General features: G+C 66.9%; 57 protein-coding genes (1 of these 57 running past the window's edge). 20 read left to right on the top strand and 37 right to left on the bottom strand.

All coding sequences use genetic code 11. The features are described 5' to 3' along the window. Positions 1-385, top strand: partial view of a DUF6624 domain-containing protein gene (locus BW38_RS02535; protein ID WP_051585134.1) — the 3' portion only. 545 nt of this gene lie to the left of the window's left edge; only the last 385 of its 930 coding nucleotides appear in the window; the start codon falls outside the window, past its left edge; the stop codon is at positions 383-385. Positions 386-403: 18 nt separating this feature from the next. Here the strand turns inward: BW38_RS02535 and BW38_RS02540 are convergent, their stop codons facing one another. From BW38_RS02540 to BW38_RS02550, 3 genes are all read right to left on the bottom strand, one after another. Beyond that, positions 404-772, bottom strand: a complete 369-nt coding sequence (locus BW38_RS02540) for a VOC family protein (RefSeq protein ID WP_032978068.1) — start codon at positions 770-772, stop codon at positions 404-406. A 69-nt stretch (positions 773-841) separates the two neighbouring features. Beyond that, positions 842-1,609: a helix-turn-helix domain-containing protein gene (locus BW38_RS02545; RefSeq protein ID WP_032978065.1), complete on the bottom strand. Its 768-nt coding sequence runs from the start codon at positions 1,607-1,609 to the stop codon at positions 842-844. A 115-nt stretch (positions 1,610-1,724) separates the two neighbouring features. Continuing rightward, on the bottom strand, positions 1,725-2,297 hold the full coding sequence (locus BW38_RS02550; RefSeq protein WP_025875896.1) for an Ax21 family protein: 573 nt from the start codon (positions 2,295-2,297) through the stop codon (positions 1,725-1,727). A 525-nt stretch (positions 2,298-2,822) separates the two neighbouring features. Here BW38_RS02550 and BW38_RS02555 point away from each other — a divergent pair. Next, complete coding sequence (locus BW38_RS02555) at positions 2,823-3,092, top strand: hypothetical protein (RefSeq protein WP_025875897.1); 270 nt, start codon at positions 2,823-2,825, stop codon at positions 3,090-3,092. A 156-nt stretch (positions 3,093-3,248) separates the two neighbouring features. Further along, entirely contained in the window at positions 3,249-3,947 is a 699-nt protein-coding gene (locus BW38_RS02560) for a hypothetical protein (RefSeq protein WP_032978312.1), read from the top strand. 39 nt (positions 3,948-3,986) lie between these two features. On the opposite strand, the gene BW38_RS02565 is transcribed toward BW38_RS02560, so the two are convergent. Further along, entirely contained in the window at positions 3,987-5,183 is a 1,197-nt protein-coding gene (locus tag BW38_RS02565) for an ATP-binding protein (RefSeq protein WP_032978062.1), read from the bottom strand. 204 nt (positions 5,184-5,387) lie between these two features. Further along, complete coding sequence (locus tag BW38_RS21960) at positions 5,388-5,552, bottom strand: hypothetical protein (protein ID WP_161763272.1); 165 nt, start codon at positions 5,550-5,552, stop codon at positions 5,388-5,390. Positions 5,553-5,853: 301 nt separating this feature from the next. On the opposite strand from BW38_RS21960, the gene BW38_RS02570 reads away from it, so the two are divergent. Both BW38_RS02570 and BW38_RS02575 read left to right on the top strand, forming a co-directional pair. After that, positions 5,854-6,402, top strand: a complete 549-nt coding sequence (locus tag BW38_RS02570; protein ID WP_032978059.1) for a TetR/AcrR family transcriptional regulator — start codon at positions 5,854-5,856, stop codon at positions 6,400-6,402. A gap of 28 nt (positions 6,403-6,430) precedes the next feature. Then, positions 6,431-7,417, top strand: a complete 987-nt coding sequence (locus tag BW38_RS02575; RefSeq protein WP_032978056.1) for an NAD-dependent epimerase/dehydratase family protein — start codon at positions 6,431-6,433, stop codon at positions 7,415-7,417. Between the two features lie 3 nt (positions 7,418-7,420). Here the strand turns inward: BW38_RS02575 and BW38_RS02580 are convergent, their stop codons facing one another. After that, complete coding sequence (locus BW38_RS02580; protein WP_161763267.1) at positions 7,421-8,440, bottom strand: AraC family transcriptional regulator; 1,020 nt, start codon at positions 8,438-8,440, stop codon at positions 7,421-7,423. Here BW38_RS02580 and BW38_RS02585 point away from each other — a divergent pair. The 3 genes from BW38_RS02585 (at position 8,424) to BW38_RS02595 (ending at position 10,515) form a co-directional block, all read left to right on the top strand. Further along, entirely contained in the window at positions 8,424-9,194 is a 771-nt protein-coding gene (locus tag BW38_RS02585) for an SDR family oxidoreductase (protein WP_032978053.1), read from the top strand. The genes BW38_RS02580 and BW38_RS02585 overlap by 17 nt on opposite strands. A gap of 211 nt (positions 9,195-9,405) precedes the next feature. Then, positions 9,406-9,975 carry a TetR/AcrR family transcriptional regulator gene (locus BW38_RS02590; protein WP_032978050.1) on the top strand — a complete coding sequence of 190 codons (570 nt, stop codon included), beginning with the start codon at positions 9,406-9,408 and terminating at the stop codon, positions 9,973-9,975. Between the two features lie 63 nt (positions 9,976-10,038). Continuing rightward, positions 10,039-10,515: a nuclear transport factor 2 family protein gene (locus tag BW38_RS02595; RefSeq protein ID WP_032978047.1), complete on the top strand. Its 477-nt coding sequence runs from the start codon at positions 10,039-10,041 to the stop codon at positions 10,513-10,515. 94 nt (positions 10,516-10,609) lie between these two features. Here the strand turns inward: BW38_RS02595 and BW38_RS02600 are convergent, their stop codons facing one another. Next, positions 10,610-11,053, bottom strand: a complete 444-nt coding sequence (locus tag BW38_RS02600) for a Rid family hydrolase (protein WP_025875920.1) — start codon at positions 11,051-11,053, stop codon at positions 10,610-10,612. A gap of 364 nt (positions 11,054-11,417) precedes the next feature. Between BW38_RS02600 and BW38_RS22035 the strand changes: the two genes are divergently transcribed. Together BW38_RS22035 and BW38_RS02605 are read left to right on the top strand one after the other, a co-directional pair. Beyond that, entirely contained in the window at positions 11,418-11,630 is a 213-nt protein-coding gene (locus BW38_RS22035; RefSeq protein ID WP_199776064.1) for a helix-turn-helix domain-containing protein, read from the top strand. A gap of 475 nt (positions 11,631-12,105) precedes the next feature. Further along, positions 12,106-12,474 (top strand): hypothetical protein, encoded by a 369-nt coding sequence (locus BW38_RS02605; RefSeq protein ID WP_025875922.1) that lies wholly within the window; start codon positions 12,106-12,108, stop codon positions 12,472-12,474. A 30-nt stretch (positions 12,475-12,504) separates the two neighbouring features. On the opposite strand, the gene BW38_RS02610 is transcribed toward BW38_RS02605, so the two are convergent. After that, positions 12,505-13,182, bottom strand: coding sequence for a hypothetical protein (locus tag BW38_RS02610; RefSeq protein WP_032978044.1), 678 nt, complete (start codon positions 13,180-13,182; stop codon positions 12,505-12,507). Between the two features lie 108 nt (positions 13,183-13,290). On the opposite strand from BW38_RS02610, the gene BW38_RS02615 reads away from it, so the two are divergent. Further along, positions 13,291-13,764, top strand: a complete 474-nt coding sequence (locus tag BW38_RS02615) for a nuclear transport factor 2 family protein (RefSeq protein WP_032978042.1) — start codon at positions 13,291-13,293, stop codon at positions 13,762-13,764. Positions 13,765-13,860: 96 nt separating this feature from the next. On the opposite strand, the gene BW38_RS02620 is transcribed toward BW38_RS02615, so the two are convergent. The 5 genes from BW38_RS02620 to BW38_RS02640 form a co-directional block, all read right to left on the bottom strand. Then, positions 13,861-14,886, bottom strand: coding sequence for an NAD(P)H-dependent glycerol-3-phosphate dehydrogenase (locus BW38_RS02620; RefSeq protein WP_032978039.1), 1,026 nt, complete (start codon positions 14,884-14,886; stop codon positions 13,861-13,863). A gap of 20 nt (positions 14,887-14,906) precedes the next feature. After that, positions 14,907-15,425 carry a protein-export chaperone SecB gene (secB, locus tag BW38_RS02625; RefSeq protein WP_025875931.1) on the bottom strand — a complete coding sequence of 173 codons (519 nt, stop codon included), beginning with the start codon at positions 15,423-15,425 and terminating at the stop codon, positions 14,907-14,909. A gap of 99 nt (positions 15,426-15,524) precedes the next feature. Beyond that, positions 15,525-15,962: a rhodanese-like domain-containing protein gene (locus tag BW38_RS02630; RefSeq protein WP_025875933.1), complete on the bottom strand. Its 438-nt coding sequence runs from the start codon at positions 15,960-15,962 to the stop codon at positions 15,525-15,527. 57 nt (positions 15,963-16,019) lie between these two features. Continuing rightward, on the bottom strand, positions 16,020-16,451 hold the full coding sequence (locus tag BW38_RS02635; protein WP_032978037.1) for a hypothetical protein: 432 nt from the start codon (positions 16,449-16,451) through the stop codon (positions 16,020-16,022). A 32-nt stretch (positions 16,452-16,483) separates the two neighbouring features. Next, positions 16,484-16,951, bottom strand: coding sequence for a YiiD C-terminal domain-containing protein (locus BW38_RS02640; RefSeq protein ID WP_032951885.1), 468 nt, complete (start codon positions 16,949-16,951; stop codon positions 16,484-16,486). A 33-nt stretch (positions 16,952-16,984) separates the two neighbouring features. Between BW38_RS02640 and BW38_RS02645 the strand changes: the two genes are divergently transcribed. From BW38_RS02645 to BW38_RS02655, 3 genes are all read left to right on the top strand, one after another. Further along, on the top strand, positions 16,985-17,773 hold the full coding sequence (locus BW38_RS02645) for a uroporphyrinogen-III synthase (protein ID WP_032978034.1): 789 nt from the start codon (positions 16,985-16,987) through the stop codon (positions 17,771-17,773). A gap of 104 nt (positions 17,774-17,877) precedes the next feature. Then, positions 17,878-18,858, top strand: a complete 981-nt coding sequence (locus tag BW38_RS02650; protein ID WP_032978031.1) for a uroporphyrinogen-III C-methyltransferase — start codon at positions 17,878-17,880, stop codon at positions 18,856-18,858. 6 nt (positions 18,859-18,864) lie between these two features. Continuing rightward, positions 18,865-20,172: a heme biosynthesis HemY N-terminal domain-containing protein gene (locus BW38_RS02655; protein WP_032978029.1), complete on the top strand. Its 1,308-nt coding sequence runs from the start codon at positions 18,865-18,867 to the stop codon at positions 20,170-20,172. A 123-nt stretch (positions 20,173-20,295) separates the two neighbouring features. On the opposite strand, the gene BW38_RS02660 is transcribed toward BW38_RS02655, so the two are convergent. Beyond that, positions 20,296-21,591 (bottom strand): acetyl-CoA C-acetyltransferase, encoded by a 1,296-nt coding sequence (locus BW38_RS02660; protein WP_088100805.1) that lies wholly within the window; start codon positions 21,589-21,591, stop codon positions 20,296-20,298. A 93-nt stretch (positions 21,592-21,684) separates the two neighbouring features. Between BW38_RS02660 and BW38_RS02665 the strand changes: the two genes are divergently transcribed. Continuing rightward, positions 21,685-22,572 (top strand): hypothetical protein, encoded by an 888-nt coding sequence (locus tag BW38_RS02665; RefSeq protein ID WP_025875947.1) that lies wholly within the window; start codon positions 21,685-21,687, stop codon positions 22,570-22,572. Between the two features lie 115 nt (positions 22,573-22,687). Here BW38_RS02665 and BW38_RS02670 read toward each other — a convergent pair whose 3' ends face one another. The 11 genes from BW38_RS02670 to glnA form a co-directional block, all read right to left on the bottom strand. Next, positions 22,688-23,320 (bottom strand): superoxide dismutase family protein, encoded by a 633-nt coding sequence (locus BW38_RS02670; RefSeq protein ID WP_025875949.1) that lies wholly within the window; start codon positions 23,318-23,320, stop codon positions 22,688-22,690. Positions 23,321-23,353: 33 nt separating this feature from the next. Next, positions 23,354-23,923 carry a superoxide dismutase family protein gene (locus BW38_RS02675; RefSeq protein ID WP_025875951.1) on the bottom strand — a complete coding sequence of 190 codons (570 nt, stop codon included), beginning with the start codon at positions 23,921-23,923 and terminating at the stop codon, positions 23,354-23,356. Between the two features lie 93 nt (positions 23,924-24,016). Continuing rightward, entirely contained in the window at positions 24,017-25,465 is a 1,449-nt protein-coding gene (gene ntrC, locus BW38_RS02680) for a nitrogen regulation protein NR(I) (protein ID WP_032978024.1), read from the bottom strand. Further along, complete coding sequence (locus BW38_RS02685) at positions 25,458-26,519, bottom strand: ATP-binding protein (RefSeq protein WP_032978300.1); 1,062 nt, start codon at positions 26,517-26,519, stop codon at positions 25,458-25,460. The genes ntrC and BW38_RS02685 overlap by 8 nt, the downstream gene beginning before the upstream one ends. A 163-nt stretch (positions 26,520-26,682) precedes the next feature. After that, entirely contained in the window at positions 26,683-28,728 is a 2,046-nt protein-coding gene (locus tag BW38_RS02690; RefSeq protein WP_032978022.1) for a TonB-dependent receptor, read from the bottom strand. An 82-nt stretch (positions 28,729-28,810) separates the two neighbouring features. Continuing rightward, positions 28,811-29,113 (bottom strand): hypothetical protein, encoded by a 303-nt coding sequence (locus BW38_RS02695; protein ID WP_032978020.1) that lies wholly within the window; start codon positions 29,111-29,113, stop codon positions 28,811-28,813. Between the two features lie 109 nt (positions 29,114-29,222). Continuing rightward, on the bottom strand, positions 29,223-30,377 hold the full coding sequence (locus BW38_RS02700; RefSeq protein WP_032978019.1) for an MltA domain-containing protein: 1,155 nt from the start codon (positions 30,375-30,377) through the stop codon (positions 29,223-29,225). 116 nt (positions 30,378-30,493) lie between these two features. Next, on the bottom strand, positions 30,494-31,240 hold the full coding sequence (locus BW38_RS02705; RefSeq protein ID WP_032978016.1) for an N-acetylmuramoyl-L-alanine amidase: 747 nt from the start codon (positions 31,238-31,240) through the stop codon (positions 30,494-30,496). 288 nt (positions 31,241-31,528) lie between these two features. Further along, positions 31,529-32,959, bottom strand: coding sequence for an ammonium transporter (gene amt / locus BW38_RS02710; RefSeq protein ID WP_032978013.1), 1,431 nt, complete (start codon positions 32,957-32,959; stop codon positions 31,529-31,531). Positions 32,960-32,981: 22 nt separating this feature from the next. Beyond that, complete coding sequence (locus BW38_RS02715; protein WP_004134334.1) at positions 32,982-33,320, bottom strand: P-II family nitrogen regulator; 339 nt, start codon at positions 33,318-33,320, stop codon at positions 32,982-32,984. 347 nt (positions 33,321-33,667) lie between these two features. Then, positions 33,668-35,077: a type I glutamate--ammonia ligase gene (glnA, locus tag BW38_RS02720; protein ID WP_010487206.1), complete on the bottom strand. Its 1,410-nt coding sequence runs from the start codon at positions 35,075-35,077 to the stop codon at positions 33,668-33,670. Positions 35,078-35,296: 219 nt separating this feature from the next. On the opposite strand from glnA, the gene BW38_RS02725 reads away from it, so the two are divergent. From BW38_RS02725 to BW38_RS02735, 3 genes are all read left to right on the top strand, one after another. Further along, positions 35,297-36,091, top strand: a complete 795-nt coding sequence (locus tag BW38_RS02725) for an undecaprenyl-diphosphate phosphatase (RefSeq protein ID WP_032978010.1) — start codon at positions 35,297-35,299, stop codon at positions 36,089-36,091. Positions 36,092-36,164: 73 nt separating this feature from the next. Then, a complete protein-coding gene (locus BW38_RS02730) occupies positions 36,165-36,992 on the top strand; it encodes an META and DUF4377 domain-containing protein (RefSeq protein WP_025875974.1) in 828 nt (275 codons plus the stop codon). A 140-nt stretch (positions 36,993-37,132) separates the two neighbouring features. Continuing rightward, positions 37,133-37,603: an META domain-containing protein gene (locus BW38_RS02735; protein WP_032978007.1), complete on the top strand. Its 471-nt coding sequence runs from the start codon at positions 37,133-37,135 to the stop codon at positions 37,601-37,603. Positions 37,604-37,713: 110 nt separating this feature from the next. On the opposite strand, the gene BW38_RS02740 is transcribed toward BW38_RS02735, so the two are convergent. The 9 genes from BW38_RS02740 to BW38_RS02780 form a co-directional block, all read right to left on the bottom strand. Beyond that, the gene (locus BW38_RS02740) at positions 37,714-38,325 is read right to left on the bottom strand and encodes a YbhB/YbcL family Raf kinase inhibitor-like protein (RefSeq protein ID WP_032978006.1); all 612 of its coding nucleotides are present in this window, start codon (positions 38,323-38,325) and stop codon (positions 37,714-37,716) included. Between the two features lie 10 nt (positions 38,326-38,335). Continuing rightward, positions 38,336-40,414: a tetratricopeptide repeat protein gene (locus BW38_RS02745; RefSeq protein ID WP_032978002.1), complete on the bottom strand. Its 2,079-nt coding sequence runs from the start codon at positions 40,412-40,414 to the stop codon at positions 38,336-38,338. Positions 40,415-40,470: 56 nt separating this feature from the next. Next, on the bottom strand, positions 40,471-41,505 hold the full coding sequence (locus BW38_RS02750; RefSeq protein WP_025875982.1) for an alpha/beta fold hydrolase: 1,035 nt from the start codon (positions 41,503-41,505) through the stop codon (positions 40,471-40,473). A gap of 7 nt (positions 41,506-41,512) precedes the next feature. Continuing rightward, positions 41,513-42,304: a lysophospholipid acyltransferase family protein gene (locus BW38_RS02755; RefSeq protein WP_025875984.1), complete on the bottom strand. Its 792-nt coding sequence runs from the start codon at positions 42,302-42,304 to the stop codon at positions 41,513-41,515. Between the two features lie 119 nt (positions 42,305-42,423). Further along, a complete protein-coding gene (locus BW38_RS02760; protein ID WP_025875986.1) occupies positions 42,424-42,858 on the bottom strand; it encodes a hotdog fold thioesterase in 435 nt (144 codons plus the stop codon). A 10-nt stretch (positions 42,859-42,868) separates the two neighbouring features. Then, positions 42,869-44,926 carry a phospholipase D family protein gene (locus BW38_RS02765; protein WP_032977998.1) on the bottom strand — a complete coding sequence of 686 codons (2,058 nt, stop codon included), beginning with the start codon at positions 44,924-44,926 and terminating at the stop codon, positions 42,869-42,871. Then, positions 44,923-45,540, bottom strand: coding sequence for a YceI family protein (locus BW38_RS02770; protein WP_025875990.1), 618 nt, complete (start codon positions 45,538-45,540; stop codon positions 44,923-44,925). Before BW38_RS02770 ends, BW38_RS02765 begins: the two co-directional genes overlap by 4 nt. A 4-nt stretch (positions 45,541-45,544) precedes the next feature. Further along, complete coding sequence (locus tag BW38_RS02775; RefSeq protein WP_032977995.1) at positions 45,545-46,021, bottom strand: histidine phosphatase family protein; 477 nt, start codon at positions 46,019-46,021, stop codon at positions 45,545-45,547. 37 nt (positions 46,022-46,058) lie between these two features. After that, entirely contained in the window at positions 46,059-46,688 is a 630-nt protein-coding gene (locus BW38_RS02780) for a ParA family protein (RefSeq protein WP_025875994.1), read from the bottom strand. Between the two features lie 123 nt (positions 46,689-46,811). Between BW38_RS02780 and BW38_RS02785 the strand changes: the two genes are divergently transcribed. Continuing rightward, positions 46,812-48,296 (top strand): AAA family ATPase, encoded by a 1,485-nt coding sequence (locus tag BW38_RS02785; RefSeq protein ID WP_025875996.1) that lies wholly within the window; start codon positions 46,812-46,814, stop codon positions 48,294-48,296. A gap of 49 nt (positions 48,297-48,345) precedes the next feature. Here the strand turns inward: BW38_RS02785 and BW38_RS02790 are convergent, their stop codons facing one another. Beyond that, on the bottom strand, positions 48,346-49,332 hold the full coding sequence (locus tag BW38_RS02790; protein ID WP_032977992.1) for a hypothetical protein: 987 nt from the start codon (positions 49,330-49,332) through the stop codon (positions 48,346-48,348). A gap of 69 nt (positions 49,333-49,401) precedes the next feature. Next, the gene (locus BW38_RS02795) at positions 49,402-50,037 is read right to left on the bottom strand and encodes a tetratricopeptide repeat protein (RefSeq protein ID WP_032977989.1); all 636 of its coding nucleotides are present in this window, start codon (positions 50,035-50,037) and stop codon (positions 49,402-49,404) included. A 171-nt stretch (positions 50,038-50,208) separates the two neighbouring features. Between BW38_RS02795 and BW38_RS02800 the strand changes: the two genes are divergently transcribed. Continuing rightward, positions 50,209-53,895 (top strand): indolepyruvate ferredoxin oxidoreductase family protein, encoded by a 3,687-nt coding sequence (locus BW38_RS02800; RefSeq protein ID WP_032977986.1) that lies wholly within the window; start codon positions 50,209-50,211, stop codon positions 53,893-53,895. An 88-nt stretch (positions 53,896-53,983) separates the two neighbouring features. Here the strand turns inward: BW38_RS02800 and BW38_RS02805 are convergent, their stop codons facing one another. After that, positions 53,984-54,598 carry a DUF938 domain-containing protein gene (locus BW38_RS02805; RefSeq protein WP_032977984.1) on the bottom strand — a complete coding sequence of 205 codons (615 nt, stop codon included), beginning with the start codon at positions 54,596-54,598 and terminating at the stop codon, positions 53,984-53,986. Positions 54,599-55,169 lie beyond the last annotated feature (571 nt).

Here is a 55,169-nt window from a genome sequence, read left to right as displayed (position 1 = left end):
GCTGAGATCGGTGGTCGACGACAAAGGTTGGCCGACCTACGCCCTTGCAGGCCGTGATGGTGCCAAGGCCGCATGGCTGCTGGTCCAGCACGCCGATCACGATCCCGTGTTCCAAGCCGAGATGTTGCCGCTGATCGAGAGCGCTGCCAAAGCCGGTCAGGCTGATCCTGCCGATCTGGCGCTGCTGACGGATCGCGTGCTGTTGGCGCAGGGTAAACCGCAGCGCTATGGCAGCCAGTTCACACAGGCCGGTGATGGCGCGATGGAACTGCGCCCCACCGAGGACATGGAAGGCCTGGACGCGCGCCGCGAGGCGATGGGGCTGCAGCCGCTGGCGCAGTACAAGGCCACGCTCGCAGAGATGTACGGCAGGCCGGTTCGCTAGCACTTGCGCAACCAAGGCTCAGCCTTGGTTGCTCCACACCGCCAGCACGTACCCGTCCAGATCGCGGAAATGGAAGCGACGGCCGCCGGGAAAGGCAAACACGGCCTGCACGATCTCGCCGCCCGCTGCGAGGATGCGCTGCTGCGCGTCGGCAAGGTCCACGCAGTACACGATGACCAGCGCGCCTCCTGAGGGCGTCACTGCCTCGTCGGCGACAAATCCACCTTTGAGGCGGCCGTCATCGAACTCGGTATAGGCCGGGCCGTAGTCGGTGAAGGACCAGCCGAAGACCTGCCCATAGAACTGCTTGCTGCGGGCGATGTCGGCGACGTTGAATTCGATGTTGTCGATGCGGCGTTCGGCAGCGGTGGTGTCTGCGTGGCTCATGGTGCGGCTCCGTGGTTGGAGCGCCCAGCATCGGTCAGGGTCGGGCCCGGGTCTTGAACGAAACGGCCATCAACGTCCCCACTGCTGGCGCAGCGCGCTTGCCGTCAGGCCGGCAAGCTCGCGGGCGTCGCGGCTGAGGTGGGCCTGGTCGGCATAGCCAGCCTCCACGGCCAGCATCGCCAGACTGTGCGCGGGTTGGGTCTGGCTGCAGCGCAGGAACCGCTGCAGACGCAGGATCCGCTCCAGCGACTTTGCTCCGTAACCGAACTGCGTCTGGCTGAAGCGACGCAGGGTGCGCGGGCTCATGGCCAGTTGTGCGGCGAGTGCGTCGATGCTGGCATCGCCTCTGGCAGCGTGCGCGAACAGCGCATGCGCGCGGCGTGTGTGTTCGTCCAGCACGGCCGCCGGCATGTTCCGCTGCAGGCTGTCAGCCAGGCGCTGCAGGCGCTGGTCGGGCGCGGCGTCACCGATCCAGGCCGCAGCCTGCGTCGCCCAGCGGGCATTGAATTCGATCAGGGGCACGGCTTGGCCGACGATGCCGGACAAGTCGATGCCGAGCGCAGACGATGCCTGCCCAGGCCGGAACCGCGCGCCCAGCACCTGTGCACCGGGGGCCAGTTGCGGGTGTGCGGCGGTACGGTCCGGTCCCACCACGAACAGCGCACCATCACGCCAGAGAATGTCCACGCAGCCATCGGGCAGCACGGTGATGTTGCCACTGGCGTCAGCAGGCAACTGGCTCTGCCAGAGCTGGCCGAACTGGCCACGCAGCGGCGCAGGCGCCAGGTGTTCCTGGTAGGCCGAGCCGGTGCCAGCGGGAGTGGAGGGATCGCCCATGCCCCATTGTGGCAAAGCAATGCCGGAAAAAGAGAAGCCCGGCACGAGGCCGGGCTTCGCTGGCGTGTGGGAGAGAGATCACACGCCAGTTACACGCACTAACGACAGGCGTTTGTTACCAGCTGAAGCGCGGGCCCACGAACCACTCGCGGTCGCCGGCCTTGGCCAGCTTCACTTCGCCACTCAGGCCCCAGTTCTGGTTGAACTTGGCGGTGGCGCCGACACGGCCGTAGAACTCGCCGTCCGGGTTGATGCCGTGCTTCTTGCTGTAATCCTCGTAACCGGCCAGTGCATAGCCTTCCAGGTACGGGTTGAACGCGGTGCGCACGCCCACTTCAGTGGAGTAGCCGTTGAAGTCCAGGCCGTGCTTCATGTCGAACTTCTGGTATGCAACACGAGCCACCAGGTCGGTGTTCGGTGCGATGCCGTAGTTGTAGCCGGCACCGATGCGCCACTGGTCGACATCGTTCTTGAAGGTGTCGGTTTCCTGCTTGCTGTAATCACCGAAGATGTGGAAGTTCGGATGCACGGCAACCGAGCCCTTCACGCCCCAGCCATCAGCGTCGCCGCCCTTGGCATCGGTGTTCACGTAGCCGCCTTCAACGTAGTTGTACGACAGGCCATCGGCAGCCGATGCGGCGAACGGCAGCGCGGCCAACAGACCCAGGGCAAGCAGCGAATTCTTGATCATCGGGATACACCTTTCATTATTTTGGTTTCGTCGAACGCCCCTCGGGAGGGGAGGGAGGAGAGGCGTTCGACAGGTGTGAATTATCCGTTTGGTGATGAAATCGGCCCTGAATATTGAACTGACCAGTACATGAATGAGGTTCCTGTTCAGGGAACTCTCGATGCGCCGTGTAGTAGCTCGCTGGATGCACGCCGACCTGCCAAGCCGCTTCGGTCATGGATCGCACGAGAGGACTGCACTCACGGAAGCGCGGTGCGCGCGTCGATGTTGTGCGCCACGCTCATCTGCGCCCATTGAGAGGAACGACATGAGTCGGCTTCAGGCTGATGAATTGGAGAGATCGAAGTGGCACAAGGACATCAACCGATGCAGCAGAGCTCGCTTGTTCCCGCTTGTTAAGGATTGCTGATTGCGCGACCTTCACAGGCCATCCACGTCTTCCAACTGCAGCTGAAAGCACTTCGCAGCGGCGGGAACAAACGCCGCTATATTCCAGACTCCCCAGACGAAGGAGGGAGTGGAATGTTCCTGACCAAGCAGCAAATCAACGCGGCACGTGCCGTCACCGTAGCCATCGTTGCTACCGTAAGCCTCGGTGCTTGCGCCACCTACAAAGACGAATTTGCAACGATCAACTCGCGTCTCGACCAGCTCGACGTGAAGGTGCAGGGCGCGGCACAGAGCGCCGAATCGGCCAACCAGTCTGCACAGCAGGCCAACCAGCGTCTGGATCAGATCGAAGGCCGCGTGCAGCAGCTCGAAAGGGTCCCCGGCCGCAAGCCGCGCGGGTAACCGCTCTCCCACCCACTTTGATGAACGCTTGAACCAGACACCAGTGGCCTTCACCGGCCACTGGTGTCTTTCAGCCTCTCGGTCGTCATCCGAAGGAGCCGTCCCATTCGTACGTACTCACTCCCTGCACGCCGGGCCGTATCGGCCACGCTGGCCATCGCGCTGGCACTGGCAGGAACCGGCGCAGCCAGCGCCAGGAACGCCAAGGAAGCCAAGGACGCACCCACGGAAACGGCGACCGCCGCCGATGAACTTCCGCAGGGCCAGGAAGTGTCCGATACGGTGATTGAACTGGCCGGCTGGGTCGTGGCCAGCAAGGACAACCAGGGCTATCCGTTCGCGATCATGGACAAGGCGGCTGCGCAGGTCCTGGTCTTCGGCGGTGACGGCAAGCTGCGCGGCGCAGCGCCAGCGCTGTTTGGTTCGGCCATCGGCGATCACTCGGCACCCGGCGTCGCCAAGCTCGCACTGAGCGCGATTCCCGGCCACGACCGCACCACCCCGGCGGGTCGCTTCATTGGCGCCTATGGCCCGTCCGAGGACGCCGGACGCGTGCTGTGGGTGGACTACGATTCCGCCGTTTCAATGCACCCGCTTCCCCCGGGCACCCCGAAAGAGAAGCGCAGCGAACGACTGGCATCGGCCACGCCGGACGACAACCGTGTCACCCACGGCTGCATCAATGTCTCGCCCGGGTTCTACGAGCAGATCGTGCATCCCACGTTCGAGAAGGGCGGCGTGTTCTACGTGCTGCCGGACAAGGACTCGATCGAAGAAACGTTCCCGGAGTTCGCGCAGAGTCGCGCGGCTGCGAAGGACGTGGATGAAAAAGACGCGCGACACGCCCGCAAATGAAACCCGGTTGAAGGCTGCGGACGTGGTCGCGGCAGACCGCTACGGAAGCTCCAGCCTGCGCATCTTGAACGTGAACAAGGTGCCGGCGTCCGCACTGGACTCCACCTCCAACGTGCCGCCATGGGACCGCGCGATCTCCGACGCAATGTAGATGCCGAGGCCGAGACCCGGCCGCGGACGCTCACTCTTTTCACGTGAGAATGGGCTGAAAATCGCGTCCAACCTCGCTGATGGAATGTGTCCCTCGTTGTGTACGTCGAGCGTGAGCATTTCCGGCTCGGAGTGGACGGTCAGCGTAATCGGGGACGAGCGCTCTCCGTGTACCGCTGCATTGGTGAGCAGGTTGGCCAGGAGCTGTGCCAATCTGCTCGGGTCGCAGACCACGTCGTCGTCTATCTTTATGTGGACCTTGATGTCCTGGCGGCCAGTGGCGATTGCCACCTCTTCCACAACCCGCTTCAGGTCTTCTTCCAGCGTGCTTGTCAGCTGCAGCGCGATGGGAATGCCGCCGCCCAGACGTCCCCTGGCGAAATCAAGCACGTCGTTGATCAGTCCGTCCATTCTGGCAACGCCGGAGGTGATGTGCGCGAGCATCCGTTGCTGGCGCTCAGTGCCCGCCTCACATGCCAGCGCATCTGCGGCGATGCTGATGGCCTGCAGCGGACTGCGCAGGTCATGACCCAGCACGGCAATGAACTGGTCGCGCAGGTCGGCGACACGATGCGCGTCGGAGAGCGCAGATTCCGCTCGCACAAGGCGATCTTCCTTGTCGAGGTAACTTCCTACCAGGTCGGCCAGCAGTTCCATGGAGCGTTGGACGTGGGCTATGTCGAAGTTGGCCGGTGCCGAATCAATCGCGCAGAGCGTGCCGAAGAAGCTCCCGTCTGGCCGATGGATGGGAACGGACGCATAGCTCTCAAGCCCGTAGATCCGTGGCGTGTGATGCTGGGAGTAAATCGGGTGCTCGCTTGCATGCGCAAATACAACTGACGTCGCCGACTGCCTGATCTCGTCACAGATGGTGGTCTCAAGCACCAGTTGGCCACCGGGAACCAGCCCGAACCCCAGGGTGTCGAAGGTGGCGCACGCGGTCCAGGTTGTCTGGGTCACGCGGGCAATGGCCGTGAATCGTGAGCCCGTGATGTGGGCGACGGTCTCCAGGATTCGCGGCACGGCCTGGATTCGACCAATCTCGGCGATGTCGTCCAGCAGATTGGGGTCCGTCAGCTTCTGCATGGTCGCTCGTCCGGTGGGCACCGCATCATCCCATGGAACCGTTGTGTAGGTTGATGCGAGGGTGATTGCGGCCTTTTCAGGCTTGGTCGTGGCGGACACCCGGGCCCCCTGCGGGAGGTGAACGACCGATCTGTCCGAATGCAGACATTGCGCAGGTCAGGCCATCTCCTTGGTCTCGTGGTCGCGCCGATCGTCGATGACCGTTCAGAGCTTGATTTCCAGCGTTGCCCGATACAACAGCGCCGTCTTGCGGCGCCGCTCGATATCCGTCGAGCCGTTCTCGTCGAAGTAGGCGTTCCCCGAAATGATCGCCTGCTGCAGCAGTTGCGCACGCTCACGCGGAGCTTGCTCTTCCTGCTGATGCTCCATCGCACGTCAGGTTGAAGACAGAGGGCACCGAAACCTCCACTGCGGCCGTGACCCAGCTGCTGAAAGGTCCTGTAGGTGCTGGCTACGTGGACAAGCAGGAGGCAGCCGACGACCGGCGCAAGGTGCGGGTGAAGCTGACGGCTGCCGGTCGAGCGCGCCACCGGCAGCGCGAAGCGAACATCCAGCAGTGGATGCAGCAGGCGCTGGCGCACTCTACGACGCGCTGTAGGCCACCCAGAGGGCTTTACACCAGCGCATCCACATTTATAATCGACCGGATGGTTAAATATGGGACCCGGAGATGGGCCGTCGCAAAAGTATTGATCCGCAGCAGCTCCTTGATGCTGCCGAGCGCGTGGTCGCCCAGATGGGCGCGGCGCGCCTGACGTTGGATGCGGTGGCCGCCGAAGCCGGGGTCAGCAAGGCCTCGGTGGTCTACGACTTCCAGTCCAAGGCCGGTCTCATCCAGGCCGTGGTCGAACGTGCGGTGGCCCGCGACAACGCCTTCAACCGCGAGGCGGCCAAGGGGTTCAACCAGGATGCGCTGCTGCGCGGTCGTATTGCCGCAGCGGCCCAGCCCTTTCCCGAGGCATTCCAGCCGGTGGCCTTGGCGCTGTGCGCGGCCATGGCCCAGGATCCACAGCTGCGCGCGCCCATCCAGCACAACCAGGCGCAGATCCTGGCCGAGATCCAGCGGCAGGCCACGCACCCACGCAGCGCGTTGCTGGCATACCTCGCGCTGGAGGGTATGAAGCTGCTGGAGTCGCTGGACTACGTGCAATGGCCGGCCGCGCAGCGGCAGCAGCTGCTGCAGGACATTGGCGCGTTGATCGACACGCCGCCGCGCTGAACCCGTTCTCTCCCCCGAGGTAACCCTGATGAGTTCTTCCACCCTCTTCCTGACCGGAGGAAGCGGCTACGTGGGCCGCAATCTGATTCGCCGCCTGTGTGCAGACGGTCACCACGTGCGTGCGCTGGTTCGCAGCCCCCAGGCGGCGGCGGTGGTACAGGCGCTGGGCGCCCAGCCGGTACACGGCGATCTGCTGGACCCCGGCATCGCTGCGGCGATGGAGGGCTGCGCCGCGCTGATCCACGCGGCCGCCGACACCGACCACCGAAATGCTTCACCCAGCCAGTGGCAGACCAACGTGGAAGGCACCCGCAACGTGCTGACGGCCGCCCGCACTGCGGGTGTGTCGGTGGCGATCATGCTGAGCAGCGAATCGGCACTGACCACCGGTGCGCCTTTGCATCAGGCGCGCGAGGACCATCAGTATCCGGCGCGCGCAGCAGGCATCTACGGCGCGAGCAAGGCTGAAGCAGAAAGGGTGGCGATCGCGCTGTCCACACCGCATTTCGCAGTGAAGGTGCTGCGACCAAGATTTGTCTGGGGCCGCGACAACACGACCGCTATGCCCTACTTGCTGCAGGCCGTACGCAGCGGCCGCTTCGCCTGGATCGACGGCGGGCACTACCTCACCTCGTCCACCCACGTGGACAACCTGGCTGAAGCGGTCTGCTGCGCCTTGACGCGCGGTGCGGGCGGCCGTGTCTACCACATCTGCGATGGTGCGCCCGTGCCGTTCCGCCGTCTGATTGGCGCTCAGTTGCTGGCTTATGGCGTACAACCGCCTGAAAAACAGGTGCCGCGTGCGCTGCTGCGTGTTTTCATCGGACTGGATGACCTGTTCCGCAGACTGCGGCTGCCTCTGCGTGCGCCAATGACCCGCCAGGAGTTCGCATCTTCAGCGGTGGAGGTCACGCTGGATGACAGCCGTGCACGCAGCGAGCTTCGCTATCGTCCGGCGGTTACGCTGGAAGCCGGAATCGCGATGCTGCAGCGCCAAGTAGCCGAGCAAGGCTGATACTCATCGAGCGATCGGCGGGAGAGCCTCGCGCGGTGCGTGGCCGAACAGCCGACTGAACTCGCGGCTGAACTGAGAAGGGCTCTCGTAGCCCACGGCGAACGCGGTGGCGGAGATGCTGGTGCCGCCCCGCTGCAGCAGGCGACGTGCCTCGATCAGGCGCAGCTGCTTCTGGTACTGCAGCGGTGACAGGCCCGTTGCCGCACGGAAATGCCGATAGAACAGCGCGCTGCCCATGCCTGCACGGCTGGCCAGCGCGGCCGCATCAAGCGGTTGCCGGAAGCTGCGTTGCAGGGTGCGAATCGCGCCCGCCATCCGCCGTGCCAAGGGAGATGGCTGGGCCATCGCCAGCAGTGCTGGCCCTGCTTCACCCTGCAACAGACGAAACAGCAGCTCACGCTGCAGGGCAGGCCACAGCAGCCGCTGGGCGTCGGGCGTGTCGAGGGCCAGCTCCAGCAGACGCAGCAGACAGCTCAGTACGGGTGAATCCAGCGCTACCACACTGAATGGCGCAGGATGAGGCGCTTGGCCTGTAGGTGGGTTGCCCAACTGGCTCAGCAACTGTCGCAACAAGACGGTGTCCAACTCCACCACCAGCCCCAGAAAATGCGTCTGGTGGTTGCCCCGGGCGGCCATCCCGCGAGCGGGAACGGGCTGACGGGTGAGTAGTGCATCGCCGGCGCGATATTCCAGCACCGCATCGCCCACCCATACCTGTTTGGCCCCCTGTAGCACCGCCGCCACCGCGGGACGGTACAGAGCCGGGGCCGGAGCGCGCGTTGATCCTGTACGCGCCAGCCAAGCGCCGGGCAGAAGTTCCAGCAGCGGCTCCGCGTCCAGGCTGCGTGCGCGCAGCACCGCCTGCGCCTGCAGCGCTAATGCACGCAGCGGGGCTTGGCGATCACAGGTAGCAGGGAAATCGGGCAAGGATCGTGTGCAATTGGGCAAGTGCGGACGGCACCGTGGGCGCAGCATGTCACGCTCCGTTTCACGAGACAAAGCCACCATGAACAGCGTACACACTCCGCGCACCATCGCCCTGGTTACCGGCGGCAGCCGCGGCATTGGCCGCAGCATTGCCCTCCACTTGGCCAGGCAGGGTAGCGACGTGATGATTACCTACCAGCATCAGCAGGTTCAGGCCGCCGAAACCCTGCGCCAGATCGAAGCCTATGGCGTACGCGCCGCGATGCTGCCGCTGGATCTGGATGCGGTTGGATCACTGGAGACCTTCGCATCGGCTGTGCGGGCACAATTGCAGCGCTGGGGTGCATCGCACTTCCAACAGCTGGTGAACAATGCAGGGCTGCACGCACCATCGGCGTTCGGTGAGATCCGCGGCGATGACATCGACCTGCTGTACCGCGTGCATTTCAAAGCGCCACTGCTGCTGACCCAGTTGCTGGCGCCGCAGCTGGCCGATGGCGGCGCCATCATCAACATCTCCACCAGCCTGACCCGCCACGTGGCTGCGGGCAGCTTGGTGTACGCAGCAATGAAGAGCGCACTGGAAACCGCCACCCACTATCTCGCGCTCGAGCTGGGACCGAGGGGCATCGCGGTCAACGCCGTAGCCCCTGGCGCCACCGAGACCGACTTCTTCGGCGGTGCAGTGCGCGACGATGCCGCCGTGAACCACTACGTGGCACAGCACACGGCGATGGGACGTACGGGTCGCCCCGACGACATCGGCATGGCCGTGGCAAACCTGCTGGCGGGAGGCAGTCATTGGATTACCGGTCAGCGCATTGAGGCCTCAGGAGGAATGCTCCTGTAAGCGACTAGAGGGCCTCGCGATGTCAGCTTCTGGCCGAAAGCGGAAGCTGGCGTGTGCATGCCATCCGAGTCAGATATTGGTCAGCCCGGCCGGGCGCTACAGGTTGTGGAAATGTCCGGATTACCTGGCAGGTCGCCTTCGGCAACTGTGCCGCAGAGCTGATGTGTAATCGCTGGTTGACAAGGTAGAACGATCGTTCTACCTTGTCGCCATGGATAAGACAACGACCGACACCCGACTGAAGATCCTGGACACGGCGGAGGCGCTGATTTACCAGAACGGGATACATGCGACCGGCATGGATCTTCTGGTGAAGACCTCTGGCGTTGCGCGCAAGAGCATTTACCGACACTTTGAAAACAAGGACCAGGTTGCCGCAGCCGCATTGAACGCGCGGGACGTGCGCTGGCTCAACTGGTTCAGGCAGGAATGCGACAAGGCCGGCAGCCCGGAAGCGCGCATCCTGGGCATGTTCACGGTGCTCAAAGGTTGGTTCAAGTCCGAGGGCTATCGCGGCTGTGCCTTCATCAACACGGCAGGCGAGGTCGGCGATTCGCACGACCCGATCCGCAGGATCGCCAAGCACCACAAGCAGAAACTGCTCGATTACACGCTGGAGCTCACCGGGCAACTGAACATCGCGCAGCCGGCCGTTCTGGCGCAGCAGCTGCTGCTTCTGATGGAAGGCGCCATCACCGTATCGCGCGTGATGGGTGACTACGACGCCGCAGACACCGCAAGGGATGTTGCGCAGTTGTTGTTGAAGCAAGCCACGCGCTAACGCCGCAGTAACCGAAATCCCGCCGCAGTACCCCGTTCATCCATTTCCACTGGAGGCCCCACCGTGTCCGCAGAAGCACCCCGTCCCCCCCTTCCCCCGTTCACTCACGAATCGGCGATCCAGAAGGTTCGATTGGCAGAAGATGGCTGGAATTCCCGCGATGCCGACAAAGTGGCGCTTGCCTATTCGCTCGACACCCAGTGGCGAAACCGCGCCGAGTTCACCAACGGCCGCGAGGAAGCCCGGCAGTTCCTTGCCCGAAAGTGGAAGAAAGAGCTTGAGTACCGCCTGATCAAGGAATTGTGGGCATTCACCGGCAACCGAATCGCCGTGCGCTACGCCTATGAATGGCGCGACGACTCTGGAAACTGGTTCCGCTCCTATGGAAACGAGAACTGGGAATTCGGCGCGGATGGTCTGATGGAGCGCCGCTTCTCGTGCATCAACGATATGCCCATCAAGGACAGCGAACGCAAGTTCCACTGGCCACTGGGGCGCCGCCCGGATGATCACCCGGGGCTGTCCGACCTGGGCATGTAAGTTGCGGAGCCAACGTGAGGAAGGCCTGCGGGCGTGAATGCGCCCGCGGGCTTTCCATGTCAGCGCGGGGTGCTCCTTCGCTTCAGGGGGCCGGCTACGGCTGCACTTCAGCGCGGAACGCGATCTCGATCAACTGTTCGGGGAAGGCGAGCGCGGAAACCCCGATGAGGTTGCTGGCCACCTGGGGAACAGGCTGGCCATAGACGGCAGGCCTGACCTTGCTGCTGGCGGCGAACGCCGCAGGCACATCAATGACAAACAGGGTTTCCTCAACCACATCCGCCAACGATCCACCCAGCTCGGCCAACAACACCTGCGCGTTCTCGTAGGTGCGCTTCATCTGCGCTTCCATGGTGTCGAAGTTGGCAGGCTTTCCATCAGCGCCCAGAGCGGCCGGCGCCACCAGCTGTCCCTCCGGCGTGTGCGAGAGCTGGCCCGACACGAAGATCGAATTGTTCACGCGCACGGCCTGTACATACCCATAGGCCGATTCCCACGGCACGCCGAAGCTGGCCGTCTTGCGGTTGGAGGTACTCATTGCGTTGTCCTTCCAAGGATAAGGTCGCCAGTCTGCCGGCAGGCTCGGGTCCCCGCCTGCCCCGAACGGGTGAGGCAAGCGTGATCGTGAGCCTCGTGCTTCTGCGGCTGGCCGGAAGCTGACACAGCCTTCGGTTGCGCCATCCATGCGCCGTTTGTTCAATCCAACGCGTGCTCGGCCAGACATGATCTATCGGTCCCAATGCAATCCCGCACCGATGACAGATTCCGATACGTGCCGTTCGCCAGTCCAAAGTACCTTCCGACGTTGTGTCATCGGTGGAGAACGAAAGGACAGATCGGCACCACCGCAGGTTACGGAGGGGGCGATAGCCTTCTCCACCCTGTCTTCCCTGGCCGCAGTATTGAGCGATGAGAACCGCCGGCTGTTGCGGCTGCTGCGCGAACTTCAACCCAGGTCGCTCACCGAACTGTCCGAGCACTGCGGGCGCAAGGTTCCAAGCCTTTCTCGTACCCTTCGGATGATGGAAGGCTATGGGCTGGTTGAACTGAAGCGGGTCGGGGCGTCTGTGGTGCCATCTGCCATGGCCACGCGCTTTCTCATAGAGCTCGACTAGCACCACGCTGTATCGCCCAATCGCAGCGTTCTGTCGTTATTGCCTCGCTGACGTCTCAGCCAACTACGCCGGCAATCACGACCCATGTCGCATATTCCTCTATCGCTGAGGGCCCTTGCGCCATCGGCGTCTGGGGCGGCTTAACAGCATGCAAGAATGCCGAACGCGTCTTGCATCAAGCGTTGAATGCAATTTGTCTGATTGGCGTTGCGCAGCCACAGAGGTACAGATGACGGGCCATCGAAAAAGGATGGCCGGGCATCGAAAACCCGTGAGATCACACACGTTGTTTACGCTTGCCGGCCGGCGTCACCCCGCGTGGCGCCGGCTGGCAATCCGTCTGCCGGCTATGGCGGGCGGAGCGTGGAGGCCTTGCGCCTGCCGGACTTATGCGTGATCTCCCGGTTTTCGAGCCACGTCTCCGCCCGCCACCTTTGTGTGGCGGTTACCGTCTGTCCTGCACGGAGCCTCAGCCATGACCACACCGGAATTCCCCCGTCCCCACCCCTATCGCGCAGCTGGCGATGCGTCATCAGAACAAGCATCTGCGATCGATCCCAGAGCTTTCATCGCCACGCTGACGCGGATTGGAAAAGGCGCAGCCGCCGACGGCCAGCCGTGGCCGGAGCGTCATCAGATGCCCGGCCGCCGCATGGCCCTGGCCGATGCGGACTGCGCACTGGCTGGCCTGCGCATCGCGCTGGAAATGCTGCTGGCGGCCGAGCGCGTCCGCCAGAACGGACCGGACGACGAATACGTGGGCGATCGGGTGATGGAGGGTTTGATGATGGCGTGCCTGGCGCTGACCGCACAGGTCAGCGCGCGGATGCGGCCAGAGGCGTAACGCCGGAGAATCTTCCGGCGTTACCGCCGGTCATTCGCAGGAATCGCCTTCTTCCTTCAGCATCGCTTCGTCCACCGGACGCTCGCGCTCGATCAGCGCGCGCTGCTCTGCGTTCGGCTCACCCAGCCACCACACGTTGCAGCGGGCGGTAAGGCGGCCGACCATCTTCGAGTGCGTCGGCGAATACAGCATCGCCAGCGCGGTGGTCGAGCACTGGTGCGCCTGGCAGGCGGTGTAGAGCCACCACGGCTCGCCCTGCAGCACCATCAGTTCGCCAGGCCCGCTGGGACCGCTCAGCAGGCGTTCGCGCAGCGAAGGGACGTTCTTGTCGGGCGATTCGGCCGCCACAGTGTTCTTCATCAGGGCGTCGAACGCGGCCAGCACCTTCGTGTCCTTGCGGCCGCAGTCGTCCACGGTGTTGCCGCCGACCAGGGTGAAGAAATAAGTCGCCAGCGGATTGTCCGCGCAGGTGAGTTCGGCGCCGGGGGTCTCACCTTCCGGCTCGCCTTCGTTGTCCCACACCGACGGGTCCACGCCGTCTTCGACGGAAGGTGCGTGCTCGACCACCGTGGTCGTGGCGGCTGGGGCTTCCGTCGGCGCAGCAGTAGCGGCGGGTGCAGCTGCGGTGCCTGCTTCCGGTGCCGGTGCCTGCGTGCACGCGGCCAGCAACGCGACCAGCCCTGCCATTCCCATCATTCGAGACGTCATTCCCTGTCCTGTGTCCATTCGCCCAGCCGGCGACCGCGTGATTCTACCCGCCAGCCAAGGTGGATACTCTGGCAATCACGCCTTCCATCACTGCCAGGATGCAGACGCATGCGCCGTTCACTACTTGCCTCGATGCTTCTCAGTGGCCTGTTGCTGGCCGTGCCTGTGATTGCGCAACAGCCCGCTGCGCCCTTATCCATCTCGCTACCCGATGTCCCCCTGCCCGCCGCGCTGGATCGCGTGCTGCGCGATTACGAACAGGCGTGGCGCACCGGTGATGCGAAGGCGTTGGCGGGATTGTTCGCCGAGGACGGTTTCATCCTGCAGAGCAACCAGCCGCCCGTGCGCGGGCGCGCGGCGATCGAGGCGGCGTATGCCGGCCAGGGAAGCAGCCCGTTGCGGCTGCGTGCGCTGGCCTATGCCGCAGAGGAATCCACCGGTTACATCATTGGTGCCTACACCTACGGCAGCAACGTGGGTGATACCGGGAAGTTCACGCTGACGTTGAAGCGGGTGGCGGGTGGGCCATGGATGATTTTTTCGGACATGGACAACACCAACACGCCGCCGCAGTCGCGGTGATGGGCGGTACGGGTTCCACAGTAGATCCACGCCATGCGTGGATGGGTTTCGCGCATGCACAAAAAAAACCCCGGCGCTGGGCCGGGGTTTTTCGATTCACTTGAACAGCGTATCCGGATACTCCGGTTTCTGTTCGCGTGCCAACAGCGCACGCAATCCTTCTTCCGGGGTCTGCTCGCCATGCAGCACGGCGCGCACGCGGTCAGAGATGGGCAGGTCGATGCCATGACGGCGCGCCTGTCGCATCACTTCGTCGGCGGTCTGCACCGACTCGACCACCTGACCAATTTCGCGGATGGCGTCCTGCAGCGTCTGCCCGCGGCCCAGGGCCAAGCCCAGGCGGCGGTTGCGCGACAGGTCACCGGTGCAGGTCAGCACCAGGTCGCCCAGCCCCGCCAGGCCCATCAGCGTTTCCGGCTTGGCGCCGATCGCTGCCGCCAGGCGCAGCATCTCGTTGAGGCCACGGGTGATCAGGCCGGCACGGGCGTTCAGGCCCAGCTGCATGCCGTCGGCGACGCCGGTGGCCACGGCCAGCACGTTCTTCATCGCACCGCCCAGCTCGGCACCGACCATGTCGTCGCCGGTGTAGGCGCGGAACGCCGGACCGTGCATCGCCTCGGCCACCGTCTGCGCGAACTCCGGCACGTCGCCGTGCACGGTGATCGCGGTCGGCAGGCCCAGGGTGACTTCCTTGGCGAACGACGGCCCGGTGACAACGGCCAGCGGCACGTCCTCGCCCAGCACTTCGCGCGCTACTTCATGCAGGAAGCGGCCAGAGCCGGGCTCGAAGCCCTTGGTGGCCCAGGCCACACCGGCACCGGCCGGACGCAGCGGTGCCAGCGCGCGCACGGTTTCACCGAATGCATGCGACGGGGTCACCACCAGGATCCAGGCGGCACCTTCCACCGCCGACGCGAGGTCGGTGGTGGCGCGCAGCGATTCCGGCAACGGAATACCCGGCAGGTAACGCGGATTCTCGTGGCGCTGGTCGATGGCCTCAACCACGGCGGCATCGCGCCCCCACAGCACGGTCTGGCGACCGTGGCGGGCGAGCAGCGTCGCCAGCGCGGTTCCCCAGGAACCGGCACCGAGTACGGCAACCTTGTCAGCGGTAGTGCTCATCCGTGACGTCGCGGCCGGGATCAGGCGTTGCCGGCCGGCTCGGAGTCAGCCAGCGACGGTGCGTCGCCCTGCTCCTGGCGCTGGCGCAGGGTTTCTGCGTACAGGCCTTCGAAGTTGATCGGCTGCAGGAAGAACGGCGGGAAGCCGCCGGCCTGGATCAGGTCGCTGACCAGCTGGCGCACGTACGGGAACAGGATGTTCGGGCACTGGGTGCCGAGGAGCACGTCGATCGACTGCGGGTCCAGGCCGACCAGGCCGAACACGCCAGCCTGCTTCACTTCGGCCACGTACGCGGTGCGCTCGCCGGCCTGGCAGGTCAGGGTCACGGCCAGCACGACTTCAAAGGCATTCTCGCCCAGACGCTGGACCTGCTGGTTCAGGTTGAGCTGCAGTTCCGGCTGCACCTGGTCGTTGAAGATCGACGGGGCATTCGGCGACTCGAAAGAAACGTCCTTGACGTAGATCTTCTCGACGGTGAACGCGGGGCCGGTGGCGGCATCGACCGGCGCGACAGCGCCGTTGGTGGTCTCTTCGGACATTTCCAGTAACTCCAGTGAATGCAATGAAAACGATGGTCGAATTACTGCGATGGGGGCGGCGGAGGGCGCAAACAAGGCCACATCCGCCACCGCCTGCTATCAGTTGCGGCCCTTGACCAGCGGCAGTTCTGCCTGCTGCCACGCGGGGATGCCGCCGTCGAGCACGAAGACCTTCTCGAAGCCGGCCTTCTTCAGCGCCTTGGCGGCGGTCTCGGACGCGTTGCCGCTGCGGCACACCAGTACCACCGGGGCCTGCTTGGCGTTGGCCACCAGCTTGTGCTCGGGGCCGAACGCGCTGGCCTGGGCACTGCGGCTGCCGGCGATGTGGCCCTTTTCGAAATCAGCGCTGGGCGACAGATCAACCACCACCGTGCCGCCCGCGTTGATCAGCTGGGTCAGTTCGGCGGGCTTGATGCCCTTGAAGCCCCGGAACAGGCGGCGGATTTCGGTGACGATGAGGGCCACGGTCAGGCCGACCAGGGCCGCGGACAGCATCGGGTTTCGGCCTGCGAAGGCCAGCAACTCTTCGTAATTCACTCAGGTCACGGGTCGATTAAGCGGGCGCCGATTGTCGCACAAGCCGGACGCGCCCCGTCACTGCCCCTGCCAGAGGTCCGGCAGGCCCGCACTCTGCCACCAGCGCTTGGCTTCCGGATCCCAGCGCCAGCGCTCGGTCACCACCACGGTGCGCTCGGCCTGGGTGTTCTGGTTGATCACCCCGATTTCGACCCGGCGCTCGACCTGGCCGCCGTCCAGCGATGCGCTGCTGCGCTCGCGGTAGGACGACACGCGCAGCTGCGCATAGCGGTTGAGCTCGAATTCGGTCGGCGGCTTGGACTTGCGCAGCTGCGGGTCCAGATAGGCGATGGCGTCGTCCATGCTGCCCCAGCGGATGGTGGCACCGTAGGCGATCTGGGTCTCTTCCAGCAGCTTGCGCTGCTTGCGGCTGAGGTCGTCGGCGGCAGCGCCGGCGGCGGCGCTGAGCAGCAGCAGGGAACACAGGAGGATCTGGATGAGGCGGCGCATCGGTGGGTTCCGCAGGGCGTCAGCCTGCCATCCTACCCTTTGGCGAAGGCAACGAAGCGACCGCTGAATTCGGCCGCGGCCTTGCCGTCGGCACCGGGCTGGGTGGCGACAATGCTGATGCGGGCCTTGCCGCGCTGGCGGAAGGTGGCCAGGAAGGTCTCCCAGGCGCCGCTTCCGGCCGCTTCGGCATGGGCATGCAGGTCTTCATAGACCGGTGCCAGGTAGCGCAGGTTGCTGTCGGCCACGTAGACCTCGGCGTCGTGGCCAGCCAGGCGCAGGCGCAGGCTGACCAGCGCCCAGCCGGACAGGGTCAGCACCGAGGCCAGGCTGCCGCCGAACGCATTGCCCTTGTCATTGACGTTGGCCACCAGCGGCGCGGTGATGCGCAGCACGCCGTCGGCATAGCCATCCAGGCGGATCTGCATCGCGCGGACCGCCGGCATGCAGTCCAGCACGTCCTGCAGGGCAGCCAGCGAAGAGGTCAGGGCATCAACAGCCATCAGCAGCAACCACGACAACGAAGGGCCCGCATAATGACGGTAATGGCCAACCATACGATACCCACTGGCTGGACCCTGATCTCGCTGCGCCCGCAGGGCCAGCAGGCGGCGCTGCGCCATGCCGCAGCAGGGCTGGGAGGCCGTACCGTCGCGCTTTCGCCCTGGCGGCTGCAGCGTCTGCAGGGCAGCGCCGCGCGCCAGCAACTACAACGGGCGCTGACCAGCGATCGGGTGGTGTTCACCAGCCCGGCAGCCGTGGCCGCAGCGGCCAGCCTGCTACCGCTGGCGACGGCGCAGCGCAGCCCGTGGCTGACGGTGGGCGAAGGCACCGCGCGTGCCCTGCTGGCCCATGGCGTCGCTGACGTCCATGCGCCCCAGCGGATGGACAGCGAGGGCCTGCTGGCGATGCCGGTGCTGGGCGATGTGCGGGGCATGCAGATCGGGCTGGTGACCGCACCGGGAGGCCGGGGCCTGATTGCCGCTGAGTTGCAGGCCGCGGGCGCGCAGATCACCCGCGCTGATGTCTACCGACGGCTGCCACTGCGCTTGTCACGGCGCATGCTGGCGCGTTTGGCCCGTTCTCCGATGCCTTGGCTGCTGGCCATCAGCAGTGGCGAGGCATTGCAGCGTTTCTGGCAGCAGCTGCCTGGGCACTGGCAGCAGCGGCTGCGGGCGAACGCGATCGCGCTGGTCGCCAGCGACCGGCTGGGCGCGCAGGCGCAGGCCCTGGGGCTCACCCGGGTGGTGCGCAGCGAGGGCCCTACCAGCGTTCAGTTGATGGCCGCTGCACACACTGCGCTCACCGGCCCGGCAGCGACCTGAACAGGCACCCGGCAGCGGCTTGCCGGTGTCGTCGGCAACAGTGATGCTGTGCACAACGCTGCCTGCCGGATCTGTTCCGGCATTGCCGCCGACAAGGAAGCCCGATGAACGACACTCTGCCGCCCGCTCCATCGCCCCATCGCCCCATGCGCTGGCTGCTGCCGCTTGCCGTGCTGGCGGTGCTGGGCGCGGGCGGCTATGCCGGCTACCACTATTGGCAGAAGCAGCAGAGCGACCAGCTGGCGCAGGCGCAGACCACCGCCGTGCAGCTGAAGGGGCTGGAGGCTACGGTCGAGGCCCTGCGCCGCGACCAGCGCGCTGCCAGCCAGCGCTTGCAGGATGCGGCCACCACCAACCGGGTGCTGCGCGACGAAGTGCTGGGCCTGTCGCAACGCAGTGCCCTGCTGGAAGAAAACCTGGCCAAGCTGGCCGACAGCGCCAACCAGGGCCGCCAGGCCGTGCAGCGCGATGAGGCCGAACTGCTGCTGACCCAGGCCGCACAGCGGCTGGCCTTTGCCGATGACGTGGAAGGCTCACGCCGGCTGTATGCGCTGGCCGCCACTGCCTTGGCCGATCTGCCCGACAGCGACGGCCTGAACCTGCGCCAGGCACTGGTGCAGGAACGCAACGCGCTGGATGCGTTGGGCGCTGGCCCGCGCGTGCTGTCACTGCAACGCCTGGACGCGCTGGGCAAGGCCCTGCAGGGCCTGCCTTCGCAGATCGCGCAGACGCCGGCCAACAACACCGCAAAACCATGGTGGCAGGCCGCGCTGGCGCCCTTCGTGGATATCACCCCGAGCCGCCTGAACGGCCCGCTGACGTCGGCCGAGCGCGCCACCATCGATACGGCGCTGCAGCTGGAACTGACCCTGGCCCGCGCAGCGATCGAGCGCGGCGACGGCAAAGGCCGCGATGCCGCGCTGAACAGAATCGATCACTGGGCGCAGCGGCGCTGGCCGGATTCACCGGACCTGCGCGCGCAACGTGCTGAACTCCATGCCCTGCGCTCGCTGCCATTGCAGGCCGATGACACCGTGCTTGGCAGCACCCTGCAACAACTGCGTACCCAGACCGACCGGAGGTAAGCCCGTATGAAACCCCTGCAATCACTGGTCGTGCTGTTGCTGGCAGTGGCCATTGGCGTAGTTGCCGCGCAATGGCTCGGCACCGATGACCTGAACCGCTACGGCGAAGTGACCCTGCGCTATGGCGGCTACGACTACCACAGCAACCTGCCGAAGGTAGCGCTGCTGTCGGTGATCGGCGTGCTGGTGCTGTGGCTGCTGTGGAGCCTGATCGCCGCGCCGTTCCGTGCCTGGGGCCGCTACCGCCGCAAGCAGGGACGGGTGCGCCTGATCGATGGTCTGCTGGCCTATGAGCATGGCCAGTGGCAGCGCGCCGAGAAGCTGCTGGATGGCGCCGCCAAGGATCCGGAAGTGAGCGGGGTTGCCCTGGCCAATGCCGTGCGCAGCGCGCAGGTGCGGGCCGATGCCCCCGCTGCCGAGGCGCTGCTGCAGCGCCTGGGCGAAAGCGATGCGACCTTGCAGGCACTGCTGCGTGCCGAGCAGCTGTTGGCCAACGATCTGCCGGTGGATGCGATCAATGCATTGGATGTGGCAGCGATCCAGCCGCTGCCGCCGCGTGGTCTGTGGCTGCGTACCGAAGCGCTGGCACGTGCTGGCCGCGCGCACGAGGCTTACGGCCAGCTGGGCGCGCTGCGCCAGACCAAGGTGCTTCCGGCCGAGGCCAGCAGCGAGCTGGAAGCACGCCTGGCCGCGCAGGCACTGCTGGAAGCGGGCGACGTCAACGCCCTGGCTGCGCAGTGGGAAGCCACGCCGAAGGCGCTGCGACCGACCCCGGACGTGGTTGCCGCCTATGCCACCCGTGCAGTTGCACTGGACTGGGACGAACCGGCACTGCTGGCGCTTGAGCAGGCGCTGGACCACCGCTGGGATGACGAACTGGTGGCCGTGTATGGCCGTCTGCCGGCCGAACGTCTGGCCACGCGCCAGGCCAACCTGCAGCGCTGGCGCAACGTGCACGACGACTCGGCGGCCCTGCGCCTGGCCCAGGGCCGCATCGCGCTGGCGCAGCAACAGTGGGACGCGGCCGATGCGTTCCTGCATGAAGCCATCGCCGCGGGTGCCGGCGCCCCTGCGTGGGAAGCGCTGGGCGAAGCCTTCGCGCAACGTGGCGAACACGTGCTGGCCGCGCAGTGCCTGGCCAACGCGCTGCGCCTGCAGCGTGGCGAAGACAGCGTGGCGCTGGTGCGTGCACCGGCAGCGGTAGTTGACCCGCCGCTGCATGCGACCGTCGAGGAGCAGTCGATTGCACCGCTGCCGCCGGTGTACGACGCCAATGAAGAGCGCGACGCGTTTGGCAACCCGCGGATGCCGTGACCCGCTTCGGTAGTCGCCAACCTTGGTTGGCGTGTGAGCCCGCCGGGATAACAAAAACGCCGCCCATCGGGCGGCGTTTTCAATTCCAACGTTGCCGGCCAGCGGCCGGCACTACCGTGGCGTTCAACGTTCGACGATCGCCACCACGCCCATGCCGCCGGCGGTGCAGATCGACACCAGCGCACGGCCACCGCCGCGCTCGGCCAGCTGCTTGGCCGCCGTGGCGATCACGCGTGCACCAGTGGCGGCGAACGGGTGACCGGTGGCCAGCGACGAACCCAGCAGGTTGATCTTGTCCGGGTCGATGCGGCCCATCGGCGCATCCAGGCCGAGGCGGTTGCGGCAGTAATCCTCGCTCTCCCACGCACGCAGGGTGCACAGCACCTGTGCGGCGAAGGCTTCGTGGATCTCGTAGATGTCGAAGTCCTGCAGGGTCAGGCCGTTGCGCTTGAGCATCTCCGGCACGGCCACGGTCGGCGCCATCAACAGGCCTTCGCCGTGCACGAAATCGACGGCCGACACGTGTGCGTCGCGCAGGTAGGCCTGCGGCTCGTGGCCATGTGCGCGTGCCCACTCTTCGCTGGCCAGCAGCACGGCAGCGGCGCCATCGGTCAGCGGGGTGGAATTGGCTGCGGTCAGGGTGCCACGGCCGGATACCTTGTCGAAGGCCGGCTTCAGCGTGGCCAGCTTCTCCAGCGAGGTGTCGGCACGCAGGATGTTGTCGCGCTCGACGCCGCGGAACGGTGCGATCAGGTCATTGAAGAAGCCGCGCTCATAGGCTGCGGCCAGCTTCTTGTGCGAAGACACCGCCCACTCGTCCTGCGAGTCGCGCGAGATGTTCCACTCCTTGGCCATGTCCTCGCAGTGGTCGCCCATGCTCTTGCCGGTACGCGGCTCGGCCACGCCCGGAAACTCCGGCTTGAGCTCGGCGAACTTGAAGCCGGAGGTCAGTGCGCGGATCTTGTCGCCGGTGCTCTTGGCACGGTTGGCCGCCAACAGGCGCGCACGCAGCTTCTTGCCGTACACGATCGGCACGTCGGAGGTGGTGTCCGAACCACCGCCGATGCCGGACTCGATCTGCCCCAAGGCGATCTTGTTGGCAACGGTGATGATGCTGTCCAGCGAGGTGCCGCAAGCGCGCTGCAGGGTGATGCCGGGGGTCAACGGCGACAGGCCCGAGGACAGCGTGGCTTCGCGACCCAGGTTCCAGTCGCTGGAGTGCTTGATGACCGCACCCATCGCCACTTCGCCCAGCTGCTGGCCGTGCAGGCCGAAGCGCTCGACCAGCGCTCCCAGCGTACGCACCGACATGCCGAGGTTGCCGACATCCGAATACGCGGTGTTCTGCCGGCAGAACGGAATGCGGACGCCACCGAGGATGGCGACGGGACGAGCGTTGGGCATGGAGATACCTGGCATGGATGAGGGTGTCTGCAACATGGCCTGCACGACAGAGCAGGCATAATGGGGCCAAGTGTAGCTGCCGCCCTGTGATGGGCCAACCGTGGAACCATGAGCAAACCCGACCCTGCGATGAATGCCCTTGGCGTGCTGGCCCTGGAACTGGCCGGCGGCGAAATCCCCCGCCAGGCGGTGCTCAGCGCTGAACAGGCCGGTGAACTGGCCGAACGCGTCGGCCGCGACCTGTCCAAGCTGGTGCCACAGGTGGCCGAGCTGGACCTGGTGTTCGCCGCCGCCCATTTCGATCCGGCCGAAGTGCTTCGCCCCGGCTGGCCGATCCATCGCCGCCTGGAAGAACTGCAGATGCGCGCGCCCGGTAGCAACCAGGGCCCGCGCGTGCTGGCCTTTGGCGCCGACGCCAGCGGTGATGTGCCGCTGCCGTTCCAGGCCGACGCTACCCTGGTAGGCGGTGGCCTGCGGGTGGTGCCGTTCCTGCTGACCGGTACCGACGTGGCCACCACGACAGCCGTGGCCGATGCCCTGGAAGAGGTGCTGCTGGCCAATGGCATGGCCCATGCCGATACCGCGCTGATGGCACAGAACACGTTCGGTGCGCGCGTCGAGCACGCGCGCTATTTCACCGTGAACGACCTGGCCGCGATGATGTCGATGCAGTACGACAACCAGGGACTGGCCGCGCTGTGGCCGCTGATTGAAACCGCGATCATGGCCCCGGGCCAGGACGAGTGGCTGAGTGACGCACCCGAGCCGTTGCTGCGCTATACGCAGGGCGAAGCGCGCATGGCGCTGTTCGACCCGGCCGGCTGGTGCGCGCATTACAACCACGGCAAGGGCGACTGCGAGCGCCTGCAGGGCATCTACGAGCAGTTCCTGATGCGCCAGCGGCAGATGGCCGCGGTGCTGGAAGCGCACGGTGTGCCGGTGCTGTTCGTGCATTGCGAAGCCGGCCAGGACGCGCGCGAACTGCTGGCGCGCTGACGTCCAGGTAATGCCGCCGGGCATGGCCCGGCGCTACCCACGGAATACGGTAGCGCCGGGCCATGCTCGGCGGATCAACTGAAAAACGCCGGCTTGCGCCGGCGTTTTGGTTTTCTTACGGTGCCTTGTTGATTACCGCGCACGCCAGTCGCGCACCGGCGTTGCCGGTCGGCTGGGTCTTGTAGTCGTCCGCGTCGGCGTGGACGATCAGGCCGCGGCCGATGATGTCGAAATCATCACCCTTGCCGATGTTGACGTTGCTCGACACCGGACCATCAATGGTGGCTACGCCCTTGTCGTCGGCCTTGATGTTGGGCATGTCGCCACCGTGGTGCGGATCAGTGGCCACGTTGCCGTGGTCCTGCTTGCCCGGATTGAAGTGGCCACCGGCGCTCATGCCGTCCGGCGCGCTGCAGTCACCCTTCTCGTGGATGTGGAAGCCGTGCTCGCTGCCCGGCTTCAGGCCACTGATCTGGCCGGATGCGTGCACCTTGCCGTCGACCAGCTTGAAGGTGATCGAGCCCTTGGTTTCATTGCCCTGGGTCGGTGCCAGTTCGGCAGTGGCCGAGGCATCGGCTGCCGGGGCCGCTGCGGTAGCCGGTGCAGTGGCCGGGTCGGCCGGCGCTGCCGAACCTTCGGCCGGGGTGGTGGCCGGGGCTTCGGCTGCCGGTGCTGCCGGCTGCTGGTTGCAGGCGGCAAGGCCCAGTGCAGCGATGGCCGCGAACAGCGAAGTGTGGATCAGACGCATGGAAACTCTCCTTGGGAAATGCCGGTGGTGTGATCAGCGGGTTACCCGGATCACGCCGCAGGCGATGCGGACGCCGGCATTGCCGGCGGGCTGGCTGCGATAGTCGTCGGCCCTGGCATGCACGACCAGTGCACGCCCGGCGATATCCGTGGCGGCGCCTCCGCCCAGGGTAACGCCCTTCAGATGCACATCGATGTTGGCGCGGCCCTGCGCGTCGGCCTGCAGGTTGTCGATGTCACCGAGGTGGTGCTTGCCGCTGCCTGCACGACCGTGCGCGACACCGGCGGGATTGAAGTGGTTGCCGGCGCTGCTGGCGTCCACCGCGCTGCAGTCACCGCGCTCGTGGATGTGGAAGCCGGCCTGCTGCATCGGCTGCAGGCCGCCAACCAGGCCGGTCAAGTGCACGCCACCGCTTTCGGTCTTCAACACCAGACGGCCGCTGACGATGCTGGCCGAGGCTGGCGCCAGGTTGGCTTCGGCCAGCTGGGCCACGGGCGTGGTGACCACCGGCGGCGGTGTGGGCTGCGGCTTCTTCGGTGCGCTGCCACAGGCAGACAGGAGCACGGCAGCGGACAGCGGCAGAAGGGCGAAGGACAAACGCATCGAGGACTCCTTGCAGGTAACACTACGGACGGCATCGTCCATGGAGGATCAACAGTTCAGCAAGCGGGTGCGAGGATCGCGTGCAGGCACCGTTCAATGGCCGCCGCGGCGGCGACCGGCGCCCAGCTTGCGGGTAAGCGTATTGCGGCCGAGGCCCAGGCGCGCGGCGGCTTCGGCGCGACGACCGTGGGTGATCTGCAGGGCGGCCTCCAACAGGGCGTGGTCGACCCGTTCGCGCACCTGCGCGTGCAGGCCTTCAGTGCCCTCGGCCAGCTGCCGGCGTGCCCATTCGGACAGCAGCGCTTCCCATTGGCCCGGGTCACCGGCGGCCGTGCTGCTGCGCCGGCTGCGGGCACGGTTGAGCGCGGTATCAACATCAGCCACACCGATGGTATCGGCGGCGGCCAGTGCGGCCATGCGCCAGCACACGTTTTCCAGTTCGCGGACGTTGCCCGGCCAGTCGTGCTCGCGCAGCGCCTGCAGGGCGGCGGCGGTCAGCCGCTTGGGCGGCGTATCGAGCCTGCGCGCGGCAGCCGCCAGGAACGTGGTGGCCAGTTGCGCGATGTCCTCGCGGCGCTCGCGCAGCGGCGGCAGCTGCAGGCGCACCACGTCCAGGCGGTGCAGCAGATCGGCTCGGAATTTTCCCTGCGCGACCAGCCCTTCCAGATCCTGGTGGGTGGCGGCGACCACGCGCACGTCGACGCGGATCAGTTCGCGTCCGCCCACGCGGAAGAATTCGCCCTGGGCGAGCACGCGCAGCAGGCGCGTCTGCAACGGCAACGGCATGTCACCGATTTCATCGAGGAACAGGGTGCCGCCGTTGGCCTGCTCGAAGCGGCCGATGTGGCGCCGCTGCGCGCCGGTGAACGCACCCGCTTCATGACCAAACAGCTCGCTTTCCAGCAGCTCGGCGGGAATGGCGGCGGTGTTCAGCGCGACGAACGGATGCTGCGCACGCGGTGATTCGCGGTGCAGCGCGTTGGCCACCAGCTCCTTGCCGGTACCGGTTTCGCCGATGATCAGCACCGCCAATGGCGCCTGCGCGAGGCGGCCGATGGCGCGGAACAGCGCGCGCATCGGTGGCGTATCGCCCACCAGTTGCGGCGGCTGGTCGCTGGCGGCTTCTGCGGCGGGCGTCGGCGCGGCCATGGCCGGCGCCACCGCAGGCAGCACGCGCTGGGCCAGTGCCACCGCGTCGTCCAGATCGAACGGCTTGGACAGGAACTCGTGCGCACCGCCGCGGAACGCTCCGGCGGTACTGGCGACGTCGGTGTAGGCCGACATCACCACCACCGGCAGCTGCGGCAGCGCGGCCTTCAGCTTGTCCAGCAGCACCAGGCCATCGTCGCCGGGCATGCGCACGTCGGTGAACAGCAGCGCAGGCGGCGGGCCATCAGCCAGCGCCTGCAGTGCGGGGGCGGCGCTGTCGAAGTCGACCACCTGGTAGCCGGCCTCGCGCAGCGCGGTGCACAGCACGAAGCGCACGGCGCGGTCATCGTCGACCACCCAGATGCACGGCGGGGACGCGGAAGACTCAGACATCGCGCGGGGCCTCCTCGGCGGCGGCGGTGCCGTTGCCGATCGGCAGCAGCAGGGTGAATACGGTATGGCCCGGGCGCGACCGGTAGGTCAGCGTGCCGCGATGCTCGCGCGCGACCTGCTGGGCCAGCGCCAGGCCCAGGCCGGTGCCTTCGGCGCGACCGCTGACCAGGGGCAGGAACAGATGTTCGGCCAGTTCTTCGGGCACGCCACGGCCGTCGTCGGCGATTTCCAGCCGCAACGCCAGGGTGTGCAGCTGCTCGGCGATGCGCACACCGTGTTCAACGCGGGTGCGCAGGGTGATGTTGCCGGCACCGGCCTGGATGGCATTGCGCACCAGGTTCCATACCGCCTGGGTGAGGCGATCGGCGTCGCCATCGAATTCGGGGATGCTGGGGTCATAGTCGCGCTGCAGGCGCACGGCCCAGCCGGCCTCGTTCTCGGCCAGGCGCAGCACCCGCTCCAACGCGGCGTGGATGTTCAGCGCCGCATGTGGCGCGGCGGGTGCTGGTGACAGCAGCTGCTCGAGCAGGCCATTGAGCCGCTCGATCTCCGAGCCGATCAGGTCGATCAGTTCGCGTTCGCTGGCATCGCGCTGCGCCGCGCGGCGGGCCAGCAGCTGTGCGGCGCCCTTCAACCCGGCCAGCGGATTGCGCAGTTCGTGCGCCAGGCCCTTCAGCGCTGCGCTGAGCGCGCTGGGCAGGGCCTGGGTCGGGTCGAGCCCGGGGAACTCATCGACCGGATGCGCCTCCAGCAGCCAGCCGCCATCGTCGCGGCGGCTCATCCAGCCTTCGGCAAAACGCGCGGCTTCGCCCGGCAACGCCAGCGCCAGCCGGTTCAGGCGCAGGCTGTCGCGCTCGTCGCGGGCCAGGAAATGGGCCAGCGCCTCACCCTGCACTTCCAGCGCGGCCAACGGCTGGCCGAGCAGGCGCCGGCCGCTGACGCCCAGCCAGCGCGCGAAGGCCGGGTTGCAGCCGGCGATGCGGCCATCGGGCCCGGCCCAGGCCAGCGGCGTGCCGAGGGCATCGAGGGACGGCGGGGGCGTGGGGTCGGACATTGCACCAATGTAGTGCAAAACGTGGGTTTGGGGTCAGAGCCCTTTCCTCGCGGAAAGGGATCTGACCCCTTGCGCTGCGGGGTCCGGGGTCGGATCCCTTTCCGTCAGGAAAGGGCTCTGCCCCCTGCAGGTCGAGCAAGCTCGACCACTACCGGCTTTGCGGTTACAGCTTCATGTTGAGGCCGACGAAGACCGCGCGGCCCGGGGCGGGCGAGAACATCGGGCGGGCGCTGTCCCAGAAGAAGCTGTCGTACCACGCGTAGGCATACTCGCGGCCGGTCACGTTCTTCAGCTGCAGGTCCACGCTCCAGGCCGGGGTGATCTGATACTTCGCGCTGAGGTCGAGCACGGCGAAGCCGCCGAACTTGCCAGTGGCGTTGCGCTCTTCCAGGTAGTAATCGCCCTGCGCGCGCGCCTGCAGGCCCAGTTGCAGGGCATCGCTGGCCTGGTAGTCCAGGCCGAGGTTGCTGATGTGGCGCGGGGTGGCGGCCACTTCGCGTCCCTGCAGGGTCACGCCAGCGGCGCGGTCGTCGCGGGTGATCTTCGCCTCCTGGTAGGCATGCGAGGCCCACAGCGTCCACGCGTCACCCAGCTGCGCGCTGATCTGCGCATCCACGCCTCGGCGGCGGGTCTTGCCCAGCGTGACCGTGGTGCCGGTGGCCGGCATGTTGGACACTTCGTTTTCCGCGTCCTGCTGCCATACCGCCAGCCGGGCCTGGCTGCCGGCGAAGGGCTGGAATTTCAGGCCCAGCTCCATGCCGGTGTTGGTGGAGGGCTGCATCGGTGCCTGCCCCGGGGTGAGGTAGGCCGGCGCGGTGGAACCGGTCAGCACCTGGAAGGTACGGCCCCAGTTGGCGTAGACGTGGGTGTGCTCACCCAGGCTGTGGATGACACTCAGCTTGGGCTGGCCGATGCTGCCGTAGTCCTGCAGGCGGCCGTTGGCGCCATTCATCAGCCGGGTGTGGCCGCTGAAACGGTCCACGCGGTAGGCCGGCACGATCTTCCACGCTTCGACCGGCTGGTAGATGGCCTGCACGTAGGCGCCCCAGTTGTCGAAGCTGTGGCGGTCGTTGTTCTGCACGCGTGCCGGTACCTGGCTGAAATCGGTGGGCTCGGCGTAGGCGTAGCGCTCGCGACGGTAGCCATTGTCCTGCTGCTCGTAGTTCAGCCCGCCTTCCACGGTAAGCATGGGGCTGGCCTGCCAGGTGAGCGTGCCGAGCAGGCCTGCCTGGCGCTCGTCCCAGACACGACGCTGGCGCGGCAGGTTACCGCTGGGCAGGTCACTGAAGGTCACACGACGGTCGTCTTCATAGCGGTTGTAGTACAGCCGCGTGCCGAAGGTCACCACGTCGGACAGCTTCATGTCCAGGTGCGCGGCGAACTGGCGCATGTCGCGGTCATCGCCGTCATTGGCGTTGCGCAGGTCGCTGCGGCGGCGGCCCGCATGCAGCTCTTCCGCCGTCATGAAACCGGGTTCGTCGGCCTCGTGATGGTAGGCGCGCGCGGTCAGGCCGATGCGCAGCCCCTCCTCCAGCGAGCCGAAGAACCACTTGCCGCCCAACGCGTATTTCTTCGAGCTGTCGTGGTCGCGGTAGCCGTCGCTGGCCTGGGTACCGACGAAGTAGTTCTGCGCGAAGCCGTCGGCTTCGCGGCCCATCGCCAGCTGCACATCGCGGGTGTTGTAGCTGCCATAGGCCAGCCGCGCGTCGGTGTAGGTGCCGCCCTGGCGCGTGCCGAAGTTCACGTTGCCGCCGATGTTGTGCAGGCCGTAGCGCGGATCGTTGGTACCGCGCACCACTTCGATGTAGCTGATTTCCAGCGGAAACAGCATGTCGATGAAGCGCTGGTTGCCACTGTTGACGTTGCTGGGGATACCGTCGATCAGCGTCTTGATGGCATTGAGGTAGCCCTCGCCGTTGAAGGCGCGGAAGCTGACCTTGCCCGACTCTGCACCCTGCCGGGTTTCGGTCAGCTGGATGCCGGGCATCTGCCCGAGCAGTTCCCAGCTGTGCGACACGTTGCGGTTTTCGATCTGGTCCGCGCCCAGCACGTCCACCGAGGTCAGCACCTGGTGTGCGCTCAGCTGCCCCTCGCTGTGCTGGTGCACATCGACCTTGCCCAGGGTGAGCGCGGCGTCGGCGGACTGGGCGAATGCTTCAGGGGCGAACGGGGCGGCCGCTAGCGCGGCCACCAGCGTGGGAGTCTTCATCGGGAGGCCGGGGGATGCTGGAAATGAAACTTTATAACATTTCGATTCCACCAGCCATCCGATGACTGCAGCTCCCTCGACCTTAGACGGGGTAGCCGGTGGCTTCCCGGGCCTTCTTCCAAGCAATTTCAAACTCGCGCGCGCTGATCTCGTCGTCTTCGTCGAAGTCCATGAACGACACCGGCTGGTCGGCCAGCACGAAGCGGTCATCGCTATGGTCGGTTTCATCGGCCCACACGACCTTGGCCCCGTAGATTTCCACCTGGCGCACGATCTTCTCGCCACGGGCTTCCATCAGCACGTTGCCCTTGCCCAGGCCCGATTCGGCCCAGTGCTTGTAGTACTTCTTCGTGTTGGATTTTGCGTTGTTCTTTGCGTATTTCATTGCATGGGTCCTGGCCGCATGCGCGACCGGAAAGTTCGGAATGGCGCCATTATCAGGCATATGGGGGTCAGATCCCTTTCCTGCGGAGGGGGATCTGCCCCCTGCTGACCTACTGCGGCAACGCCACACCCTTCGGCCACAGCAGCCACAGGTTGCCCTGCTGCTTCATGTCGCCGGCCAGCTTGCCGGCGGCATCGCCGCTGCCCCAGTACAGATCGGCACGTACCTCGCCGGCAATGGCGCCACCGGTGTCCTGCGCGGCCACCGGGCGTACCACCGGCGTGCCGTCCGGGCGCGTGGTGGACAGCCACAGCAGGCTGCCCAGCGGCACCACGGTGCGGTCCACCGCCACGCTGTAGCCGGCGGTCAGCGGCACGTTCAACGAACCGCGCGGACCTTCCGGGCTGTCCGCGCTGCGCACGAAGAACACGTAGCTGGGATTGCTGCGCAGCAGTTCCGGTACCCGCGCCGGATGTGCCTTCGCCCACGCGCGGATCGCGTCCATGGTGACGTCTTCCTTCTTCAGCTCGCCCTGCTCCACCAGCCAGCGGCCGATCGCGCGATAGGGATGGCCGTTCTGTTCGGCATAGGCCAGCCGCACCTGCTTGCCATCGGCCAGGCGCACCCGCCCCGAACCCTGGATCTGCAGCAGCTGCAGGTCCATCGGATCGGTCAGCCAGGCCAGCACGGGCGCCTTGGCCCCCTTGCTGGCGATGCTGCCGGCATCGTCGTAGGGCTTGAGCACCTTGCCCTCCACGCGACCGCGCAGGCGCTTGCCCTTCAGTTCGGGATAGACACTGTCCAACTGCACCACCACCAGATCATCGGGTGTGCCGTACACCGGCACGGTGGCGGTGTCGGTACGGGTGAGGCTGCCCGGATAGATGGGCTCGTAATAGCCGGTGATCAGGCCGTCGGCGCGATGGCCGCCGGCGCGCAGGGAATAGACATCGAGATCGCGCTGCAGGAATGCGCGGATCGCGCTGGCGTCCTTGTCGGACACGGTGCTGGCGGTCGCGCAGGGCTTGGCCCAGGTCGCATCGTTCTTCAGGCGGGTGCAGCTGCTGCGCCAAGCGGCGAAGCCGGCCTGCAGGTCGGTATCGGATACGGCCGGCAACGTGTTCCAGTCGACCTTGGCGTAGGTGGCGGCAGCGGGCTTGGCAACGGCCGGCGCTTCAGGCCGGTTGCCCGTGGTGGCGCAGCCGGCAAGCAGGGCAACGGCCAAGAAAGTGAGGAGCGCGCGCGGCGACGTAACAGTGATCATCGTCGCAATGTAGTGGGGCCGATGGTGGCGCGGCAACCTTGGGTAGCGCCGGGCCATGCCCGGCGAGAAGCGGATCCCGCGCGGTGCGCTCGCCGGGCATGGCCCGGCGCTACCGGCTACGGGGTCTGCAGCAACAGCGAATGCAGGATGCGCGCGTCTTCGGCGTCGAGGACTTTCGGCAGGGTGTCGCTGCCACGGAAACGGCGGTGGAACGCCCGTACCGCTGCTTCGCGGTTGTCGAGCGGATAACCGAAGCGCGCCAGCGCGGCCCATGCATCGAATCCTTCCGGCGCAGCACCATCGGCAGCGCGCGGCCACACGCCGAAACCGGCTTCGGCCAACTGTTGCCACGGGAAGAAGCGGCTGGGATCTTCCTTGCGCGTCGGCGCCAGGTCGGCGTGACCGATCACCTGCCGCGGCGGAATATTCAGCCGTTCGGTGAGGTCGCGCAGCAGCACGATCAGCGATTCGATCTGCGCGGGGCTGAAAGGCGTACGACCGTCATTGTCCAGCTCGATGCCGATGGACGCGGAGTTCAGATCGGTGATGGTGCCCCAGCGCCCGGAACCGGCGTGCCAGGCGCGGCGCTCATCGGCCACCAGCTGGTAGCGATGGCCATCGGCGCCGATCAGGTAATGCGCACTGACCCGCCCGCCGCTGTTGGCGGTACGCAGCGTGTGCAGGCTCTGCTGCACCGATTTCTGCTCGGTGTGGTGGATGACGATGATGACCGGCGTGCGCGCGTTCTGGTTCGGCGACGGCACCCAGGTGGCAAGCGGGTTGCGGGTTTCCTGCGGCGTGGAGGCACAGGCGGCCAGCAGCAGGCAGGCCGAGAGCATCAGGGAAGTGCGGATCGGGTGCATGCCCCGATTGTGCGCGATAAGCCCGGACGATGCAGTAGAGCCACGCCATGCGTGGCTGGGCCACCGACCGTGCCGATCAACGGTCGGCACCCACCAGAGCGGGAGTAGTCCAGCGCAGGAGCAGTGCCAAGCAAGCTTGGCAACTACCAGAGCAGATGCAGTGCCGATCAACGGTCGGCATCCTCCAGAGCAGGAGCAATCCAGCGCAGGAGCAGTGCCAAGCAAGCTTGGCACCTACCAGAGCAGATGCAGTGCCGACCAACGGTCGGCACCCACCATGTAGATGCATCAGGCCTCGTAGGCCGATTCACCATGCGAGGTGACATCCAGGCCGGTACGCTCGGCCTCCTCGGTGACCCGCAGGCCGACCACCACCTTGACCAGCAGCAGGATGGCTGCGGTCACCACGGCCGACCACAGCACGGTGAGGCCGACGCTGACCACCTGCACCCACACCTGGTGGCCGATATCCAGATCGGCCTTGGTGCCGCCCAGCGACTGCGCGCTGAACACACCGGTGAGGATCGCACCGACGATGCCACCCACGCCATGCACACCGAACACGTCGGCGGTGTCGTCCACCTTCAGCAGGCGCTTGAGGCCGGTCACGCCCCACACGCAGACCACGCCGGCAACCAGGCCGATGACGATCGCGCCGAGCGGGCCGACGGTACCGCACGCCGGGGTGATGCCAACCAGGCCTGCCACCGCACCCGAGGCCGCGCCCAGTGCCGACGGCTTGCCCTTGCTGATCGCTTCAACCAGCGTCCAGCCCAGCACCGCTGCAGCAGTCGCCAGCACAGTGTTGAGGAAGGCCAGCGAGGCGACGGTGTCGGCGGCGGCGGCAGAACCGGCATTGAAGCCGAACCAGCCGACCCACAGCAGCATCGCGCCGATATAGGTGAACGGCACGTTGTGCGGCTTCAACGCGGTCTGCCCGTAGCCCAGCCGCTTGCCGACGAACCATGCAGCCACCAGACCGGCCACGCCGGCGTTGATGTGCACCACGGTGCCACCGGCGAAATCGATCGCGCCCAGTTCGCCCAGGTAGCCGCCGCCCCAGACGATGTGCGCCATCGGGATGTAGCTGAGGGTGAACCACAGCGCCGAGAACAGCAGCACCGCGCGGAACTTGATGCGCTCGGCGAAGGCACCGACGATCAGCGCGGTGGTGATGCCGGCGAAGGTCGACTGGAAGGCGACGAACAGGTAGTCCGGCAGTCCCTTGATCGGCGTGTTGCCCACCGACTCCGGGGCGAAGCCCTTGAGGAAGGCGAATTCGGTGAACGAGCCGAAGAACGGATTGCCGGCGCTGAACACTGCGCTGTAGCCATAGGCCACCCACAACAGCAGCACCAGCGAGAACACCACCAGGATCTGGCTGAGCACCGACAGCACGTTCTTCGAACGCACCAGGCCGCCGTAGAACAGGGCCAGGCCCGGTACCACCATCAGCAGCACCAGCAGGGTGGAGGTGAGCATCCAGGCGACGTCGCCATGGTCATAGGCGGGCGCGGCCACCGCTTCGGCAGCCGCAGGCGCAGCGGCGGTCGGGTCCTGCAAGGGCTCGACGGCCACGGCTTCGCTCTGCAGCGGCGTGACCTGGGCCTGGGCATGTGCACTGCCTGGCCAGACACCGGCGGCCAGCGCACTGAACAGAATCAGCAGGCACACCAGATGGAACCGGGCTTGCCACCCGGTGAGAAGGCGCATCTTCATGGGGGAGTCTCCGGAAGGGGGCTTACAGCGCGTCGGCGCCGATTTCGCCGGTGCGGATGCGGATGACCTGCTCGACAGCGGTCACGAAGATCTTGCCGTCGCCGATCTTGCCGGTGCCTGCAGACGACTGGATCGCTTCGATCACTGCGTCGGCACGTTCGTCGGTGACCACGGTTTCGATCTTGATCTTGGGCAGGAAGTCGACAACGTACTCGGCACCGCGATACAGCTCGGTGTGGCCCTTCTGGCGGCCGAAGCCTTTCACTTCGGTCACGGTGATGCCCGACACGCCGGCATCGGACAGGGCCTCGCGGACCTCGTCGAGCTTGAACGGTCGGATGATGGCGGAGATCAGTTTCATGCGCATGTCCCGATGGTGGATGGGGCCAGCGCGCGAACGCGCGATGGCATCAGGCAACCACGGGCCATCGTGGTGATGGCCGTGGCTGTTGCACCGGACACGAATCGGGCCGGGACAGCCGTGCCTCTCTCCTTGCACGGCCGACGCGGGAGGGAGGGCGGCCCATGTCGCGTGTCCGGTCTCTCTCTTGCCCCTGGATCTGCGGGCCAAGGGCCCGCGTTTCCAATGCAGCGGACCAACGGTCCGCTCTACCACGGCGGGCCGGAGCCCGCCCTGCGGCTCCCCAGCCGCAAAGACGGATGCGATGGCGGCGGGTGGGAGGGGTTACCCACCGCCATCGCAGCCGGTCAGCTGGCGTAGTACAGCTGGTATTCCAGCGGGTGGGTCGCCGCGCGGAACTTGGTCACTTCCTGCATCTTCAGCGCGATGTAACCGTCGATGAAGTCATCGCTCATCACGCCACCGGCCTTGAGGAACTCGCGGTCCTTGTCCAGCGCTTCCAGCGCCTGGTCCAGCGAGGAGCAGACCTGCGGGATCAGCTTCTCTTCTTCCGGCGGCAGGTCGTACAGATCCTTGTCGCTCGGTGCGCCCGGGTCGATCTGGTTCTTGATGCCGTCCAGGCCGGCCATCATCAGCGCGGTGAAGGTCAGGTAGCCCGACTGGATCGGATCGGGGAAGCGCATTTCAATGCGGCGCGCCTTCGGGTTGGACACCCACGGAATGCGGCACGAGGCCGAACGGTTGCGCGCCGAGTAGGCCAGCATCACCGGGGCTTCGAAGCCCGGCACCAGGCGCTTGTAGCTGTTGGTGCCCGAGTTGGCGAAGGCGTTGATGGCCTTGGCGTGCTTGAAGATGCCGCCGATGTACCACAGCGCCAGCTGGCTCAGGCCGCCGTAGCCGTCACCGGAGAACAGGTTGGTGCCGCCCTTGGACAGCGACTGGTGCACGTGCATGCCGCTGCCGTTGTCGCCGACGATCGGCTTGGGCATGAAGGTGACGGTCTTGCCGTTGCGGTGGGCGACGTTCTTGATGACGTACTTCATCCGCAGCAGTTCGTCGGCCTTCTGCACCAGGGTGCTGAACTTGGTGCCGATCTCGCACTGGCCGGCGGTGGCCACTTCGTGGTGCTGCACTTCCACTTCGATGCCGACCTGTTCCAGGGTCTTGCACATCTCCGCACGCAGGTCGTGCAGGGTGTCGGTGGGCGGAACGGGGAAGTAACCGCCCTTCACGCCCGGACGGTAGCCGCTGTTGGCGCCGTCGTACTTGGCGCCGCTGTTCCAGGCGGCTTCTTCCGAATCGACCTTGAAGAAGGTGTTGCCCATTTCATTGGCGAAACGGACCGAATCGAAGATGAAGAATTCCGGCTCCGGGCCGAAGAACGCGGTTTCGGCGATGCCCGAGGACTTCAGGTAGGCCTCGGCGCGCTTGGCGATGCCGCGCGGGCAGCGGCCGTACGGCTGCATCGTGGCCGGATCGAGGATGTCGCAGCTGATCACGATGGTCGGATCGGCATAGAACGGGTCGACGTAGGCGCTGGCGGTATCGGGCAGCAGCACCATGTCCGATTCGTTGATGCCCTTCCAGCCGGCGATCGAGCTGCCATCGAACATCTTGCCTTCTTCGAACAGCGACGGCTCGATGATGCTGACCGGGAAGGTGACGTGCTGCTCGACGCCACGCATGTCGACGAAACGCAGATCGACGAACTCGATCTGGTTGTCCTTGATCAGCTTCTCAACGTTTTCCACGGACATCGGTACGACCTCGGATGGGAATGAATGCCTGCTGAGGTACAGCAACGACCGTGCCAACTTTTCGGCCTTCACAAGTTGTTGATTTCAAAGCGCCTGCCCCAGCGCGGTGCAGACGCACATGCACCAAACGGGTGCGCGGATTACCGCACGCACCCGTTTGGTGCGGCATGGATCGTCTATTCTCTCGGGCTTCTTCCGCCGCCAGCGCCCGCACCGTCCATGTCCGACCTGCTCTCCGCCCTGCTGCTGGGCATCCTCGAAGGCTTGACCGAATTCCTGCCGATCTCCAGCACCGGCCACCTGCTGATCGCCCAGCACTGGCTGGGCGCGCGATCGGACTTCTTCAACATCATCATCCAGGCCGGTGCGATCCTGGCCGTGGTGCTGGTGTTCCGCCAGCGCCTGCTGCAGCTGGCCACCGGCTTCGGCCAGCGCGAGAACCGCGAGTACGTGTTCAAGCTCGGCGCGGCCTTCCTGGTAACCGCAGTAGTCGGCCTGGTGGTGCGCAAGGCCGGCTGGTCGCTGCCGGAAACCGTCAGCCCGGTGGCCTGGGCGCTGATCATCGGCGGCATCTGGATGCTGCTGGTGGAGGCCTATACCGCGCGCCTGCCCGATCGCGACCAGGTGACCTGGACGGTGGCCATCGGTGTTGGCCTGGCGCAGGTGGTGGCCGGCGTGTTCCCCGGTACCTCGCGCTCGGCCTCGGCGATCTTCCTGGCCATGCTGCTGGGCCTGAGCCGCCGCGCGGCCGCTGCCGAGTTCGTGTTCCTGGTCGGCATTCCCACCATGTTCGCCGCCAGCGCCTACACCTTCCTGGAACTGGCCAAGGAAGGGAACCTGGGCAGCGAGAACTGGACCGACGTTGGCGTGGCCTTCCTTGCCGCAGCCATCACCGGCTTCGTCGTAGTGAAGTGGTTGATGGGCTACATCAAGTCGCATCGCTTCACGGCGTTCGCGATTTACCGCATCGCCCTGGGCGCTGCATTGCTGCTGTGGTTGCCGTCCGGCAGCTGAACAGCGCCGGAGCACGGGAACCCCGTTGCCGGCCCCGGTCCGTTTCCCCCTCGGTTCCCCAAGGAGAATCACCATGAACCGCAAGCTCACCCTGCTCCTCCCGCTGGCCCTGCTGGCCGCCTGCAGCCAGACCCCTGCCCCGGCCGGTACCGGCGGTGACGATCTGGCCCCGGCCGCGGCCAAGGCCGGCGACCAGAAGGCGCTGGCACACCTGGATGCGCAGCGCCTGCAGAGCCAGCACTGGCTGCTGCAGCAGGCCACCGCGGCCGATGGCAAGCGCATTGATGCGCTGTTTGCCCGCGAAGACAAGCCGGTCACCCTGGACTTCGTTGATGGCCGCCTGTCGGTCAGCAACACCTGCAACCGCATGGGCGGCGGTTACACCCTGGCCGATGGCAAGCTGAGCGTGAGCGCGATGGCCTCGACCATGATGGCCTGCACCGACAAGGCGCTGATGGCGCTGGACGAAGCCGTCTCCAGCCGTCTGCAGGGCGAACTGAAGGCCGAACAGGACGCCAACGGCGTGCTGACCCTGACCACCGCCAAGGGCGACGTGCTGGTGTTCAACCCGGAACCGACCGCTGAAACGCGCTATGGCGGCGCCGGCGAAACCGTGTTCCTGGAAGTGGCTGCGAAGACCGAGAAGTGCTCGCACCCGCTGATCCCGGATTACCAGTGCCTGCAGGTGCGCGAAGTGAAGTTCGACGACAAGGGCCTGAAGCAGGGCGAGCCGGGCAAGTTCGAGAACTTCTACGGCAACATCGAGGGTTACACCCACGAAGACGGCGTGCGCAACGTGGTGCGCGTGAAGCGCTACGAAGTGAAGAACCCGCCGGCCGATGCGCCGTCGCAGGCGTACGTGCTGGACATGGTGGTCGAGTCGGCCATCGAGAAGAAGTAATGCAGGAGGGCGGCCGCGAGGTCGCCCTTCTTCGTTGTGGGTAGGGCCGGCCTCTGGCCGGCGGCTGCACACAGCTCAGGCGACCTGCGGAACATGCCGGCCAGCGGTCGGCACTACCCACATGCATCAGGGAGATCGGCATGAAACGGACGTACATGCTCACACTGGCCTGGCTGGCCATCGGCATTGGCATTGGCAGCAGTGCACGCGCCGCCAGCACACCCACCACCGACCAGCTTGAAGCCCATCCGTGGCAGCTCACGCGCGCCACCGACGCGCAGGGCAAGCGTATCGACGCGTTGTTCGTCAGGGGCCGGGCGCCGTACACGCTGCGCTTCCAGCCCGGCTACATGAGCGAGTTGAACCTGTGCAACCAGGCCAGCAGTCATTACCACCTGCAGAACGACCGGCTGATCCTGGAGAGCGGCATCCGGACCACCGCGCTGTGCATCAATCCCAAGGTGGATGCGCAGGAACGGCGAGCCGAAACGCTGTTTCACGGTCGCGATACCGCACCCACCCTCGCGTTGGACGACACCGGTGCATTGGTCGTGCGCAATGCCAAGGGCGAAGTGCTGGTGTTCAAACCCGCGCCGCTGCCGGCGAAATGAAGAGGGCGGCCACTGGCCGCCCTTCTTCGCTGGTGGGTAGAGCCGGCCGCTGGCCGGCTGCCACGTACAGCGGATGCCGGCCAGCGGCCGGCACTACCCGAAGGCTGTTATCAGGCCAACGCCGGGTTCAACGTGTAGGTGCCGTGCAGCGCCGCTTCGGCCAGTACGTGGCCGTGCATGGCACGGTACGCATCGGCGGCGGTGAAGCGTTCCGTCAACGACAGCGTGGCCACATCCAGCGCAAACACGCGGAAGAAGTAGCGGTGCACGCGCTCGTCGTTGAACGGCGGGTACGGGCCGTCGTAGCCGAGGTAATCACCGGCCATGTCCGGATTGCCGGCGAACCAGCCGGTGAAATCATTCAGGCCCTGGCGGCTGCCGGCCGGGCCGGTCGGCGCGGTCTTGCCCTTCACCACGAAACCATCGCTGCAGCTGCCAGCGGCGATCTCCTGCACCGAGGCCGGAATGTCGGCCATCACCCAGTGCACGAAATCGCCGCGCGGCTGATCGCGCGGAACGCTCATGTCATCGCGGCCGACCGTCTCCGGCACCGTTGGCACGTCCGGGTCCACGCACACCAGCAGGAACGAGCGGGTGCCATCGGGCACGCCGCTCCAGGCCAGGTGCGGGTTGCGGTCGGGGGCGAAGCCGGCGGCATCGCCGGCGGCGAACTCACGGTCGATCGGCGCACCGTTGGCCAGGCTGTGACTGCTCAGTTGCATCAGATGCTCCTCACTCTTCCGGGTAACCCAAGCGCACCGCGACCGGGGTGAGCTGGGCGAACGCGGCGCCCATCACGTCGCGATACCTGCGCCAGTGGCCGGCAGGCAGGCGCGGTGCACCCAGCTGTGCAGCCGGCGGCATCGGACGCCCGAACACGCGACCCAGCAGGTCGGCCATCGCGTGCGCATCGTTGCCGATGTCGTCGATGCGCAGCAGCACGTGCGGATACAGGTCTTCCTCGTGCAGCGCGGCGATCTGGGTCAGCGAACGCACCAGCCACTGGCTGGCTTCGGCCATCGAGGTCATCGCCAGCGGCGCGGCGGCGCCGTAGGCGATCCAGTCCAGCAGCATGTCGCGCGGGTCGCGCAACACCAGCAGCAGGCGACCCTGCGGCAGCTGCGGGCGCAATGCCCACAACAGCGCGTTGTCCCACCACAGCAGCCAGTCGATCACGGTGTCACTTTCCAGGCCGCGGGCGGGCAGGTGCTCGCGCCAACGCTCGACCAGCCGTTCCGGGCTCAGCACGCCCGACGCCAGGTCCTGCAGCGTGTTGTAGTTCTGGAAGGCATCGTCCGGTGGCGTGGCGGTGTAACGATCACTGCGCAGCACCGGGCTGGCAGCGGCCAGGCCGGTTGCCACCCGCTCCACGCCCGAACCCGGGGCGCCCCACAGGAAGATCGGCGCCGAGCCGCTATCGCGCGTCGCTTCGTCGATGCTGGCCATCTCCGGCCAGCTCGGCGGTGCCTTGGCCTGCGGCGGCAACGGCAGCCGCTGCGAAGCCTGGTCGGTCTGCAGCGCCATCCACGTACGCAGCGCTTCTTCCGGTTGCCCGGCGCGATCATGGATCTCGCCCAGCCAGGTCCGCAGATCAGCGCGGTGTCCCTCCGGTGCCTGTGCGATCAGGGCCTGCACGCGCTCCACGGCGGCGGCCGGGTCACGCTGCAGCAGCCCCTCGACGCGACGGCTTTCACCGCTGACGCGGCCCGGTTCCAGGGTGGTGATGCGCTCGGCGATGGCTTCGCCCTGCTCATGCTCGCCGGCCATGTCATGCGGGCGCATGCGCGCTTCCAGCGCCGGCAGGTGGCCGGGCATCGCTGCCATCCAGCGCTCCACGACGGCTACGGCGCCGGCACTGCCGACGTCTTCCACGGCCAGTCGTGCCAGCCACAGGTCATGCAGCTGGTCATTGCCTTCCAGAGCGTCATCCAGGCGTGTGCGGGCTTCATCTTCGCGGCCCAGGCGCTGCCAGGACATCAGCAGCAGCTGCAGCACCTGGCGATCACCCTGCAGCGATTGCAGCAGCGGCAGCAGGTGCTCCAGCGCCTGCAGCGGCTGGCCACTGCGCAGTGCCAGTTCGCCGGCCAGGCGGCGCATCGGCGGCACGTCCAGCTCCGGCTCCTGCAGCGCCTGCTGCATTGCCTCGTCGGCGGCCTCCACGTTGCCCTGGCGCAAGGCCAGCTGCACCACCATGCCGTGCAGCGAGGACATCTTCGGGTTCAACGCCAGCACGCGACGGAACGCCTGCTCGGCAAACGCCAGCATGTCCTTGCCCAGATAGGCAAAGCCCAGCGCGTACAGCACGCGGGTATCGTCCGGCAGCGCCTGGCTGGCCGCCGACAACAGGGCCAGCGCACGGTCGGCGTCGCCGCGGCGCAGCGCGACCATGCCATCGATGGTCAGCAGTTCCGGATGGTCCGGCTCCAGCCGCGAGGCCAGGGTCGACAGCCGCTGGGCCTCGTCGAAATCATTGCGGCCCACCGCCAGGTGCGCCTGCATCAGGTAAGCCGGGAAGGCGTTGGGGTCCAGCCCGGTGGTGCGCAGCAGGGCTTCATCGGCCCCGTCGAACTGGCGCAGTGCCAGCAGCAGGCCGGCGTGCTGCAGGTGCAGCTGCGCATCATCGGGGGCCAGCTGCAGCGCCTGCTGCAACGCCTCCATCGCGGCCTCGGCCTGGCCCTGCTGCTGCAGCGCAAGCGCCAGCCAGCGGTGGGCCTCGGCCTTGCCGGGTTCGTCACGGGTCCACGCCTGGGCCAGCTGCACGGCCTGGCCGGCATCGTTCTGGCGCAACGCTTGGAGGATCTGGTCTTGCATGGCCGTCCGGTTCAAGGTCAAACCCGCATTGTAGCGGGCCGCGCGCCGGTGCCGGTTCAGCCCGGCAGGACCCGCCGCAGGCGCTGTGCGACCCAGCGCTCGGAGAACCCATCGCCGCGCCAGTTTTCCAGGAAGCCACAGTGGCCGCCCCAGCAGGCGGTTTCCAGCCGCGCCTGCTGCGGCAGCTGCCAATCGCGGAAGGTCGCGTAGGGGATCACCGGATCGTCCTGCGCCATCAGGATGTCAGCAGGTACCTGCAGCGTGGACAGGCGGTCGCCGGCGATGGAGTAGCCATCGAAATAGGCCTGCAACGAACCGAACGTGGTGTGCCGCTCGACCAGCCAGGCGGTCAGCGAACGGATGTCCATGTTCAGCACACGGTCGTCGCAGTCGCTCAGTTCGGGGAACAGATCGCGCTTGCGCCGCAGCGAGCCGGCCCACTTGCGGCGGAAGTACCAGTCGTACATCGCCGGGCCGTTCTCGATGTTCTCCATGGTCAGCCCGGGGTCGAGCACCGGGCAGACCGCGGCCACGTGCTGCAGCGGTACACCGGCGGCCGGTGCGCGCAGGGCCAGCCGCAGCACGAAGTTGCCACCCAGCGAATAGCCGGCTGCAACCAGCGGCAGATCGGGCCAGCGCTGGGCGACATCGCCTGCGGCGTGCACCACTTCGTCGATGAGGTTGGAGTGGAAGATGCCGGGATTGAGATGATGGGTGTTGCCGTGGTCGCGGAAATTCAGCCGCACCACGTCGAACCCCTGCTCCAGCATGCGGGCAGCGGCCATGCGCATGTAGCTGGATTCGGCGCTGCCCTCCCAGCCATGCAGCAGCAAGGCGATGCCGCGCGGTTCGCGCCCTTCGACATGGCTGTGCCAACCCTGCAGGCGCACACCTTCGCCACCATCGAGGATCAGCTCCTCGCTGACCGCGCCGGTGGCGGCCAGCAGCAGCAGGCCGCGCTGCAGGCGCATGCGGCTGGAGCTGAGCATCGACTGCAGGTGCGGATTGCGCAGCCAGCGCGGCGGCTGATAGTCGGACGCGGTGAGCATCGGCGCATCAGCGTCGAGGGTCGGTGGCGGAGACACGGCCACCCTCGCCTCAATCCCCGCTCATGGCCGCCACGATGCGCGCGCGCGAGGTTTCCGCGATGCGCCGACGGCCTTCCAGGTCCTGGGTGCCGATCGGCTCCAGGAAATGCACTTCGGTATGCCGCGCCGGCTCACCGAGCAGGCGCAGGAAATTGGCGAAGAAACTCTCGCCCGGGCCGAAGGCCACGATGGTCTGTGCATCCCCGCGCACGCCGTAGATCAGCGCCACCGGCTGCACCGGCACGCTGGTTTCGACGGCGGCCTGGAAGATACGCGCATGGAACGGGCCAACGTCATGGCCGCCGCGGGTACGCCCTTCCGGGAACACGCCTACCGCCTTGCCGGCGCGCAGGCGGTCGGCCATCACCTGCATCACCCCACCGAGCGATTCGGTGTTGCCACGCTGGTGGAAAATGGTCTGGCCGCGCGCGGCAAGCCAACCGACCACCGGCCAGCTGGCGATCTCGCGCTTGGCGACAAAGCCCATCATGCGCTGGCTGTGCAGGATGGAGATATCGACCCAGCTGACATGGTTGGCGACGAACAGCACTGCGCCCGGCAGCGGCTGGCCGACGCGCGACAGGCGGAAGCCGAAGATCCACATCAGGCCGCCCTGCCACCAGTTCACTACCTTGGCGCCGAAGGTAGCATCGCCCACGCGCAGCTCGCCCCATGGCGGAAGCATGCCGATCAGGATCAGCGGCAGGAACACGGTGATGTGGACCAACAGCAGCGGTACGCGGTACAGGTAACGGCACACACGCGCCACGCCGCCGCGGGGGGCCGGAGTGGGGGAAGTCATCCACGCACGATACCGGAGGGCTGCCATCGCTGCCAGCCGAATTCGGCCATAAGTCTCATTGACGGCGGCCATCGGTGGGGAACGCTGGGTTCCGCCGCCGTCACCGATGCCGCGACGGCTCAACCGTGCCCGGCCGCCACCACGGCCAGGGTCAGCCGCGAGATGCAGACCAGCCGGCCCTGCTCGTCCTCGATGCGGATTTCCCACAGCTGGGTGCTGCGGCCCACGTGCACCGCGCGCGCGGTGCCGGTGACCGTACCCGAACGCACGGCGCGTACGTGGTTGGCGTTGATCTCCAGGCCCACGCAGACCTGCTTGGCGGTATCCACGCAGAGGTTGCCGGCGCTGCTGCCGAGGGTTTCGGCCAGCACCACCGAGGCGCCACCGTGCAGGATGCCGTACGGCTGGCGGGTGCGCTCATCCACCGGCATGGTCGCCTGCAGCCAGTCCTCGCCAGCGGCGCTGAAGACGATGCCGAGAGTATCGATGGCGGTATTGCGGCTGAGTGCGTTGAGCTGCTCGATGGAAACGGCTTCGCGGAATACCTGGGTCATGCGGCTACCTTCAGAGGATGGGAACGAGGCCGGCGCCGAATGCGGTCAGCATGCGCACCAGCAGCCACTTCGGCCCGACATTGACCTCGGGGAAGTCGCCCACCGCGACATAGCAGCGGTGGAAATCGGCGCTCTGCCGCGGCAGTGGCTGCGGGCAGTCCGGGCCGGGCTTGAACTCGTAGTCGGTGGCATAGCGCCACGGCCAGAAGTCGAGGATCGGCAGCGCCTCGGAGGCCTTGCCGACGCTGTAGTTCAGGCCGGACAGGACCGGCGGCTTGGCACGCGGCGCCACCGTCCAGGAGTTCTGCGGGTGGGTATCGCGCAGGATGCTCTGGGCCAGCTGCTCGGCGAAGGTCGGATCGTCGATGATCACCGCGCCTTCGGTGTTGTAGTTCTCGCTGCGCGGATCGAAGTTGTGGGTGCCGACCACGCCGATGCGGCGGTCGACCACCAGCGACTTGGCATGCAGGCCCATGCGCGCGCCCTTGCGGGTGACCGGCAGCGGCTTGTTGACCGCCTTGCTGCCCAGGAACGAGGGGCGCGTTTCGGTACGCAGCAGGCGGGTCTCGACTTCGCTGCCGGCAGCACGCCGGCGCGCACGGGCATTCTCATACGCACTGCCGGTACGCGGATGGATCACCCGCGCCGGCCGGTCGTCCACATCCGCAGCGGCCACCGCATCACCACCACTACCGCCACCGGCATTGCTGCCCGCCGCGCTGCCACCGAGCAGCGGATTGCGGCCGGTATCGCTGCCCGGCGCTGCGATCGGGTCGGGCAGCAGGTTGCGGTAATCGACCGGGGCATCCAGCGGGAACGGCTTGAATTCGAAGATGTTGAAGCCCAGCTCGCGCATGTTGCGCCGCTTGTACTTGTAGGACAGCGCATACACGATCGGGTTGTCGGTGGCGGCCAGGCTGTTGCTGGATACCACCACGCGCGGCGGCTGCGGGCGCTTGCGCAGCTCGCGGAACAGTTTCTGTGCCGGCTTGGACAGCACCAGGTAGGGCGTCTGCAGGATCACTTCGTGCTGCGCACTGGAGATCAGTGCATCCAGCTGCGGCTCGGTGACATGCTGCCCGGCCAGTGGGGCGTCGGCGCGCTCACGCCGGTGCTTGCGCGGCAGATCGGCCACATAGCGCACCGAGGCGACCGGCAGGGCGGTATCCACGAACGAACGGGTGACGAAGGCGACGTCGTTGGCTTCCTCGCTGACCCGCTCCACCCGCTCGGGCCTGCGGAACTGCGCCGGCGGCAGCAGCGGCACGCCCTGCTTGAGCAGGGTACGGCCGACATCGTTCAGGCGCTCGGCCGGCACGCTGCGCTGCGCGCGCCAGAAGGCATCGAAGTTGGCCGCCATCGCGCGTGCTTCGGGGCCGGCGATCAGCACGTCACGGTCGCGGAAGTTGTATTCGCGGTCCCAGTCGTAATAGTCGTCCTGGTAGTTGCGCCCACCGACCACGCCGATCGCATCGTCAACCACCAGCAGCTTGTTGTGCATGCGCTGGTTGAAGCGGCGGAAGCAGCACAGCACGCTGCCGGCATAGTCGAAGTAGTTCAGACGGGCCTTGCCGAAGGTCGGGTTGTAGACCCGCAGCTGGAAGTTCTCGTGGGCACCGGCCAGTGCGCCGAGGATCTGCAGGTCGGAGATCGCCGAAAGCTGGTCGATCAGCAGCCGCACCTTCACCCCGCGCCGCGACGCCGCCAGCAGCTCGTCGATGACCAGGCGGGCGCTGTCGTCCTTGTCGAAGATGTAGGTCTGCAGGTCGATGCTGCGGGTGGCGCTGCGCAGCAGGTTCAGGCGCGCGACCAGCGCACCTTCGCCCTCGTCCAGCAGGGTGGCGTAGTGCCGCGGCTGGTCCGGGGTCGATTCGCTGAACGCCCGGCCGGCCAGTGCCCGCAGGGGCGAATCCAGCGCGCAGCGGTCGGCCTGCTGGCAATCGACCTGGGTCGAGCGCGCCTGCACGGCAATCGCCTCGGCGCGATCACGCTGGGCATGCGACAGCGACGCGCAGCCGCTGCCCAGCAACACGGTTGCCAGCGCCAATACACGCAGCAAGGGATTCACGGTTTCGGCGCCTCGCTGAGGCGCGCACGCAATACGAAAGTCACTCGGTCACTCAAGGCAAGCTGCCAGCTGTCCATGCCATACCGACCTCGTTGCACGGTACCGCGGCTGACGACGTCGCAATCATAGCCGGGTCGGGCACATTCCGCTTTCTCGACCTTGAGCGTCTCCGGATGGCTGACCCCGCGCAGGGTCAGCCGGCCGTCGATACCGCCGCCCTCGGCAACCGTCTCCGGCCAGTACGGCAGCGAGTCGAACTCCACGAACGGGTAACGGCCGGCATCGAAGAACTCGGGGCCGCGCATCCAGCCGGTATAGCGGTCCTTGCCGGGAATCTCCACGGTGCGGGTGAACATCTTCAGGTGGACCTGGTGGCGGCCATCGGACAGCACCTCGATACGCCCCTCGAAACGGGGGAACACGCCCTCGATGCGCTGGCCGAAGCGGGTGCGGACTTCGAAACCGATCTGCGAGCGCACCACATCCAGCTGCAGCGTACGCGGCGGTTCGGCCACGACCGCCGGCAGCGCGGTCGGTGGCGGTGCGGCAGCCCAGGCCGGGCCGATGGCCAGAACGACTGGCAGCAGACAGCGGCCCGGCAACGCCAACCTCATCGGCTCACGGCCACCAGAAGGCGTTCAGGCTGGCCACGCCCGGCTCGATCGTCGCCTCGCGGGCGAACCCGAGCACGGCCACGCCGCCCGGCGGCATGCCACGGTAATCACTGCTGGTGCCATCGGTCATCAGCGCCACCAGCTGCTCCAGCCCGGGGTTGTGGCCGACGATCAGCACCCGGTCCAGGTCACGGCGCTCGTCCACCAGCGCGGCCAGGGTGCCGGGGGTGGCCTCGTAGATGCGGTCTTCCAGGCGCTTTTCGACATAGCCGATGGCTGCCATCACCGCTTCCAGGGTTTCGCGGGTCCGCCGCGACGGTGAACACAGCACGCAGTCCGGCAGCAGGTTGTTCTCCTTCAGCCACTTGCCGGCGGCTTCGGCTTCAGCGAGCCCCACCGGCGACAACGGCCGGTCGAGGTCGGCCTGGCCGGTGGTGGCCGGTTCGGCGTGGGCGTGGCGGAGCAGGATCAGTTCGCGCATTGCGGGATTCCAATGAAGGGATGGAGACCTACGGCTGTTACAGCTTCAGCCAGGACAACAGGGGTTCCCAGTCGGCCTGGTGCTCGCGCACCTGGGCGGAGCGGTAATCGAAAAGACTGCGGCCCAGGCCGGTCATGACCACATAGCTCTGGCTGTCGCGCAGCTGGGCGACCACCGGATAGGGCCAGTCAGCCAGCATCTGCAGGGCCTGCTGCGAGGTCTGGGTCCAGGGCTTGGTGCGGTTCAGCACCAGCCCGACCGGCAGCTTGCGGCTGTGCACGCGCGGTACCTGGGCCAGGCTGTTGAGGAAGCCGACGATGGCTTCGATGTCCAGTGCCGAGGGCAGCACCGGCACCACCACGGCATCGGCAGCGTCGAGGAAATGCGGGATATCGTCGGCCAGCGCGCCGGCCGGTGCATCGATCACCACGGTATCGGTACCATCGGGCAGCTTCTGCGCCCATTGCTTCTTGCGGTACACGTCGATCGGCAGTACCGCGCTTTCCAGCCCGGCCCGGCGCTGTGCCCAGCGGGTGCTGGAGCCCTGCGGGTCGGCATCGGCGATCACCGTGGCCTTGCCTTGCAATGCCGCGTACGCGGCCAGGTGGGTGGCGATGGTGGTCTTGCCCACCCCGCCCTTGGAACCGGCCACCAGGATCGTCTTCATGCCAGCCTCGCTTCCGGGTACGTGCCCCGAGCGTACACCGCCGATGGTGACGGAAGGTAGAGCCGTGCTGAACCAGTGCCCCCGGCCTTTGCTATCGTGGCGCCCCCGAAGGATCGAACCGCCATGAGCGAACTGCAGGACCTGAGCGCACTGATCCGCGCCAACACGCCGTTGATCGTGGTCGAGACCCAGGATGAGGGTCGCATCGTCGAGCTGTTCCGGCAGACGCTGATGCATGTCTGGCGGGCCCTGCACCGCTGGTCGATCACCGAAGGCCTGCGCCGCATCGACCTGGAGCGCGAGGACGAGCCGGTCGGTCCGCCCGATGCCAGTGCCGCATTGCAGATGATCCGCCAGGCCGACCAGCGCGGCGTGTACCTGCTGCTCGATTTCCACCCCTACCTGGGCTACGCCAGCCACCAGCGTGCCCTGCGCGACCTGATCCAGCGCCGCCACAGCGAACCGCACGTGCTGGTGCTGATCGGCGCCAAGGTGGAACTGCCCGCCGAACTGGAAGCCCTGGCGGTGCGCTTCAACCCGCGCCTGCCCGACGCCAATGCACTGCTGAAGATGCTGCGCGAGGAAGCCGATGCCTATGCACGCGAACACGGCGGGCGCCGGGTGGAAGTGGACAGCGAGGCGGTCAAGAAGATCCTGAAGAACCTGCAGGGCCTGAGCCTGGTCGATGCGCGGCGCATCGCGCGGCAGCTGATCTATGCCGATGGCGCGCTGCGCGACGACGACCTGCCGCAGTTGGCGCGGCTGAAGTTCGAGCTGCTCAACCGCAGCGGCCACCTGTTCTTTGAACATGACAGCGCGCGCTTCGGCGATGTGGCTGGCGCCAACCGGCTCAAGCGCTGGATCAACCAGCGTCGCGTCGCCTTCATCGCCGGCTCGGCACCGGCCGGGCTGGACCCGCCGCGCGGCATGCTGCTGCTGGGCGTGCAGGGCTGCGGCAAGTCGATGCTGGCCAAGGCCACCGCCGCCGGCTTCGGCGTGCCGCTGCTGCGCCTGGACGTGGGCGCGCTGTACAACAAGTACCACGGCGAGACCGAAGCCAACCTGCGCCAGGCACTGGCCTCGGCCGAGCAGCTGGCGCCGTGCGTGCTGTGGATGGATGAGATCGAAAAGGGCCTGGCCACCGGCACCGAGGATGGCGGCGTGTCGCGCCGCGTGCTCGGCTACCTGCTGACCTGGATGGCCGAGCGCAAGGCGCCGGTGTTCATCGTGGCCACCGCCAACCAGGTCCACGAGCTGCCGGCCGAGCTGCTGCGCAAGGGCCGCTTCGACGAGATCTTCTTCGTCGACCTGCCCTCGGCCGATGTGCGCGTGGAACTGCTGCGGCTGCACCTGGGACGGCGCCAGCTCAATGCCGACGACTTCGCGCTGCCGGCACTGGCCGCAGCGGCCAACGGGTTTTCCGGTGCGGAAATCGAGCAGGCGATCGTGGCCGGGCTGTATTCGGCGCATGCCGAAGGCCGGCCACTGGATACCGAACTGCTGATGGGCGAGATCCGCACGACACGGCCGTTGTCGGTGCTGATGGCCGAGCAGGTGGCGGCGTTGCGGGAGTGGGCGTCGGGGCGCACGGTGTCTGCGGACGACTGAAGGTCGCCGCCACCGCGTCCATCCACGCAGGGCGTGGATTCCCTGTCGGTCAGGGTGCGGTGTCTGGGCTCCAGCCAGCGGGCGGGGTCAGCGGCAGACCGTTTTCCTGCAACAGGCGGCTGATGGCTGCCGTCGTGCCTTCGCGCGCGGCGCGCTGCAGGTAGCCGGCGGGCAGCCCCCGCCGCCGCGCACTCAGCTGTTGCCACTGCAGCCAGTCAAGTGCGCGCTGGGCATCAGGATCGGCGGGCACCAGCCGCAGTGCCAGTTCCTGCAGACCCAGATCGCCACTGGCTGTCATCTGCGTGGCCAGCCTCCTGCACGTTGCGCTGTGCTGTGCCTGCCCGCACAGCGCAATGCCGGCGAAGTCCCACAAGGTGCGTTCCTCCAGCGACCCCAGCAGGGCGTCTTCGACGATCTGCCGCGGGCTGCGGTCCGCCTCCTCCAGCGGCGTGTCGGACAACGACACCCCTGCCAGCGCCTGCAGCTGCATCGCCAGCAGCCGCCGCGTCCCATCACCGAACGGTTGCCGTTCCGCGGCGGCGCGCAGCTGCTGTGTCGCCATGCCGACTTCTTCCAACCGCCAGGCCACCTGCACCGCCTGCCACGCGCCCTCGCCGTTGTCCTGATCGTCCGCACGCTGCGCCTCCAGCAGTGCCGGCAACAGCCCGGCACCTGTGGGCGCAGCCGTGGGCAAGCCAAGATTGCGACCGACGGGGTCACCGCAGGTGAGCGTGCCCTGGCACAGCCGCAACAGGCGGTGGCGGTGGAAGCGGTGCGCTGGCGCGGCCTGCCAGGCGTCCAGGAAAACCGGCGTGAGTGCATCGGCATCGGTCAGGCGCTGGCCATCGGCCTTTACGCCCAATGCCAGCGACAACTCGGCCCCCTGCCAGCGCTCGGCCGGGACATCGCTGGCCTGCAGGGCGGCGATGCGGGTGACGACCGGCTGCAGCCAGTCCGGCACGGACCGGTCCTGAGCATTCAGCCCCCCTGGCAGCAGCAGCGACAGGAACAACAGCAAGGTAGCGCGTTGGCGCATCCGGAGCTCATGGCAGCGAAGGGCCAACCATTGTAGGCCCCCTTGCACGCCGCCAGCGGCCGTCCGCTGTCAGGGCCAGGCTGGAGGCGCGGCCAGCCAGGCCTGCTGTACTTCGGCCAACGTCGCGCGTTCGTCGTCGCGCCATTGCGGCAACAGCTGCGCGTAATGGCTGCTGTCGCGCCATTGCCCCGGCTCGGTCCGTACGGCGGCGGCATACCACTTCACTGCCTCCTGCTGCTGGCCAGCCCGCCACAGCGCCAACGCATAGCTCGGCGGTACCCAGCCCGGATTGCTGCGCTGGGTGCTGGCAGCGGCCTGCCACTGTTCCAGCGCGGCCAGCGCCTGGCCCTGCCGCAACAGGTCCCAGCCATAGTTCCAGCGTACGCTGCGGCCCAGCGCGCTCTGCACCGGCGCCTCGGCCAGTGCCTCGCGATAGAGCTTGTCGCCCAGTTCCGCGCGCCCCTGCGCGATGGCCACCGACGCCAGCTGCGCCGTGGCTTCCAGCCCCTTGCGGCCACGCTCGCGATGCTTCAGCAGCTGTGCCACCAGGTCTTCGCCTTCACCCTGCACCACCGTGATCGGCGCGGCAGCGGCGTCGCTGTCGAAATAGAACTCCTGCGGTGCCGGCAATGCCGGCGCGGCCCACACAGTGGCCGCTCCCGAAACCAGCAACACGCCGGCCAGGAACTGTCCTGCAACTGACATCCCAATTCCCCCAAGGTTGAAACACCAACCCTCCCTCTCTCTCCCCGATCCTAACCCCAGCACGGCCCCGGCGCGAGTGCCGGGGGCCCTGGCCCCCCACTGTTACAATTCGCGCCTTTCCCGCCGCGTGCACCTGCGCGGCCGGTGCCAGCCGATCCTGACAGGCCAGCCATGACCAGTACCGCGCAACTCACCTCGCCCGCTTCCGCCGACCTGCTCGACCGTGATTACACGCTCGACCACAAGTACACCCGCAACGAAGGGCGGATCTACCTGAGTGGCGTGCAGGCGCTGGTGCGGCTGCCGCTGATGCAGCGCCTGCGCGACGAAGCTGCGGGCATCGACAGCGCCGGTTTCATCAGTGGCTATCGCGGCAGCCCGCTGGGCGGCTTCGACCTGGAACTGTGGCGCGCGCGCAAGCACCTGGAAACGGCCAAGGTGAAGTTCACCCCGGGCCTCAACGAGGACCTGGGCGCCACCATGGTGTGGGGTACCCAGCAGACCAACCTGTTCCCCGGTGCCAACGTGCAGGGCGTGTTCGGCATGTGGTACGGCAAGGGCCCGGGCGTGGACCGCTGCGGCGACGTGTTCAAGCACGCCAATGCCGCCGGCACGTCGCGCCATGGTGGTGTGCTGGCACTGGCCGCCGATGACCATGCCTGCCGCAGCTCGACGCTGCCGCATGGCAGCGAGGACGAATTCGTCAGCGCGATGATGCCGGTGCTGAACCCGGCCGGCGTGCAGGACATCCTCGACATGGGCCTGCTCGGCTGGGCGATGAGCCGTTACACCGGGCGCTGGGTCGGCTTCAAGACGATTGCCGAGACGGTGGAATCGTCGGCCTCGGTCGAGGTTGATCCGCTGGCCCGGCGCATCGTGCTGCCGGAGGACTTCGACATGCCTGCCGGCGGCCTCAACATCCGCTGGCCCGATCCGCCGCTGGACCAGGAGATGCGCCTGCACCGCTATGCGGTGAAAGCCGCGCAGGCCTTCGCGCGTGCCAACGGCATCGACAAGGTGGTGATGGACGCGCCGCGTGCGCGGCTGGGCATCGTCACCACCGGCAAGAGCTACCTGGACGTGCTGCAGGCCCTGGAATACCTGGGCCTGGACGAGCAGGCCTGCGCCGACATCGGCATCCGCGTGTACAAGGTCGGCATGACCTGGCCGCTGGAACCGGAAGGCATCGCGCGCTTTGCGCAGGGCCTGGAAGACATCATCGTGGTGGAGGAGAAGCGTGCCTTCATCGAGCGCCAGATGAAGGAGCAGTTCTTCAACTGGCCAGCCAGCTGGGGCCAGCGCCCGTCCATCGTCGGCAAGTACGACGAGGCCGGCGAGTGGATCCTGCCGTCCACCGGCGAACTGACCCCGGCCACCATCGCCGGCGTGATCGGTCGCCGCATCCAGAAGTTCTTCAACAACGAATCCATCGAGCAGCGCCTGCAGTGGATGCAGGAGAAGGAAGCCGAGCTTGCGTTGCCGCGCGCCAGCTTCCCGCGCGTGCCGCACTACTGCTCCGGCTGCCCGCACAACACCTCCACCACCGTGCCGGACGGCTCGCGTGCGCTGGCCGGCATCGGTTGCCATTACATGGTGACCTGGATGGACCGCAGCACCGACACCTTCACCCACATGGGTGGCGAAGGCGTGACGTGGGCCGGGCAGGCCGCGTTCACCGACACCCAGCATGTGTTCCAGAACCTGGGCGACGGCACCTATTTCCATAGCGGTTCGCTGGCCATCCGCCAGGCGATCGCCGCCGGCGTCAACATCACCTACAAGATCCTCTACAACGACGCGGTGGCGATGACCGGCGGGCAGCCGGTGGACGGCCCGTTGAGCGTGCCGGACATCGCAAAGCAGATGCGGGCCGAGGGCATCCACACCATCATGGTGTTGTCGGACAACATCGCCAAGTGGACGCGCCAGCGCGAGCATTTCCCCAGCGACGTGGAGTTCCACGACCGCAGCGAGCTGGATGCGGTGCAGAAGCGCCTGCGCGAAGTGAAGGGTGTTTCGATCCTGATCTACGAACAGACGTGCGCCACCGAGAAGCGCCGCCGCCGCAAGCGCGGCAAGCTGGAAGACCCGGCCAAGCGGGTGATGATCAATTCGCTGGTCTGCGAAGGCTGCGGCGACTGCGGCAAGAAGAGTTTCTGCGTGTCGGTGCTGCCGAAGGAGACCGAGTTCGGTCGCAAGCGCGACATCGACCAGTCCAACTGCAACAAGGACTATTCCTGCGTCAACGGCTTCTGCCCGAGCTTCGTCACCGTGCACGGTGGGCAACCGCGCAAGGGCAGCAAGCGCGATGCGTCCACGCTGCTGGACAACCTGCCGGCACCGGTGGTGCGCGGCACCCTGGAGCAACCCTGGAACATCCTGATCACCGGCGTTGGCGGTACCGGCGTGGTGACCATCGGCGCCCTGCTGGGCATGGCCGGTCACCTTGAAGGCAAGGGCGCCTCGGTGCTCGACCAGACCGGCCTGGCGCAGAAGGGTGGCGCAGTGACCACGCACATCCGCATCGCCCGCCGCCCGGACGACATCCATGCGGTGCGCATCGCCGCTGGTGAAGCCGATCTGGTGCTGGGCTGCGACATGGTGGTGGTCAACGACTACTGGGCACTGTCGAAGGTACGCGCCGGCCGTTCGCAGGTGGTGCTCAATACCTACGAAGCGATGCCGGGCACCTTCACCACCCGCCCGGACATGCAGTTCCCCGCCGCCGACATCATCGCCGGCGTGCGCGTGGCCCTGGGTGGCGAGGAGCCGCTGCTGCTGGACGCAACCCAGCTGGCCACCGCGCTGCTCGGCGATGCGATCGCCGCCAACCTGTTCATCCTCGGCTACGCCTGGCAGCAGGGCCTGGTGCCGCTGTCGTTCGAGTCGCTGATGCGCGCCATCGAACTCAACGGCGCGGCCGTGGCGATGAACCAGCAGGCCTTCGCCTGGGGCCGCCTGGCCGCGGTCGATCCGCAGGCCGTGCAGCAGGCCGCCGGCCTGGTGCGCAACCGCCACACCGACACCGAGAACACGCCGGGCCCGCTGCATGCGCTGCCGCCGGGCGAATGGGAAGGCAACGAGTGGGGCGCTACCGCCGCACCGCGCAACACCGGTGACGAGCGAGAGCTGCGCGGGCTGCCGACGCACGGTGGCGATGTCGCCTTCCTGCCGCTGGACGACGCGCGCCTGTCGCGCTCGCTGGACGAGATGATCGAGCGCCGCTCGGCCTTCCTGACCGACTACCAGGATGCCGCCTACGCCAACCGCTACCGCAGCCTGGTCGAGCGCGTACGCGCGGCCGAAGCCGAGCGCATCGGCGGCTCCACCGCGTTGACCGAAACCGTGGCCCGCTACCTGTTCAAGCTGATGGCGTACAAGGACGAGTACGAAGTGGCGCGCCTGTACACGAGCGGCGACTTCCAGCGGCGCCTGCAGCAGCAGTTCGAAGGCGATTACCAGCTGCGTTTCCATCTGGCACCGCCGCTGTTCGCGAAGAAGGACGAACAGGGCCGGCTGCAGAAGAAGGAATACGGCCCGTGGATGTTCAAGGCGTTCGGCCTGCTGGCGAAGCTGAAGTTCCTGCGCGGTGGTCGCCTGGATGTGTTCGGCCGCACCGAAGAGCGTCGCATGGAGCGCCAGCTGATCACCGATTACGAGGCGACCGTGCAGCAGCTGATCGACGGACTGGATGACGACCGCCTGGCACTGGCGGTGGAGATCGCCAGCATTCCCGAGCACATCCGCGGCTTCGGCCACGTCAAGGAAGCGCACTTCGAGAAGGCCAAGGCCCGCGAAGCGGTGCTGCTGGCGCAGTGGCGCAACCCGAAGGCGCTGCATATCGTGCAGGTGGCGTAATAGCGGCAGGTGGTAGTGCCGGCCGCTGGCCGGCATCTGCCCTTCCCGGACAATGTGTTGCCGGCCAGCGGCCGGCACTACCGGTGATTCACCCCAACCGCCACAGCAGCAGGCGGTTGTTGGCCGGCATCGCCACATCCCCCAGGCGGGTAAAGCCGTTGTCGGCGGCCAGCGCCTGCACCGCTTCGCTATCGCGGATGCCGCTGCGCGGATCACGCGCCTTCAGCCACGCATCGAACTGCGCATTGCTGTCGCTGGTGTAGCGACCGCCGTAGTTGAACGGTCCGTACACCGCCAGCAGCGCGCCGTGGCGCAGCAGGGGGGGAAGTGCGGCAAACAACGCCTGCACATGCTCCCAGCTCATGATGTGCAGGGTATTGGCACTGAAGGCAGCGTCGAACGTGCTGCCTTCCGGCAAGCTCAGGCCGGGCGCTGGCGGCAGTTCCACCTGCAGCGCCACCGGCGGCAGCAGGTTCAGCAGCGCCGCCTCCGCGCGCCAGGCCTCGATGCCCGGCAGATGATCCGGATGGTCGCTGGGCTGCCAGCGCAGCCATGGCCAGCGCTCGGCGAAGAAAGCAGCATGCTGGCCGGTGCCGCTACCGATCTCCAGCACCCGGTGGCGATCTCCCATCCACGGGTCGAGCGCAGCGGCGATCGGTTCGCGGTTGCGTTCGCAGGCTTCTGAATACGGCTTGCTCGACATCGAGACGGCGTCCAGGCGGGGTCGGCCTCATTGTGCACGAGGGGCGTATTGCTCGGCAGGGCTGCGCCCTGCACCTGCAGAGGCCGGAGCCAGAGCAACGTCAAAAGGCGGCATTCCGTGGGTCGGCGGGGTGGATCCGGTTGCGGGGGACGCCGTGAATCCGTCCATGGAGGCTCGGTCGCGCCATCCATGGCGCTCACGCCCCCGCAACCGGATCCACCCCGCCTTCGACAGTTTTCCGCGATCTGCTGGAACGGCTCTTGGGGTCAGATCCGTTTTCCTGCGGAAAACGGATCTGACCCCAGATTTATTTCGATATCTGACAGATGTGTCGACCAAGGTCGACACCTACCAACAGCCGCGGAGATCTGTCAGAGGTGGGGCGGTGTGGGGTGGCAGGACCGTTGGCGCCATGGATGGCGCCATCGAGCCCCCAATGGGTGAGGGCGCTTTGCTTGCGAAGCATTGCTTCGCAAGCGCCCGAACGCACAGCCGCCAGCGGCTGGGCGTTCGGGCAAGTGACTGCAGTCATGGTCGGGGAGGGTTTCGGCAGGGCTTGCAGCCCTGCACC

It is taken from the genome of Stenotrophomonas sp. RIT309 (assembly GCF_000632045.1).
Lineage (GTDB): Bacteria > Pseudomonadota > Gammaproteobacteria > Xanthomonadales > Xanthomonadaceae > Stenotrophomonas > Stenotrophomonas indicatrix.
This window is presented reverse-complemented; position numbering and strand designations above follow the sequence as displayed.

What these genes read in the sequence shown, in the direction of transcription:
- BW38_RS02610 (WP_032978044.1), bottom strand. Translation starts at nt 13,182, where the DNA reads ATGACGTCTCGAATGATGGGAATGGCAGGGCTGGTCGCGTTGCTGGCC.
- BW38_RS02545 (WP_032978065.1), bottom strand. Translation starts at nt 1,609, where the DNA reads ATGGGCGATCCCTCCACTCCCGCTGGCACCGGCTCGGCCTACCAGGAA.
- glnA (WP_010487206.1), bottom strand. Translation starts at nt 35,077, where the DNA reads ATGTCCGTGGAAAACGTTGAGAAGCTGATCAAGGACAACCAGATCGAG.
- BW38_RS02780 (WP_025875994.1), bottom strand. Translation starts at nt 46,688, where the DNA reads ATGAAGACGATCCTGGTGGCCGGTTCCAAGGGCGGGGTGGGCAAGACC.
- BW38_RS02605 (WP_025875922.1), top strand. Translation starts at nt 12,106, where the DNA reads ATGACCACACCGGAATTCCCCCGTCCCCACCCCTATCGCGCAGCTGGC.
- BW38_RS02635 (WP_032978037.1), bottom strand. Translation starts at nt 16,451, where the DNA reads ATGCGCCGCCTCATCCAGATCCTCCTGTGTTCCCTGCTGCTGCTCAGC.
- BW38_RS02665 (WP_025875947.1), top strand. Translation starts at nt 21,685, where the DNA reads ATGAGCAAACCCGACCCTGCGATGAATGCCCTTGGCGTGCTGGCCCTG.
- ntrC (WP_032978024.1), bottom strand. Translation starts at nt 25,465, where the DNA reads ATGTCTGAGTCTTCCGCGTCCCCGCCGTGCATCTGGGTGGTCGACGAT.
- BW38_RS02670 (WP_025875949.1), bottom strand. Translation starts at nt 23,320, where the DNA reads ATGCGTCTGATCCACACTTCGCTGTTCGCGGCCATCGCTGCACTGGGC.
- BW38_RS02740 (WP_032978006.1), bottom strand. Translation starts at nt 38,325, where the DNA reads ATGCAACTGAGCAGTCACAGCCTGGCCAACGGTGCGCCGATCGACCGT.
- BW38_RS02805 (WP_032977984.1), bottom strand. Translation starts at nt 54,598, where the DNA reads ATGTCGAGCAAGCCGTATTCAGAAGCCTGCGAACGCAACCGCGAACCG.
- BW38_RS02570 (WP_032978059.1), top strand. Translation starts at nt 5,854, where the DNA reads ATGGGCCGTCGCAAAAGTATTGATCCGCAGCAGCTCCTTGATGCTGCC.
- BW38_RS02800 (WP_032977986.1), top strand. Translation starts at nt 50,209, where the DNA reads ATGACCAGTACCGCGCAACTCACCTCGCCCGCTTCCGCCGACCTGCTC.
- BW38_RS02650 (WP_032978031.1), top strand. Translation starts at nt 17,878, where the DNA reads ATGAACGACACTCTGCCGCCCGCTCCATCGCCCCATCGCCCCATGCGC.
- BW38_RS02620 (WP_032978039.1), bottom strand. Translation starts at nt 14,886, where the DNA reads ATGAGCACTACCGCTGACAAGGTTGCCGTACTCGGTGCCGGTTCCTGG.
- BW38_RS02795 (WP_032977989.1), bottom strand. Translation starts at nt 50,037, where the DNA reads ATGTCAGTTGCAGGACAGTTCCTGGCCGGCGTGTTGCTGGTTTCGGGA.
- BW38_RS02700 (WP_032978019.1), bottom strand. Translation starts at nt 30,377, where the DNA reads ATGATCACTGTTACGTCGCCGCGCGCGCTCCTCACTTTCTTGGCCGTT.
- BW38_RS02770 (WP_025875990.1), bottom strand. Translation starts at nt 45,540, where the DNA reads ATGAGGTTGGCGTTGCCGGGCCGCTGTCTGCTGCCAGTCGTTCTGGCC.
- BW38_RS02705 (WP_032978016.1), bottom strand. Translation starts at nt 31,240, where the DNA reads ATGCACCCGATCCGCACTTCCCTGATGCTCTCGGCCTGCCTGCTGCTG.
- BW38_RS02660 (WP_088100805.1), bottom strand. Translation starts at nt 21,591, where the DNA reads ATGCCAGGTATCTCCATGCCCAACGCTCGTCCCGTCGCCATCCTCGGT.
- BW38_RS02645 (WP_032978034.1), top strand. Translation starts at nt 16,985, where the DNA reads ATGACGGTAATGGCCAACCATACGATACCCACTGGCTGGACCCTGATC.
- BW38_RS02555 (WP_025875897.1), top strand. Translation starts at nt 2,823, where the DNA reads ATGTTCCTGACCAAGCAGCAAATCAACGCGGCACGTGCCGTCACCGTA.
- BW38_RS02725 (WP_032978010.1), top strand. Translation starts at nt 35,297, where the DNA reads ATGTCCGACCTGCTCTCCGCCCTGCTGCTGGGCATCCTCGAAGGCTTG.
- BW38_RS02685 (WP_032978300.1), bottom strand. Translation starts at nt 26,519, where the DNA reads ATGTCCGACCCCACGCCCCCGCCGTCCCTCGATGCCCTCGGCACGCCG.
- BW38_RS02745 (WP_032978002.1), bottom strand. Translation starts at nt 40,414, where the DNA reads ATGCAAGACCAGATCCTCCAAGCGTTGCGCCAGAACGATGCCGGCCAG.
- BW38_RS02755 (WP_025875984.1), bottom strand. Translation starts at nt 42,304, where the DNA reads ATGACTTCCCCCACTCCGGCCCCCCGCGGCGGCGTGGCGCGTGTGTGC.
- BW38_RS02615 (WP_032978042.1), top strand. Translation starts at nt 13,291, where the DNA reads ATGCGCCGTTCACTACTTGCCTCGATGCTTCTCAGTGGCCTGTTGCTG.
- BW38_RS02715 (WP_004134334.1), bottom strand. Translation starts at nt 33,320, where the DNA reads ATGAAACTGATCTCCGCCATCATCCGACCGTTCAAGCTCGACGAGGTC.
- BW38_RS02540 (WP_032978068.1), bottom strand. Translation starts at nt 772, where the DNA reads ATGAGCCACGCAGACACCACCGCTGCCGAACGCCGCATCGACAACATC.
- BW38_RS02575 (WP_032978056.1), top strand. Translation starts at nt 6,431, where the DNA reads ATGAGTTCTTCCACCCTCTTCCTGACCGGAGGAAGCGGCTACGTGGGC.
- BW38_RS02695 (WP_032978020.1), bottom strand. Translation starts at nt 29,113, where the DNA reads ATGAAATACGCAAAGAACAACGCAAAATCCAACACGAAGAAGTACTAC.
- BW38_RS02600 (WP_025875920.1), bottom strand. Translation starts at nt 11,053, where the DNA reads ATGAGTACCTCCAACCGCAAGACGGCCAGCTTCGGCGTGCCGTGGGAA.
- BW38_RS02655 (WP_032978029.1), top strand. Translation starts at nt 18,865, where the DNA reads ATGAAACCCCTGCAATCACTGGTCGTGCTGTTGCTGGCAGTGGCCATT.
- BW38_RS02785 (WP_025875996.1), top strand. Translation starts at nt 46,812, where the DNA reads ATGAGCGAACTGCAGGACCTGAGCGCACTGATCCGCGCCAACACGCCG.
- BW38_RS02775 (WP_032977995.1), bottom strand. Translation starts at nt 46,021, where the DNA reads ATGCGCGAACTGATCCTGCTCCGCCACGCCCACGCCGAACCGGCCACC.
- BW38_RS02675 (WP_025875951.1), bottom strand. Translation starts at nt 23,923, where the DNA reads ATGCGTTTGTCCTTCGCCCTTCTGCCGCTGTCCGCTGCCGTGCTCCTG.
- BW38_RS02585 (WP_032978053.1), top strand. Translation starts at nt 8,424, where the DNA reads ATGAACAGCGTACACACTCCGCGCACCATCGCCCTGGTTACCGGCGGC.
- BW38_RS02760 (WP_025875986.1), bottom strand. Translation starts at nt 42,858, where the DNA reads ATGACCCAGGTATTCCGCGAAGCCGTTTCCATCGAGCAGCTCAACGCA.
- BW38_RS02640 (WP_032951885.1), bottom strand. Translation starts at nt 16,951, where the DNA reads ATGGCTGTTGATGCCCTGACCTCTTCGCTGGCTGCCCTGCAGGACGTG.
- BW38_RS21960 (WP_161763272.1), bottom strand. Translation starts at nt 5,552, where the DNA reads ATGGAGCATCAGCAGGAAGAGCAAGCTCCGCGTGAGCGTGCGCAACTG.
- BW38_RS02735 (WP_032978007.1), top strand. Translation starts at nt 37,133, where the DNA reads ATGAAACGGACGTACATGCTCACACTGGCCTGGCTGGCCATCGGCATT.
- secB (WP_025875931.1), bottom strand. Translation starts at nt 15,425, where the DNA reads ATGTCCGAAGAGACCACCAACGGCGCTGTCGCGCCGGTCGATGCCGCC.
- BW38_RS02590 (WP_032978050.1), top strand. Translation starts at nt 9,406, where the DNA reads ATGGATAAGACAACGACCGACACCCGACTGAAGATCCTGGACACGGCG.
- BW38_RS02730 (WP_025875974.1), top strand. Translation starts at nt 36,165, where the DNA reads ATGAACCGCAAGCTCACCCTGCTCCTCCCGCTGGCCCTGCTGGCCGCC.
- BW38_RS02690 (WP_032978022.1), bottom strand. Translation starts at nt 28,728, where the DNA reads ATGAAGACTCCCACGCTGGTGGCCGCGCTAGCGGCCGCCCCGTTCGCC.
- BW38_RS02790 (WP_032977992.1), bottom strand. Translation starts at nt 49,332, where the DNA reads ATGCGCCAACGCGCTACCTTGCTGTTGTTCCTGTCGCTGCTGCTGCCA.
- amt (WP_032978013.1), bottom strand. Translation starts at nt 32,959, where the DNA reads ATGAAGATGCGCCTTCTCACCGGGTGGCAAGCCCGGTTCCATCTGGTG.
- BW38_RS02565 (WP_032978062.1), bottom strand. Translation starts at nt 5,183, where the DNA reads ATGCAGAAGCTGACGGACCCCAATCTGCTGGACGACATCGCCGAGATT.